Annotated in this window: 60 protein-coding genes, 2 tRNA genes and 4 other RNA genes (2 of these 66 only partly in view); 37 read left to right on the top strand and 29 right to left on the bottom strand. The window is 54.3% G+C overall.

Features of this window, described 5'->3' with window-relative positions; genetic code table 11:
• The 4 genes in view from flgE to flgB are tightly spaced (at most 26 nt apart) and all read right to left on the bottom strand, a layout consistent with a single transcriptional unit that may run on beyond the window.
• Positions 1 to 830, bottom strand: partial view of a flagellar hook protein FlgE gene (gene flgE / locus HV242_RS08380; protein ID WP_014169558.1) — the 5' portion only. Its footprint begins 379 nt before the window's first position; 830 of the gene's 1209 nt are visible here — the first part of the coding sequence; the start codon lies at positions 828 to 830; the stop codon falls past the left edge of the window.
• Positions 831 to 856: 26 nt separating this feature from the next.
• Positions 857 to 1567, bottom strand: coding sequence for a flagellar hook assembly protein FlgD (gene flgD, locus HV242_RS08375; RefSeq protein ID WP_014169557.1), 711 nt, complete (start codon positions 1565 to 1567; stop codon positions 857 to 859).
• A gap of 11 nt (positions 1568 to 1578) precedes the next feature.
• Positions 1579 to 1983, bottom strand: a complete 405-nt coding sequence (gene flgC / locus HV242_RS08370) for a flagellar basal body rod protein FlgC (RefSeq protein ID WP_013097138.1) — start codon at positions 1981 to 1983, stop codon at positions 1579 to 1581.
• A gap of 3 nt (positions 1984 to 1986) precedes the next feature.
• Positions 1987 to 2403, bottom strand: coding sequence for a flagellar basal body rod protein FlgB (flgB, locus tag HV242_RS08365; protein ID WP_044866130.1), 417 nt, complete (start codon positions 2401 to 2403; stop codon positions 1987 to 1989).
• A gap of 157 nt (positions 2404 to 2560) precedes the next feature.
• Between flgB and flgA the strand changes: the two genes are divergently transcribed.
• The 3 genes from flgA to flgN all read left to right on the top strand — a co-directional run bounded on the left by flgA (position 2561) and on the right by flgN (position 4037).
• A complete protein-coding gene (gene flgA, locus HV242_RS08360) occupies positions 2561 to 3220 on the top strand; it encodes a flagellar basal body P-ring formation chaperone FlgA (RefSeq protein WP_020884679.1) in 660 nt (219 codons plus the stop codon).
• Between the two features lie 93 nt (positions 3221 to 3313).
• A complete protein-coding gene (flgM, locus tag HV242_RS08355) occupies positions 3314 to 3607 on the top strand; it encodes a flagellar biosynthesis anti-sigma factor FlgM (RefSeq protein ID WP_014169554.1) in 294 nt (97 codons plus the stop codon).
• A gap of 4 nt (positions 3608 to 3611) precedes the next feature.
• Positions 3612 to 4037, top strand: a complete 426-nt coding sequence (flgN, locus tag HV242_RS08350) for a flagella biosynthesis chaperone FlgN (protein ID WP_025204463.1) — start codon at positions 3612 to 3614, stop codon at positions 4035 to 4037.
• A gap of 59 nt (positions 4038 to 4096) precedes the next feature.
• On the opposite strand, the gene murJ is transcribed toward flgN, so the two are convergent.
• The 4 genes from murJ to rimJ form a co-directional block, all read right to left on the bottom strand.
• Positions 4097 to 5632: a murein biosynthesis integral membrane protein MurJ gene (murJ, locus tag HV242_RS08345; protein ID WP_020884681.1), complete on the bottom strand. Its 1536-nt coding sequence runs from the start codon at positions 5630 to 5632 to the stop codon at positions 4097 to 4099.
• A gap of 191 nt (positions 5633 to 5823) precedes the next feature.
• Positions 5824 to 6747: a Gfo/Idh/MocA family protein gene (locus tag HV242_RS08340; protein ID WP_025204464.1), complete on the bottom strand. Its 924-nt coding sequence runs from the start codon at positions 6745 to 6747 to the stop codon at positions 5824 to 5826.
• Positions 6748 to 6749: 2 nt separating this feature from the next.
• Positions 6750 to 7400 (bottom strand): YceH family protein, encoded by a 651-nt coding sequence (locus HV242_RS08335; protein WP_050736630.1) that lies wholly within the window; start codon positions 7398 to 7400, stop codon positions 6750 to 6752.
• 9 nt (positions 7401 to 7409) lie between these two features.
• Positions 7410 to 7994 carry a ribosomal protein S5-alanine N-acetyltransferase gene (gene rimJ, locus HV242_RS08330; RefSeq protein ID WP_013097146.1) on the bottom strand — a complete coding sequence of 195 codons (585 nt, stop codon included), beginning with the start codon at positions 7992 to 7994 and terminating at the stop codon, positions 7410 to 7412.
• 236 nt (positions 7995 to 8230) lie between these two features.
• Between rimJ and mdtH the strand changes: the two genes are divergently transcribed.
• The 9 genes from mdtH (at position 8231) to HV242_RS08285 (ending at position 14927) form a co-directional block, all read left to right on the top strand.
• Positions 8231 to 9439, top strand: coding sequence for a multidrug efflux MFS transporter MdtH (gene mdtH / locus HV242_RS08325; protein ID WP_014169547.1), 1209 nt, complete (start codon positions 8231 to 8233; stop codon positions 9437 to 9439).
• Positions 9440 to 9563: 124 nt separating this feature from the next.
• Positions 9564 to 10124, top strand: coding sequence for a lipoprotein (locus HV242_RS08320; protein ID WP_181616918.1), 561 nt, complete (start codon positions 9564 to 9566; stop codon positions 10122 to 10124).
• 126 nt (positions 10125 to 10250) lie between these two features.
• Positions 10251 to 11297 carry a dihydroorotase gene (gene pyrC / locus HV242_RS08315; protein WP_050736629.1) on the top strand — a complete coding sequence of 349 codons (1047 nt, stop codon included), beginning with the start codon at positions 10251 to 10253 and terminating at the stop codon, positions 11295 to 11297.
• Positions 11298 to 11371: 74 nt separating this feature from the next.
• On the top strand, positions 11372 to 11617 hold the full coding sequence (gene dinI, locus HV242_RS08310; RefSeq protein ID WP_020884687.1) for a DNA damage-inducible protein I: 246 nt from the start codon (positions 11372 to 11374) through the stop codon (positions 11615 to 11617).
• 272 nt (positions 11618 to 11889) lie between these two features.
• Positions 11890 to 12144 carry a biofilm formation regulator BssS gene (gene bssS / locus HV242_RS08305; protein ID WP_008500827.1) on the top strand — a complete coding sequence of 85 codons (255 nt, stop codon included), beginning with the start codon at positions 11890 to 11892 and terminating at the stop codon, positions 12142 to 12144.
• A gap of 116 nt (positions 12145 to 12260) precedes the next feature.
• Entirely contained in the window at positions 12261 to 13379 is a 1119-nt protein-coding gene (solA, locus tag HV242_RS08300) for an N-methyl-L-tryptophan oxidase (RefSeq protein WP_050736628.1), read from the top strand.
• Positions 13380 to 13438: 59 nt separating this feature from the next.
• Positions 13439 to 13552, top strand: a complete 114-nt coding sequence (locus tag HV242_RS08295; RefSeq protein ID WP_032670549.1) for a DUF2770 family protein — start codon at positions 13439 to 13441, stop codon at positions 13550 to 13552.
• Between the two features lie 228 nt (positions 13553 to 13780).
• A complete protein-coding gene (locus HV242_RS08290; RefSeq protein WP_032670551.1) occupies positions 13781 to 14347 on the top strand; it encodes a cytochrome b in 567 nt (188 codons plus the stop codon).
• A gap of 1 nt (position 14348) precedes the next feature.
• Positions 14349 to 14927, top strand: coding sequence for a YceI family protein (locus HV242_RS08285; RefSeq protein ID WP_020884691.1), 579 nt, complete (start codon positions 14349 to 14351; stop codon positions 14925 to 14927).
• Positions 14928 to 14968: 41 nt separating this feature from the next.
• Here HV242_RS08285 and trhO read toward each other — a convergent pair whose 3' ends face one another.
• Positions 14969 to 16018 carry an oxygen-dependent tRNA uridine(34) hydroxylase TrhO gene (trhO, locus tag HV242_RS08280; RefSeq protein ID WP_020884692.1) on the bottom strand — a complete coding sequence of 350 codons (1050 nt, stop codon included), beginning with the start codon at positions 16016 to 16018 and terminating at the stop codon, positions 14969 to 14971.
• A 222-nt stretch (positions 16019 to 16240) separates the two neighbouring features.
• Here trhO and HV242_RS08275 point away from each other — a divergent pair, with 222 nt between their 5' ends.
• The 3 genes from HV242_RS08275 (at position 16241) to HV242_RS08265 (ending at position 18997) form a co-directional block, all read left to right on the top strand.
• Positions 16241 to 17167 (top strand): Kdo(2)-lipid IV(A) acyltransferase, encoded by a 927-nt coding sequence (locus HV242_RS08275; RefSeq protein WP_014169534.1) that lies wholly within the window; start codon positions 16241 to 16243, stop codon positions 17165 to 17167.
• 141 nt (positions 17168 to 17308) lie between these two features.
• Positions 17309 to 18538, top strand: a complete 1230-nt coding sequence (mdtG, locus tag HV242_RS08270; protein ID WP_020884693.1) for a multidrug efflux MFS transporter MdtG — start codon at positions 17309 to 17311, stop codon at positions 18536 to 18538.
• Positions 18539 to 18622: 84 nt separating this feature from the next.
• Complete coding sequence (locus HV242_RS08265; RefSeq protein ID WP_020884694.1) at positions 18623 to 18997, top strand: MysB family protein; 375 nt, start codon at positions 18623 to 18625, stop codon at positions 18995 to 18997.
• A 6-nt stretch (positions 18998 to 19003) separates the two neighbouring features.
• On the opposite strand, the gene HV242_RS08260 is transcribed toward HV242_RS08265, so the two are convergent.
• From HV242_RS08260 to mdoG, 3 genes are all read right to left on the bottom strand, one after another.
• Positions 19004 to 19231: a YceK/YidQ family lipoprotein gene (locus HV242_RS08260; protein ID WP_020884695.1), complete on the bottom strand. Its 228-nt coding sequence runs from the start codon at positions 19229 to 19231 to the stop codon at positions 19004 to 19006.
• Between the two features lie 80 nt (positions 19232 to 19311).
• A complete protein-coding gene (gene mdoH, locus HV242_RS08255) occupies positions 19312 to 21840 on the bottom strand; it encodes a glucans biosynthesis glucosyltransferase MdoH (RefSeq protein WP_032681268.1) in 2529 nt (842 codons plus the stop codon).
• Positions 21833 to 23386 carry a glucans biosynthesis protein MdoG gene (mdoG, locus tag HV242_RS08250; protein ID WP_025204472.1) on the bottom strand — a complete coding sequence of 518 codons (1554 nt, stop codon included), beginning with the start codon at positions 23384 to 23386 and terminating at the stop codon, positions 21833 to 21835. The genes mdoH and mdoG overlap by 8 nt, the downstream gene beginning before the upstream one ends.
• A 255-nt stretch (positions 23387 to 23641) precedes the next feature.
• Between mdoG and mdoC the strand changes: the two genes are divergently transcribed.
• On the top strand, positions 23642 to 24781 hold the full coding sequence (mdoC, locus tag HV242_RS08245) for a glucans biosynthesis protein MdoC (protein WP_014169528.1): 1140 nt from the start codon (positions 23642 to 23644) through the stop codon (positions 24779 to 24781).
• A gap of 34 nt (positions 24782 to 24815) precedes the next feature.
• On the opposite strand, the gene ymdB is transcribed toward mdoC, so the two are convergent.
• The 5 genes from ymdB to csgB all read right to left on the bottom strand — a co-directional run bounded on the left by ymdB (position 24816) and on the right by csgB (position 27290).
• On the bottom strand, positions 24816 to 25358 hold the full coding sequence (ymdB, locus tag HV242_RS08240; RefSeq protein WP_050736627.1) for an O-acetyl-ADP-ribose deacetylase: 543 nt from the start codon (positions 25356 to 25358) through the stop codon (positions 24816 to 24818).
• A gap of 106 nt (positions 25359 to 25464) precedes the next feature.
• Positions 25465 to 25785: a fimbrial protein gene (locus tag HV242_RS08235; RefSeq protein ID WP_014169526.1), complete on the bottom strand. Its 321-nt coding sequence runs from the start codon at positions 25783 to 25785 to the stop codon at positions 25465 to 25467.
• 159 nt (positions 25786 to 25944) lie between these two features.
• Positions 25945 to 26277 (bottom strand): curli assembly chaperone CsgC, encoded by a 333-nt coding sequence (gene csgC, locus HV242_RS08230; RefSeq protein WP_047744315.1) that lies wholly within the window; start codon positions 26275 to 26277, stop codon positions 25945 to 25947.
• A gap of 60 nt (positions 26278 to 26337) precedes the next feature.
• Complete coding sequence (gene csgA / locus HV242_RS08225; protein WP_014169524.1) at positions 26338 to 26793, bottom strand: curli major subunit CsgA; 456 nt, start codon at positions 26791 to 26793, stop codon at positions 26338 to 26340.
• Positions 26794 to 26834: 41 nt separating this feature from the next.
• The gene (gene csgB, locus HV242_RS08220; protein WP_020884698.1) at positions 26835 to 27290 is read right to left on the bottom strand and encodes a curli minor subunit CsgB; all 456 of its coding nucleotides are present in this window, start codon (positions 27288 to 27290) and stop codon (positions 26835 to 26837) included.
• A gap of 766 nt (positions 27291 to 28056) precedes the next feature.
• On the opposite strand from csgB, the gene csgD reads away from it, so the two are divergent.
• From csgD to csgG, 4 genes are read left to right on the top strand one after another with little or no spacing between them, the layout of a single operon-like run.
• On the top strand, positions 28057 to 28707 hold the full coding sequence (gene csgD / locus HV242_RS08215) for a biofilm master transcriptional regulator CsgD (protein ID WP_044867555.1): 651 nt from the start codon (positions 28057 to 28059) through the stop codon (positions 28705 to 28707).
• A gap of 4 nt (positions 28708 to 28711) precedes the next feature.
• Positions 28712 to 29101: a curli production assembly/transport protein CsgE gene (csgE, locus tag HV242_RS08210; protein ID WP_020884700.1), complete on the top strand. Its 390-nt coding sequence runs from the start codon at positions 28712 to 28714 to the stop codon at positions 29099 to 29101.
• 23 nt (positions 29102 to 29124) lie between these two features.
• Entirely contained in the window at positions 29125 to 29538 is a 414-nt protein-coding gene (gene csgF / locus HV242_RS08205; protein ID WP_020884701.1) for a curli production assembly/transport protein CsgF, read from the top strand.
• 26 nt (positions 29539 to 29564) lie between these two features.
• Positions 29565 to 30398, top strand: a complete 834-nt coding sequence (gene csgG / locus HV242_RS08200; protein ID WP_014169519.1) for a curli production assembly/transport protein CsgG — start codon at positions 29565 to 29567, stop codon at positions 30396 to 30398.
• 43 nt (positions 30399 to 30441) lie between these two features.
• Here csgG and HV242_RS08195 read toward each other — a convergent pair whose 3' ends face one another.
• The 4 genes from HV242_RS08195 to ghrA all read right to left on the bottom strand — a co-directional run bounded on the left by HV242_RS08195 (position 30442) and on the right by ghrA (position 33356).
• Positions 30442 to 30924: a DUF1097 domain-containing protein gene (locus tag HV242_RS08195; protein WP_072126370.1), complete on the bottom strand. Its 483-nt coding sequence runs from the start codon at positions 30922 to 30924 to the stop codon at positions 30442 to 30444.
• Between the two features lie 96 nt (positions 30925 to 31020).
• The gene (locus HV242_RS08190) at positions 31021 to 31575 is read right to left on the bottom strand and encodes a TorD/DmsD family molecular chaperone (protein ID WP_020884703.1); all 555 of its coding nucleotides are present in this window, start codon (positions 31573 to 31575) and stop codon (positions 31021 to 31023) included.
• A gap of 20 nt (positions 31576 to 31595) precedes the next feature.
• Entirely contained in the window at positions 31596 to 32333 is a 738-nt protein-coding gene (locus tag HV242_RS08185) for a phosphatase (RefSeq protein ID WP_014169516.1), read from the bottom strand.
• 84 nt (positions 32334 to 32417) lie between these two features.
• The gene (gene ghrA / locus HV242_RS08180) at positions 32418 to 33356 is read right to left on the bottom strand and encodes a glyoxylate/hydroxypyruvate reductase GhrA (RefSeq protein WP_020884704.1); all 939 of its coding nucleotides are present in this window, start codon (positions 33354 to 33356) and stop codon (positions 32418 to 32420) included.
• 232 nt (positions 33357 to 33588) lie between these two features.
• Between ghrA and HV242_RS08175 the strand changes: the two genes are divergently transcribed.
• Positions 33589 to 33676 (top strand) — tRNA-Ser (locus HV242_RS08175).
• A gap of 45 nt (positions 33677 to 33721) precedes the next feature.
• A non-coding RNA gene (locus tag HV242_RS08170) (RtT sRNA) lies at positions 33722 to 33857 on the top strand.
• 304 nt (positions 33858 to 34161) lie between these two features.
• Here the strand turns inward: HV242_RS08170 and HV242_RS08165 are convergent.
• The gene (locus HV242_RS08165) at positions 34162 to 35067 is read right to left on the bottom strand and encodes a LysR family transcriptional regulator (RefSeq protein ID WP_014169514.1); all 906 of its coding nucleotides are present in this window, start codon (positions 35065 to 35067) and stop codon (positions 34162 to 34164) included.
• A 109-nt stretch (positions 35068 to 35176) separates the two neighbouring features.
• On the opposite strand from HV242_RS08165, the gene HV242_RS08160 reads away from it, so the two are divergent.
• From HV242_RS08160 to HV242_RS08135, 6 genes are all read left to right on the top strand, one after another.
• Entirely contained in the window at positions 35177 to 36037 is an 861-nt protein-coding gene (locus HV242_RS08160; protein ID WP_050736625.1) for a pirin family protein, read from the top strand.
• Between the two features lie 20 nt (positions 36038 to 36057).
• Positions 36058 to 36735 carry an isochorismatase family protein gene (locus HV242_RS08155; protein WP_040017121.1) on the top strand — a complete coding sequence of 226 codons (678 nt, stop codon included), beginning with the start codon at positions 36058 to 36060 and terminating at the stop codon, positions 36733 to 36735.
• 147 nt (positions 36736 to 36882) lie between these two features.
• Positions 36883 to 36970: transfer RNA gene (locus HV242_RS08150), tRNA-Ser, on the top strand.
• Positions 36971 to 37014: 44 nt separating this feature from the next.
• Positions 37015 to 37152, top strand: a non-coding RNA gene (locus HV242_RS08145) — RtT sRNA.
• A 44-nt stretch (positions 37153 to 37196) separates the two neighbouring features.
• Positions 37197 to 37334, top strand: a non-coding RNA gene (locus tag HV242_RS08140) — RtT sRNA.
• 44 nt (positions 37335 to 37378) lie between these two features.
• Positions 37379 to 37516, top strand: a non-coding RNA gene (locus tag HV242_RS08135) — RtT sRNA.
• 116 nt (positions 37517 to 37632) lie between these two features.
• On the opposite strand, the gene phoH is transcribed toward HV242_RS08135, so the two are convergent.
• The 4 genes from phoH to efeU form a co-directional block, all read right to left on the bottom strand.
• Positions 37633 to 38421 carry a phosphate starvation-inducible protein PhoH gene (phoH, locus tag HV242_RS08130; RefSeq protein ID WP_024908976.1) on the bottom strand — a complete coding sequence of 263 codons (789 nt, stop codon included), beginning with the start codon at positions 38419 to 38421 and terminating at the stop codon, positions 37633 to 37635.
• A gap of 499 nt (positions 38422 to 38920) precedes the next feature.
• Positions 38921 to 40204 carry an iron uptake transporter deferrochelatase/peroxidase subunit gene (gene efeB / locus HV242_RS08125; RefSeq protein ID WP_020884708.1) on the bottom strand — a complete coding sequence of 428 codons (1284 nt, stop codon included), beginning with the start codon at positions 40202 to 40204 and terminating at the stop codon, positions 38921 to 38923.
• Between the two features lie 5 nt (positions 40205 to 40209).
• A complete protein-coding gene (gene efeO, locus HV242_RS08120; protein WP_063858501.1) occupies positions 40210 to 41337 on the bottom strand; it encodes an iron uptake system protein EfeO in 1128 nt (375 codons plus the stop codon).
• A gap of 42 nt (positions 41338 to 41379) precedes the next feature.
• Complete coding sequence (efeU, locus tag HV242_RS08115) at positions 41380 to 42213, bottom strand: iron uptake transporter permease EfeU (protein ID WP_020884710.1); 834 nt, start codon at positions 42211 to 42213, stop codon at positions 41380 to 41382.
• 251 nt (positions 42214 to 42464) lie between these two features.
• Here efeU and HV242_RS08110 point away from each other — a divergent pair, with 251 nt between their 5' ends.
• Positions 42465 to 43649: a NupC/NupG family nucleoside CNT transporter gene (locus HV242_RS08110; protein ID WP_014169507.1), complete on the top strand. Its 1185-nt coding sequence runs from the start codon at positions 42465 to 42467 to the stop codon at positions 43647 to 43649.
• Positions 43650 to 43681: 32 nt separating this feature from the next.
• Here the strand turns inward: HV242_RS08110 and HV242_RS08105 are convergent, their stop codons facing one another.
• Complete coding sequence (locus tag HV242_RS08105; protein ID WP_014169506.1) at positions 43682 to 44101, bottom strand: DUF3574 domain-containing protein; 420 nt, start codon at positions 44099 to 44101, stop codon at positions 43682 to 43684.
• Positions 44102 to 44213: 112 nt separating this feature from the next.
• Entirely contained in the window at positions 44214 to 45722 is a 1509-nt protein-coding gene (gene putP / locus HV242_RS08100; RefSeq protein WP_020884712.1) for a sodium/proline symporter PutP, read from the bottom strand.
• 423 nt (positions 45723 to 46145) lie between these two features.
• Here putP and putA point away from each other — a divergent pair, with 423 nt between their 5' ends.
• Positions 46146 to 50108, top strand: coding sequence for a trifunctional transcriptional regulator/proline dehydrogenase/L-glutamate gamma-semialdehyde dehydrogenase (gene putA, locus HV242_RS08095; protein ID WP_050736621.1), 3963 nt, complete (start codon positions 46146 to 46148; stop codon positions 50106 to 50108).
• Positions 50109 to 50209: 101 nt separating this feature from the next.
• Positions 50210 to 50605 (top strand): lysozyme inhibitor LprI family protein, encoded by a 396-nt coding sequence (locus tag HV242_RS08090; RefSeq protein WP_050736620.1) that lies wholly within the window; start codon positions 50210 to 50212, stop codon positions 50603 to 50605.
• Here HV242_RS08090 and rutR read toward each other — a convergent pair.
• Positions 50602 to 51240, bottom strand: a complete 639-nt coding sequence (gene rutR, locus HV242_RS08085) for an HTH-type transcriptional regulator RutR (protein ID WP_014169502.1) — start codon at positions 51238 to 51240, stop codon at positions 50602 to 50604. The genes HV242_RS08090 and rutR overlap by 4 nt on opposite strands.
• 243 nt (positions 51241 to 51483) lie before the next feature.
• Here rutR and rutA point away from each other — a divergent pair, with 243 nt between their 5' ends.
• The 6 genes in view from rutA to rutF are tightly spaced (at most 11 nt apart) and all read left to right on the top strand, a layout consistent with a single transcriptional unit that may run on beyond the window.
• Complete coding sequence (gene rutA, locus HV242_RS08080) at positions 51484 to 52575, top strand: pyrimidine utilization protein A (RefSeq protein WP_025204484.1); 1092 nt, start codon at positions 51484 to 51486, stop codon at positions 52573 to 52575.
• Complete coding sequence (rutB, locus tag HV242_RS08075; protein WP_020884717.1) at positions 52575 to 53264, top strand: pyrimidine utilization protein B; 690 nt, start codon at positions 52575 to 52577, stop codon at positions 53262 to 53264. The genes rutA and rutB overlap by 1 nt, the downstream gene beginning before the upstream one ends.
• Before the next feature lie 11 nt (positions 53265 to 53275).
• On the top strand, positions 53276 to 53662 hold the full coding sequence (gene rutC, locus HV242_RS08070; RefSeq protein WP_050736619.1) for a pyrimidine utilization protein C: 387 nt from the start codon (positions 53276 to 53278) through the stop codon (positions 53660 to 53662).
• Between the two features lie 7 nt (positions 53663 to 53669).
• Positions 53670 to 54470: a pyrimidine utilization protein D gene (rutD, locus tag HV242_RS08065; RefSeq protein WP_020884719.1), complete on the top strand. Its 801-nt coding sequence runs from the start codon at positions 53670 to 53672 to the stop codon at positions 54468 to 54470.
• A 9-nt stretch (positions 54471 to 54479) separates the two neighbouring features.
• Entirely contained in the window at positions 54480 to 55070 is a 591-nt protein-coding gene (locus tag HV242_RS08060; protein WP_025204485.1) for a malonic semialdehyde reductase, read from the top strand.
• Between the two features lie 9 nt (positions 55071 to 55079).
• On the top strand, positions 55080 to 55267 hold the start of the coding sequence (rutF, locus tag HV242_RS08055; protein WP_014169496.1) for an NADH-dependent FMN reductase RutF. It continues 307 nt past the right edge of the window; the window shows 188 of its 495 coding nt (coding positions 1-188); its start codon is at positions 55080 to 55082; its stop codon lies off the right edge, out of view.

Below are 55267 nucleotides of genomic sequence, written 5' to 3'. Positions count from 1 at the left end.
GCCACGATGTTATTGGCGCCGGTGTTCTGCTGCATGGAATTGGCGAAGCTCATCGCAAACGTGGCTGGCGTTGCACCTGGAACGGTGCCGGTAGTGATATTGATGCTGCCGCCGCCGGTCAGTACGCCGCTGGTATTGAAGGTCAGCGTGGTCGCCAGGGATGGCGTGCTTCCTGCAACGCTGCCGTCCTGGGCATAGACTTTCCAGGAGTTTGCCGGAGTCGCGTCTTTAACGTAAAACAGGTTCATGTTGTGCGCATTACCCTGGCTGTCAAAGACCGTCACCGTCCCTTTTTTGTTGTAGCTGTCAGGGTTGGTCGGATCAAAGGCCGTGGTTGGCGCGGTGTCAGTAGAGTTCAGGTTGATCTGCTGGGACGCGGTGGTGGTGGATTTCGCCGCCATCAAGGTCGTTGGGATATTGATCGCCTGCGGGTTAGCGCCGGTCTGAACCGTTGGCGGGGTACCCGCAACAGGATAACCGGTTAATTGCAGACCCTGCATGTTCACCAGGTTACGGTTTTCGTCCAGTTTGAACTGACCGTTACGGCTGTAGAACACAGAGCCGTTGGAATCGACCATACGGAAGAAACCGTTCTGGCTGATGGCGACGTCCAGACCACGACCGGTGTTGGTCGTCGTACCGTCGGTAAAGTCCTGAGTGATGCCCGCAACTTTCACGCCCAGACCCACTTTGGAACCGGCAAACATATCTGCAAATGAGGCAGAACCGGATTTAAAACCATAGGTCGCGGAGTTGGCGATGTTGTTGCCAATGACATCCAGGTTGGTGGCCGCAGCATTCAGGCCGCTGACCGCTTGAGAAAAGGCCATGACTTACTCCTGATAAGTGTTAAGGCTTAGATAATCTGCCGAACTTCGTCGAGCGTGGTGGTACCTGAGGTACCTAAATCCAGTTTGTTACCGCCAGCGCCTTTAATCACGCCCTGAACCAGCGCGAACTGCAGCGGCTGCGCCACCAGTTGGGTGGTTCCGTTGCTGGCGCTGATCGCCACTTTGTAAGAACCGTTTGGTGCTTTCGTGCCGTCGGTCAGGCTGCCGTCCCAGGTAAAGGTGTGTACGCCTGCCTTCAGCTCACCAATCTCAATGGTGCGTACCACTGCCCCGCTCGCATCGCTGATCGTCGCAGTCACTTTGTCAGCCGGCTGCTGCAGCTCAACGCCAAACGGCGTGGTGGTCGTGGTTGACGTCCCCTCGGTAGTGCTGGTGCCGGCAAGGATCGTGGTCCCCGGGATCATCACCCCATGACCAATCAGATTCGCAGCCTGCAGAGACTGGCTGTTATCAATCTGACCGGAAACGGAGCCAAGGGTGGTATTGAGCTTTTCAATGCCGCTGACGGTACTGATCTGCGCCAGTTGCGTGGTCAGCTCGTTGTTCTGCATCGGATTGGTGGGATCCTGGTTCTTCAGCTGCGCCACCAGCAGCGTCAGAAAGCTGCTCTGCAGATCGGACGCGTTACTGCCCGTCAGGGCGTTGGAACCCGTCGAACTTTTGGCGCCATTAACACCTGAGTTCGTGGGATCATTCACATTTACGGCGATGGACATGCATGTCTCCTTTACTGGCCGAGAGTGAGTGTTTTGAGCATCATGCTCTTCACGGTATTAAGCACTTCGACGTTTGCCTGGTAACTGCGTGACGCCGACATGGAGTTCACCATCTCACCCACCACATCCACGTTAGGCATTTTTACGTAACCGTTCGCATCCGCCAGCGGGTTGCCAGGCTCATACACCAGCTTGTCCGGTGCCTGGCTCTCAACCACATCAGAGACTTTCACACCGCCGGTGGCCGCGCCTGGCGCCGCATCGACCTGAAAGACGACCTGTTTCGCACGATAAGGCTGACCGTCTGGTCCGGTCACGCTGTCGGCGTTCGCCAGGTTACTGGCGGCTACGTTCAGACGTTTGGACTGCGCGGTAAGCGCCGAGCCGGCGATATCAAAAATATTCAGCAAGGCCATTTATCAGTTGCCCCCCTGCAGGACGTTCATCATGCCTTTGATTTGTCCGCCGAGAACGGTCAGGCCTGTCTGGTATTTCAGGCTGTTATCGGCAAACTGTGTACGCTCCCGGTCCATGTCCACGGTGTTACCGTCGAGTGAAGGCTGGTCGGGAATGCGATAAAGCAAATCGGTCGTTGGTGCGGTCATCGTCTGAGCGGGAATATGGCGTGAGGAGGTCAGCGCGAGCGCGACACCGCTCCCTTCTGCGCGTCCACGCTCCATCACTTTTTTAAGCTCACTGGAAAAATCAATATCGCGCGCCTGAAACCCTGGCGTATCGGCGTTAGCGATATTGGCGGCTAAAATTTCCTGCCGCTGGGCACGTAAATTGAGCGCTTCCTGCTGAAAACGTAACGCGGCGTCGAGTTTATCGAGCATGTCTCCTCCGCTGATGGCAAAATTTCAGTTCACAGCTTAAATCTCAACCCATCCGCCTTATCGACGGAATAAGCGCAAAATGCGTCGCTATTTATTGCGTTGATGAAAAACCACTGCAGGTAGAATTCACTCAATTCTGGAAACGGTGGAACTTGCGATGCAAACGTTAAAACGTGGCCTGATGGCAACTTTCTTGCTTTTTAGCCCCCTGGTGCAGGCGGATGGTTTACAGGATCAGCTAAACACCTTTTTTGCCCAGAAGCTGGCGGGCTTTAGCGATGAAGTTGTCGTCACGGTACGCACGCCACCGAATCTGTATCCCTCCTGTGAGCAGCCGTCATTTACCGTGACCGGCACCACCAGACTGTGGGGGAACGTGAACGTGCTGGCACGCTGCGCCAACGAAAAACGGTATTTACAGGTTGCAGTCCAGGCGACAGGCAATTATGTTGTCGCCGCTGTCCCCATTGCCCGGGGTACCGCACTGCAGGCCAACAGCGTGACGTTGAAACGCGGCCGTCTGGATCAGCTGCCGCCACGGACAATGCTTGAAATTAACCAGGCGCAGGACGCCGTCAGCCTGCGTGATGTCGCACCGGGCCAGCCGATACAGCTGTCGATGCTGCGCCAGGCGTGGCGCGTCAAGGCGGGTCAGCAGGTGATGGTGGTGGCCAATGGAGATGGCTTCAGTATCAACAGTGAAGGGAAAGCGTTAAACAATGCCGCGGTGGCGCAAAATGCCCGCGTCAGAATGTCTTCAGGGCAGGTGGTTAGCGGAACCGTCGATTCTGATGGGAATATTCTGATTAACCTATAATCTTTTTAAAGATTTCGCTGCAGCTGCCGATAAATATTCAACTAATGATGATGTCAGGCGCCCACGCCGCGAACCCTCGATGAGGACAACACTATGAGCATTGATCGTACATCAGCCCTGAAGCCGGTAAGCGCTGTACAACCTCGCGAAACGAATGACGCTACGCCGCAGAAAACGCGTCTGGAAAAACCGTCAACGTCTAACAGCACCAGCGTAACCCTGAGCGATGCCCAGGCAAAACTGATGCAGCCAGGCGGCAACGATATCAACATGGAACGCGTTGAAGCGCTGAAAACGGCTATTCGTAACGGCGAGCTGAAAATGGACACCAGCAAAATTGCTGACGCCCTGATTCAGGAAGCGCAGAGTTTCTTACAGAGTAACTAACCGTATGAGTCGACTGTCAGAAATACTGGATCAAATGACGGTTGTCCTGAACGACCTGAAAACGGTAATGGACGCTGAGCAACAGCACCTCTCTTCCGGTCACATCAACGGCAGCGCGTTGCAGCGTATTACTGAAGACAAAAGCTCGCTTCTGGCGACGCTGGATTACCTTGAGCAGCAACGTCGCGCTGAGCAGGATCCTAAGCGCAGTGCTAACGACGATATCGTTGAGCGCTGGCAGACTATTACAGAAAAAACCCAGCACCTTCGCGATCTCAACCAGCATAACGGCTGGCTGCTTGAAGGTCAGATAGAGCGTAATCAGCAAGCGCTTGAGGTGTTAAAACCGCATAAAGAAACCGGGCTGTACGGTGCGGATGGTCAGACAGCGACGGCACGTATAACGGGCGGGAAAAAGATTTCGATTTGAAGCATAAGCGACAAATCAAGCAGTGGGGAGCACCATAAGGTGAACTCCCCTTTTGGTGTTTATGCCGTACGGCGGGCAAACTCTTTCACTTTGAAGCCCAACACGGCGAGTGTGGCAAAGTAAGCCACAACCCCAACACCCACCACGGCCATCAGTCGCAGCAGACGATAAGGCATGGTGCCGAGCGACCACTCTGGCATCACGTGCATCATGCCGAGCAACGCCGCTGCCATCACCAGCACCGCGATAACCAGTCGCACAAGGAAACTCGCCCAGCCCGGCTGCGGCGTGAAGATATCCTGCTTACGCAGCTGCCAGTACAACAGCCCGGCATTCAGACAGGCCGCCAGACCAATAGACAGAGCCAGACCCGCGTGCTTCAGCGGGCCAATAAACGCCAGGTTCATCAACTGGGTCATCACCAGCGTCACCAGGGCAATCTTCACCGGCGTTTTAATGTTCTGACGGGAGTAGAACCCTGGTGCCAGCACTTTAACAACAATCAGACCCATCAATCCCACCGAGTACGCCACCAGCGCCTGCTGAGTCATGGACGCATCATGGGCTGAAAATTTACCGTACTGGAACAGCGAGACGGTCAGCGGTTTCGCGAGGATCCCCAGCGCCACCGCGCTTGGCAGTGCCAGCAGGAAACAGAGGCGTAAGCCCCAGTCCATCAGGCGGCAATACTCATCATGGTTGCCGCTGGCAAAGCTTTTCGAGAGCGACGGCAGCAGAATCGTCCCCAGCGCGACGCCCAGTACGCCAGAAGGAAACTCCATCAGACGGTCAGCGTAGTACATCCAGGAGACCGAACCGGACACCAGGAAAGAGGCAAAGATGGTATTGATGATAAGTGAGATCTGGCTGACAGAAACCCCGAGGATTGCAGGTCCCATCTGCTTCATGACGCGCATTGCGCCGGCATCACGGAAATTAATGCGCGGCAGAACCAGCATGCCAATTTTCTTCAGATGCGGCAGCTGATATGCCAGCTGCAGGACGCCGCCCACGGTCACCGCCCAGGCCAGCGCCAGTACCGGCGGGTTGAAATGCGGTGCGGCAAACAGGGCAAAGCCGATCATGCTGACATTCAAAAACGTCGGCGCAAACGCCGGAACGGAGAAGCGGTTCCAGGTATTGAGGATTGCCCCCACCAGCGAGGCCAGCGAGATCAGCAGGATATAAGGAAAGGTAATGCGCAGCAGCTGGGTGGTGAGCGCAAATTTATCGGCGGTGTCGGCAAACCCCGGCGCGGTCACCATAATCACCCAGGGCGCAGCCAGCATCCCCAGGACTGTCACTATAGCCAGCGCCAGCGTCAGCAGCCCGGAGACGTAGGCGACAAACACCCGCGTAGCATCTTCGCCCTGCTTGCTTTTATATTCCGCCAGAATTGGAACGAAAGCCTGCGAGAAAGCCCCCTCAGCAAAAATACGGCGCAATAAATTCGGCAGTTTGAACGCGACGAAAAAGGCGTCCGTTGCCATCCCAGCACCAAAAACCCTTGCCACAATGGCATCGCGCGCAAAACCCAGAACGCGAGAAAACATGGTCATCGAGCTGACGGCTGCCAGCGATTTTAATAAGTTCATTAATGTGAATTTCCACAACCATACGGCAAAACGCCTGCAGAGCAGGCGTAATGAATGCCCGACGGCGTTGCGCTTGCGCAGGCCTTCGGATTTGCAGGCCGGGTAAGCGAAAAGCCTCCCGGCGAAACCAACAATCGGCGCTTAGTCTACCCGGATTTAAGGGAATTACTATCGGCAGATGTTACAGAGGGTTATTCACTCATGGCCTCTCGCCAGAGCCGTTCCACGATGCGTTGCGCCATGATGGCCTGTTCACCGGCGGTTTCCGGAACCGTCTGATTTTGCACGCAGCTAATGAAGTGACGGGCGCATCCCGCGAAGCCGCGTTGCTCCAGAGTGCTCTGCCAGCCCGGCGCCGGAAGCGTGACCACACCGTTGCCCTTCTCTTCTCGCCACTCCCGCATGTCAGTGATGTCATACAGCGCACCGTCAGTGACGGCCTGGACAAACTCCCGCTGACTGCCCGCACGACGATGCATGCTGGTGGTCACCTGCAGATGTTCCAGCGCAAAGTGGTGCTCGGCGTAGACCATCTCGCCCAGATCGTTGGTCATCAGGGTCCCGCTTTTCAACTGAGCCTGCCCGTTCGTCAGCCAGAGCGCCGTGTCCACCACGTGCAGATAATCATCGAGAAGCGTAAAGCGCAGATCGTTTGGCCCGACGCTGTCGGTACGGTGTTTATCCATCCTCAGAGAGGCCAGCGCGCCCGGCTGTGCCTTCAGCTGCTGATAAAGCGGAGCGAAGCGGCGGTTAAAGCCCACCATCAGCGTCAGGTTCTTGCGTGCCGCCAGCTCTATCAGTCGCTCGGCATCCTGAACGTTCTCCGCCAGGGGCTTATCCACACAGACGTGAACACCGGCATTCAGCAGTTCGCTGACCACCTGATAGTGCGTTGCCGTTGAGGTATGCACAAATACCGCATCGCACTCGCGGGCAAGATCAGACAGCGAAGCAGCGTATGGTATCCGCCAGGTTGCGCAGATGCGTTCAGCCTTCTCGCGGGTAGGTGACCACGCGCCCTGAAGCGTCCAGTCCGTTGCCGCGCCTAATACCGGTAACCAGGCTTTTTGTGCAATACCGCCAAGCCCCACCACGCCTACACGTAATTTTTTCACTGTTAATCTCCCAAATGTGCCAGCAGTGCGTCCAGGCGCTGTTTCAGCCCAGCGACCTCCTCTTCCAGCGCGTCCACGCGCGCCGTCAGGCTGCCGCTGACAACAGTGGACTCTTGTTCCGTTGCCAGCGTCGCGGTATCCACCTCGCCACTGAAGAGATGCATATAGCGGCTCTCACGCTTGCCCGGTTCGCGTGCCAGACGCACCACGTAAGGGCCATCCTCGCGGGTTGCAAGCCCTTCCAGGGTTTGTTCCACTTCCTGCATATCCGCAAACTGATGCATACGGGAAGCCCGTGTGCGCAGCTCGCCGGGAGTCTGTGCCCCGCGCAGTAAAAGGGTCGTGATCACCGCCACTTCCGCGGCGCTCAACTTCAGGTCGCCGAATTCGGAATTACAAAAACGTTGTTCGTACTTGGTGACGCGGTTTCCGAAGCCGCTGACGGTGCGCAGATAATGGCGTTTCACCAGTTCATCCAGCACATCCTGAACGTCATGCTCGCTGAGGTTCATTACCGGCTCGCGGTTGGTCTTTTGGTTGCAGGCCATCATGACGGCGTTGACAGAGAGCGGATATTGCTCCGGCGTCGTGACCTGTTTTTCCAGCAGGCATCCGACGACGCGCGCTTCTGCACCGCTTAACTGATATTTCATCTCTTCTCCTTAGCGACCCGCTGTCCAGTCCCGGGTGGTTAATGCCGTGAGGACATGGTCGCGCCATTCTCCATCTATCAGCAGATAGTCTTTGGCGTAACCCTCTTTCTCAAACCCTAAACGCGCCAGCAAATTACCGCTGCGCTGATTATGCGGCATATAGTTCGCCATAATACGATGGATATGTTGCGTGCGTTGCATATAACGGATCGCCACCGTTAATGCTTCATACATCAGCCCCTGCCCCTGCCATTTCTGACCGATGGAGTAGCCGAGGTAGCAGGCGTGAAACGATCCGCGCACGACGTTTGAAAAGTTGGCGATGCCGATGATCTCTTTTTCTTCGGGATCCAGCAGCGCAAAATAAAACGCACTTCCCTGCTTATGAAATTCCGCAATCATACTGAGGCGCGCCTGCCAGCCGGATGGGTAACAATGGCTCTCATCCCGAACGGGTTCCCAGGGTTTTAAAAACTGGCGATTCTCGGCGTAATAATCCGCCAGACGCCAGGCATCACGCTCATGCACCAGACGAACGACCAGCCTGTCCGTTGTCAGACGCACTTTTGGCACATTACTGCGATAGCCAAACATCGATACCACTCCTTCCCGTCACTTCTGCTGACCCATTAGCTTTACTATACCTGTGCCTGCGCCGTCTGTGAAAACAGTGACATACCATTTTGACCTCTTTTCACATTTTTCGATGAGAACTCTCTATCAAAGCGCTCTTTTGATAAAAAAATATTGTCACGCCCAGGGGTGGGAAAACGCGCAGTAACCCCGCAGAATGTTAGCGTGCTCACCATCCTGTTTTCCCTGGAGGGAAAATGTCCCGCGTATCACAGGCGAGGAGCCTGGGTAAATATTTCCTGCTAGTCGATAACATGCTGGTCGTGCTCGGCTTTTTTGTCGTGTTTCCTCTTATCTCGATCCGCTTTGTCGATCAGATGGGCTGGGCGGCGCTGATGGTTGGCATCGCGTTGGGGTTACGCCAGTTTGTCCAGCAAGGCCTTGGGGTGTTTGGCGGCGCCATTGCTGACCGCTTCGGCGCGAAACCGATGATTGTGACCGGTATGCTGCTTCGTGCGGCAGGCTTTGCCACGATGGCGGTTGCCCATGAGCCCTGGCTTCTGTGGTTCTCCTGCTTTCTCTCCGGGATCGGCGGAACCCTGTTTGACCCGCCGCGTACCGCGCTGGTGGTGAAGTTAATTCGCCCGCAGCACCGCGGACGTTTCTTCTCGATTTTGATGATGCAGGACAGCGCGGGCGCGGTAATTGGCGCGCTTCTGGGGAGCTGGTTGCTGCAGTACGATTTCCGTCTGGTCTGCGCGGCTGGCGCGGTGCTCTTTATTCTGTGCGCCCTCTTTAATGGCCTGTATCTGCCCGCATGGAAATTGTCGACGGTGAAAGCGCCGGTACGCGAAGGGCTGGGCCGCGTCCTGCACGACAAACGTTTTGTCACCTACGTATTGACCCTGACGGGTTACTACATGCTTGCCGTGCAGGTGATGCTGATGCTGCCTATCATGGTCAATGATATTGCGGGAACCCCGGCCGCCGTGAAATGGATGTACGCCATCGAAGCCGCGCTTTCGCTGACGCTGCTCTATCCGATTGCCCGCTGGAGCGAACGGCGTTTTCGCCTGGAGCATCGTCTGATGGCCGGACTGTTTTTAATGACGCTGAGCATGATGCCCATCGGTCTGGTGAATTCTCTCCAGCAGCTGTTTACGCTGATTTGCACCTTCTATATCGGCTCTATCATCGCCGAGCCGGCTCGTGAGACGCTGAGCGCCTCGCTTGCAGATGCACGTGCCCGCGGCAGCTATATGGGGTTCAGCCGACTCGGTCTGGCCTTTGGTGGGGCTTTGGGTTACGCCGGCGGCGGCTGGCTGTTTGATGCAGGCAAAGCGCTGAATCAACCGGAACTGCCGTGGATGATGCTCGGCGCGGTGGGCTTTATGACGCTGCTGGCCCTCTGGTGGCAGTTCAGCCAGAAGCGCAGCGCAAGCGGCATGCTCGAACCGGGCGCGTAGCCCTTCCCTCTGGCGGGAGGTCGCTCCCGCCTCACTTCTCAGTTTTTTCTGCTGGTTTCTGCCATTTCACACTGACATACTGACGTAACAGGACAGAAGCGCCGATTTTTCGTTGAGGAACACTATGAAGAAAATTGTCATTGCCGCTGCATTCATTGTCAGCGGTCTGCTGGTGGGCTGTAACCAGATTACGCAATACACCGTCAGTGAACAGGAAATTAATCAGGCGCTGGAAAAACATAACAACTTTTCAAAAGACATCGGCGTGCCCGGGCTTGCCGATGCGCATATCGTCCTCAGCAACCTGACCAGCCAGATAGGACGTGAAGAGCCAAACAAAGTGACGCTGAACGGGGATGCAAACCTCGATATGACCTCCCTCTTCGGCAACCAGAAAGCCAATATCAAGCTAAAGCTGAAAGCGCTGCCGGTCTTTAACAAAGAGAAAGGGGCTATTTACCTGCAGGAGATGGAAGTCGTCGATGCGGAAGTCACGCCGGACAAGATGAAATCTGTGCTGCAAACCCTGATGCCTTATCTGAATCAGTCGCTGCGTAACTATTTTAATCAGCAGCCAGCCTATGTCTTAAGTGAAGACAAGAGCAAGGGTGAAGCGCTTGCGAAAAAGTATGCTAAAGGGATAGAGGTGAAACCGGGAGAAATCATTATTCCCTTCACTGATTAACCCGTAGGGCGCCGAGGCGCCCTTTTTTTTACGGAAAAGTGTGCAAACGAAAACGTTTCCGCTTATGATTTGTGTCCGGCAAAAACAGCCATCCGAATGACTGATTCCTGACAAGCCGGAGCTTCCATGACTGCACAACCCCAGGTTCTTAAAATCCGCCGCCCTGACGACTGGCATATCCATCTGCGCGATGGCGATATGCTCAAAACCGTCGTGCCTTATACCAGCGAAATTTATGGCCGCGCGATTGTCATGCCTAACCTGGTGCCACCAGTCACCACCGTCGATGCCGCAATGGCGTATCGCCAGCGCATTCTGGATGCCGTCCCGGCGGGCCATGATTTCACCCCGCTGATGACCTGCTACCTGACCGATTCCCTGGATCCAAACGAAGTGGAGCGCGGGTTTAACGAAGGCGTATTCACCGCTGCGAAACTTTATCCGGCCAATGCCACCACCAACTCCAGCCACGGCGTTACCAGCATTGATGCCATCATGCCGGTACTGGAGCGTATGCAGAAAGTGGGTATGCCGCTGCTGGTTCACGGTGAAGTCACGCATGCCGAGATCGACATCTTTGACCGTGAAGCCCGTTTTATCGACACCGTGATGGAGCCCCTGCGTCAGCGCCTTCCCGCACTCAAAGTGGTCTTCGAGCATATCACCACCAAAGATGCCGCTGAGTATGTCCGCGACGGTAACGAGCTTATCGCCGCCACCATCACGCCACAGCATTTGATGTTTAACCGTAACCACATGCTGGTTGGCGGTGTACGTCCACATCTGTACTGCCTGCCGATCCTCAAGCGTAACATTCACCAGCAGGCGCTGCGCGAACTGGTTGCCAGCGGCTTCTCCCGCGCGTTTCTGGGCACGGATTCCGCACCTCATGCGCGTCATCGCAAAGAAGCAAGCTGCGGCTGTGCGGGCTGCTTTAATGCCCCAACCGCTCTCGCCAGCTATGCAACCGTGTTTGAAGAGATGAATGCCCTGCCGCATTTCGAGGCGTTCTGCTCACTCAATGGCCCCCGTTTTTATGGGTTGCCGGTCAATGAGACCTTCATTGAGCTGGAACGTAAAGAGAGCCAGGTTGAGGAAGCCATTCCACTGACCGATGACACGCTGATCCCATTCCTGGCAGGTGAAACCGTTCGCTGGACGGTAAAACGCTAAAAAATCAGTGCCCCTTGTTGTCAAACCGATAATATACCTGTATAAATAAACAGTATATTACACAGGGGGCATTTATGCGTATTGAAGTCACCATAGCCAAAACTACCGTTCTGCCTGCCGGCGCGCTTGATGCGCTTGCAGGCGAATTATCCCGTCGTATTAACAACACCTTTCCCGAAAACGACGGTGCCGTAACGGTGCGTTACGCGGCCGCAAACAACCTCTCCGTCATTGGCGGCGCGAAAGAAGATAAAGCGCGTATCACCGAAATCCTGCAGGAAACGTGGGAAAGCGCCGACGACTGGTTCATCACAGATTAACACTGCTCCCTCATTGTGTTTTTTTGCCGGGTCGCCCCGGCTTTTTTTCGCCTGAAAATCCAGAAAGTTCAAATTAATTCGGCAACTTCTTTAAAAATCGTGAACAACATGGTGTTTTATTGTTCGAACAATCCTAAAAAGCAGAAAAATGTGTTGCTAGCTGTTTATTTTTCCCTTAGGAACCCTTATTACTTGTATACTGAAGTTGCTTCAGAAAAACATGCATTGAACCTCGAAGTCGTTGTCTTCTAACACGCATTATGGGGGTTATAATGGAAAAGAATAGCGAAGTCATCCAGACCCACCCACTCGTTGGCTGGGATATCAGTACCGTAGACAGCTACGATGCACTGATGCTGCGTTTGCACTACCAGACCCCAAATCAGCTGAACCGTGAAGAAGCGGAAGTTGGACAGACGCTGTGGCTTACGACAGACGTCGCCCGTCAGTTTATTTCTATTTTGGAAGCAGGCATCGCAAAAATAGAATCTGGCGACTACCAGGAAAATGAGTATAAACGGCATTAGCGTTTAGCCCACTTTTCACTCTACAGGCACCCTCGGGGTGCCTTATTTATTTCTCCCTTGTATAAGCCCCCGATGTTAATTACTCTGCTAACAAAGCGTTAGTTTAAGAGATGCCCATGAAATATGATCTGATTATTATTGGTAGCGGCTCCGTTGGTTCTGCCGCCGGATATTATGCCACCCAGGCTGGCCTCAAGGTTCTGATGATAGATGCCCATCTTCCCCCTCATTCAGAGGGAAGTCATCATGGCGATACTCGCCTCATTCGTCACGCCTATGGTGAAGGCGAGCGCTATGTCCCGCTGGTACTTCGCGCGCAAGCGCTCTGGGACGAACTGGCTAAACAGACTGAGGAACGCATTTTCGAACGCACGGGTATCATTAACCTTGGTCCGGCCCGCTCTGATTTTCTCGCCAGCGTCGAACGCAGCGCGAAGACATTCAACCTGGACGTTGAGAAGCTCGACGCGGCGGGGATCATGTCACGCTGGCCGGAAATCACCGTCCCGGACGATTATGTTGGTCTCTTTGAAGCCCATTCTGGGGTGTTGCATTGCGAAACAGCAATAAAAACCTGGATAGCGCTGGCCGCGAAAGCAGGCTGCGCCCAGCTTTTCAATTGCCCGGTCGAGGCCATTAAACATGACGCTGACGGCGTCACGGTGACAACCCTGGACGGAGAGTACACGGCCTCCCGATTGCTCATCAGTGCGGGTACCTGGGTAACCCGTCTGCTGCCAGACCTGCCCGTACAGCCGGTGCGCAAGGTCTTCTCCTGGTTCCAGTCTGATGGCCGTTACAGTACGCAGAATAAATTCCCGGCGTTCACCGGCGAGTTACCCAACGGCGATCAGTTCTACGGCTTCCCTTCGGATAAAGACGCGCTCAAAATCGGGAAACACAATGGGGGACAAATCATCTCCTCTCCTGAAGAACGCAAACCGTTTGGCGCCTGCCCACAGGATGGCTCTGAAGCCTTCTCGTTCCTGCGAAATATTCTGCCGGGCGTCGGTGGCTTACTCTATGGCGCGGCATGCACCTACGACAACACGCCGGACGAAGACTTTATTATCGATACGCTCCCCGGGCATGAGAATACATTGCTCATCACCGGTCTGAGCGGTCACGGCTTTAAGTTCGCGTCGGTGCTGGGTGAAATTGCCGCGCAGTTTGCCCAGGGTATTACACCGCAGTTTGATCTGACGCCCTTCTCTCTTTCACGTTTTAAGGGATAATCCACCACGGGCTTCGGACGTTCCGGAGCCCGTCTTTTTGTTACGGTTTGCGGGGCGCTATGCGCAAAGTTGTGGGTTTTCTCATCAATAATATTCGTGAGCATTTGATGCTCTATATCTTATTGTGGGCGCTGCTGGCCATCATTGATTTTATTTACATTGTATTTTACTGAAAGCCCGCCTGACATTTATTGACATTACTTTATATTTACTTAAGTTAGAACAATTCCTCAATTAGCCCTTTGTTAAGTCTTGCACGAAGACATTGAATTACCTTTGCGGATCATTTTCAAAACCGCTGAAATAAATAAAATAAAAATCAATATCGACTTATTTCAGTTGCAATATCATTCCTTCCCGTTCATTTTTACTGCTCTGTTTATTTGATAATGGTAATCCTGATGCAATTGCGTAACACCTCCCGGCGCTATGGAATAATATCCATAAGCTTGCACTGGATATTTGCTATTGCGGTCTATGCCATGTTCGGACTTGGCCTCTGGATGGTGACGCTCAGCTATTACGATGGCTGGTATCACCAGGCCCCGGAGCTGCATAAGAGCATCGGCGTGCTGCTGATGATGGGGCTGGTTATTCGCGTGATCTGGCGACACATTTCACCCCCGCCTGCCGCGCCAAAGACCCACAGTAAATTTACCCGTATCAGCGCTGTTGCCGCGCATATTACGCTTTATGCGCTGCTCTTCGCTCTTCTGATCAGCGGCTATCTCATCTCGACAGCAGAGGGTAAGCCAATAAGCGTTTTTGGCATTTTTGATGTCCCGGCAACGCTTGCCGATGCGGGATCACAGGCCGATATTGCCGGGGTGATTCACCTCTGGCTGGCATGGAGCGTGGTTATCCTGTCCGTGCTGCACGGGCTTGCCGCCCTTAAACATCATTTCATCGATAAAGACGATACGCTAAAGCGCATGCTTGGCCGCTCGTCAGTTGACTCTGGAGCTTAAAATGAAAAAACACCTGCTGGGTATCGCACTGGGTTCTCTGTTATTTACCACCGGCTCAGCCGTTGCTGCTGACTATAAAATTGATAAAGAGGGCCAACATGCTTTCGTCAATTTCCGTATTCAGCATCTCGGGTATAGCTGGCTGTATGGCACCTTTAATGATTTTGACGGCACATTCAGCTTTGACGAAAAAAATCCTGCCGCCGATAAAGTCAACGTGACCATTAATACCAACAGCGTTGACACCAATCATGCAGAACGCGATAAACATTTGCGCAGTGCGGAATTCCTGAACGTGTCTAAATTCCCGCAGGCCACCTTCACCTCCACGGAAGTGAAAAAAGATGGCGATAAGCTGGATATTACCGGCAACCTGACGCTCAACGGCGTGACAAAACCGGTTACGCTGAATGCAAAATTAATGGGCCAGGGTGACGATCCGTGGGGGGGGAAACGTGCCGGATTTGAAGCCGCAGGTAAAATTCACCTGAAAGACTTTAATATTACTACCGATTTGGGCCCGGCTTCTCAGGATGTCGAACTGATTATTTCCGTTGAAGGCGTTCAGCAGAAGTCTTAATAACGACGCCCGGCAGGCTTTCACACTGCCGGGCATCAGCCTTATTCAGGGTCGGGAATACCCAGTTTGGTGTTCAGACGGCCACGGGATTTATTAAAAATCTTGTTACCGTTTTCCCGTCCTGCACGACGACGGCGCTGTTCCTCTTCCGGCAGCATACTCTCTTCACTGCACAGTTCGCTGCAGCATCCGTTAAATTTCTCGGCACAGGCCGGACACTGAATAAACAGCAAATGACATCCGTCATTTTTGCAGTTGGTATGGGTATCACACGGCGTACCGCACTGGTGACAGTGGGCAATCACATCCTCTGAAATACGCTCGCCCATTCGTTCGTCAAAGACAAAGTTCTTACCGATAAAACGCACCGGTAAACCCTGCTCACGGGCACGGCGGGCGTACTCTATAATGCCGCCTTCAATGTGCCAGACCTTATTAAACCCGTTGTGCTTCATCCAGGCGCTGGCCTTCTCACAGCGGATCCCGCCGGTGCAGTACATCACGATCTTTTTATCTTTATGTTCCTGCATCATCTCAACCGCTTTTGGCAGTTGCTCGCGGAAGGTATCAGCCGGAATTTCCATCGCGTTTTCGAAATGCCCCACTTCGTACTCATAATGGTTACGCATATCGATGAACACCGCATCCGGATCGTCCAGCATCGCATTCACTTCCGCCGCTTTCAGGTATTCCCCGACATCAGCGGCGTTAAACGCCGGATCGTCAATACCGTCCGCGACAATGCGTTCACGCACTTTCATGCGCAGTACCCAGAATGATTTACCGTCATCATCCAGGGCAATGTTCAGGCGTACACCGTTGAGAGCCGGATCGAACCCGTAAAGCAGGTCGCGGAAGGCGTTTACTTTGCTTTCCGGTACGCTGATCTGGGCATTGATGCCTTCACGGGCAAGATAGACGCGACCGAAAACATTCAGCGTCGTGAAGGCCTGATAAAGCGCATCGCGGGTCGCTTGTGGATCGTTGATGGTGAAGTATTTGTAGAATGAGATTGTCGTGCGCGGTTCGGTTTCAGCCAACATACGCGCCTTTAACATCTCATTCGAAACGCGGTTGTGTAACACTGGCATGGTGTACAAGTCCTGCAATCGTTAGAGAGAATGAAAAATCGGTCGGCATCATATAGCAAACAATGACAATTTACATCCACACAATTTACGCTACATTTCACACACCCTAGTTAGTCAGACTTAACAATTGCTGCATTCGTACACGTTTCGAAGACAGACATTTTGGCTACGCCTCAAAAAATGAGACAATAGCTAAACAGGACGTTAGAACACAGGAAAGACATGACCCAGTTACCGAAATTTACTGTCGCCCTTTTGCATCCCCGCTATTGGTTGACCTGGCTTGGCATTGGTTTTTTATGGCTGATGGTCCAACTCCCTTACCCTGTGATTTTCCGTGTGGGCAAATGTGTGGGCCGTATTGGTCAAAAATTCATGAAACGCCGCGCCAGGATTGCCTACCGCAACCTTGAGCTGTGCTTCCCGCAGATGAGCGAGGCGGAACGTCATGAGATGGTTACCAGGAATTTCGAATCCGTTGGCATGGGGCTGATGGAAACCGGTATGGCATGGTTCTGGCCAGACAAACGGATGGCCCGCTGGAGTGAAGTCACCGGGACGGGTATGGAGCCTGTGCATACGCTTCAGGCCAATAAGACAGGCGTACTGCTCATTGGCGTGCATTTTCTGACGCTGGAGATCGGTGCGCGTATGTTTGGCATGCAGGCACCCGGTATTGGTGTTTATCGCCCTAACGATAACCCGGTGATCGATTTAATCCAGACCAACGGCCGTATGCGCTCCAACAAAAGTATGATCGACCGTAAAGACCTGAAGGGGATGATCCGCGCGCTGAAATCAGGTGAAGTGATCTGGTATGCCCCTGACCACGATTATGGCCCACAATCCAGCGTATTTGTCCCGTTCTTCGCCGTTGAAGAGGCGGCCACAACCACCGGTACCTGGATGCTGGCGAAAATGTCCAAAGCCGCGATCGTCCCGTTTGTCCCGCGTCGCAAGCCGGATGGCTCAGGCTACGAGTTAATGATGCTCGAGCCGGAACTCGCGCCGCCGCTGGACGATGCGGAAACGACCGCTCGCTGGATGAACAGAGTGGTTGAGAAATGCATCATGCTCGCGCCGGAGCAGTATATGTGGCTCCATCGTCGCTTCAAAACGCGGCCAGAGGGTATGCCGTCGCGCTATTAATTTTCCGTGCGGCCATCAGGGCCGCACGCTCATTTAGCTTTAAAAGCGCCTCCGCATTGCAGCGATCATAACCCAGGCGCATACTTAGCAGGCTTATTACTTCAGGCCTATGGTGCTCTGCACCTCATTATGCGGATTGTTATGTCACCCTCAGATGCCCCCATAAACTGGAAGCGTAACCTCACGGTTGCGTGGCTTGGCTGTTTTCTCACCGGTGCGGCGTTTAGCCTGGTGATGCCCTTCCTGCCGCTTTACGTTGAACAACTTGGCGTCACCGGTCACAGTGCGCTCAATATGTGGTCTGGCCTGGTCTTCAGTATCACCTTTCTCTTTTCCGCGATTGCTTCGCCCTTCTGGGGTGGCCTTGCCGATCGCAAAGGACGAAAGATCATGCTGCTGCGTTCAGCACTGGGGATGGCCATCATCATGGCGCTGATGGGCCTTGCGCAGAACGTCTGGCAATTTCTGATTTTGCGCGCGTTACTGGGTCTGCTGGGGGGCTTTATTCCTAACGCAAATGCGCTCATTGCCACCCAAATTCCGCGACACAAAAGCGGCTGGGCGCTCGGAACGCTCTCCACCGGTGGCGTGAGCGGCGCATTGCTGGGACCGCTGGCAGGCGGACTGCTGGCGGATAACTACGGCCTGCGTCCGGTCTTTTTCATTACTGCCAGCGTCCTTTTTCTCTGCTTTATCGTCACGCTGCTCTGTATTCGTGAACGTTTCACCCCGGTCACTCGAAAAGAGATGCTCCACGCACGGGATGTGCTGACCTCGCTTAAAAACCCCAGGCTGGTGCTAAGCCTGTTCGTAACGACCCTGATTATTCAGGTAGCAACCGGGTCGATTGCCCCTATTCTGACGCTCTACGTTCGCGATCTGGCCGGTGACGTCAGTAATATTGCGTTTATCAGCGGGCTTATCGCGTCGGTGCCCGGCGTGGCAGCGCTGCTCAGCGCCCCGAGGCTGGGAAAACTGGGGGACCGCGTGGGCCCGGAAAAAATCCTGATATGCGCCCTGGTGATTTCCGTTCTGCTCCTCATTCCGATGTCGATGGTACAAGCGCCGTGGCAACTTGGCTTGCTGCGTTTCTTACTGGGAGCGGCAGACGGCGCGTTACTGCCCGCGGTTCAGACCCTGCTGGTTTACAACTCAACGAACCAGATAGCCGGCCGCATTTTTAGCTATAACCAGTCATTTCGCGATATCGGCAACGTCACCGGACCGCTTGTCGGAGCCGGAATTTCCGCCAGTTTTGGTTTCCGCGCCGTGTTTATCGTCACCGCGGGCGTGGTGCTGTTTAATGCGATTTATTCGTGGTTCAGTTTATCGAGGGCTTTACGACCGGTCGTTAATAAGACGAACGCGTGACAGCTTATTTTTGCATTCATACTTGCAGAACCCGATATTCAGCTATTCTTTCCCTGAAACCTTCAGGAAAACAGGGAGACACCAATGACCATGTACGCCACACTGGAAGAAGCTATTGATGCCGCTCGTGAAGAGTTCCTCGCCGATAATCCCGGCGTTGAGGAAGAAAATGCTGACGTGCAACAACTTAATATCCAGAAATACGTTCTGCAGGACGGGGATATTATGTGGCAGGCCGAATTCTTTGCTGATGATGGCGAGGAAGGAGAATGTTTGCCGGTCCTGAGCGGAGAAGGTGCGCAGGCCGTCTTTGATGGCGACTATGACGAAATCGAACTACGGCAGGAATGGCTTGAAGAAAACACCCTGCACGAGTGGGATGAGGGCGAATTTCAGCTCGAGCCGCCGCTGGATACGGAAGAAGGACAGACCGCAGCCGATGAGTGGGATGAGCGTTAATTTCCCCTATTCATAAGGGCCGTGCTGAGCGTCGATCGGCAGCAATAGCGTATCGAATACCAGTGAAAACGGTAAATCGAGCACGGTGAGATAGCGCCACGCTGAGTCACGTACATCCCATTTTACCCCGGGGTAGTACTGATTACCGTGGCCTTGCCCTGGAATGGTGCGGCTGATGATGCTGCCACAGCCGCTGAGTAAACACGCCATCATCACGGCGAGGATTATTTTCATCAATGACCTCTAAAAAAATACCGGCTTTTCAGCCGGTATTTTATTTGCCGGGTAGCGTAACGCCGCCGGGCACAGAAGGCTTACTTCGCCTTCAGCGCGAGTGGATTAATTTTAATCTCTTTATAGTGGCTGACCCACGAAGAGTATTTTTCCGGCGCTGACCACACACGGTAGTGAAGGCGTGCCATCGTAACCGGATCGCTCAACAGCACCAGACGACGGTCGCGGTTGAGTTTTTCCGGCGTATCGTTCAGCGCCTGCTCAACGTGACGATCACGGGCAATCTCCAGTACCTGGCTTGCACGGTGACGCGCTGTCGCCATGGCCGTCGCCAGAGCGTTAAATGACGGGTTAAACACCGCGTGCATAAAACCATCTTCCAGCGAGCGTTTGCGGTTCTGCTCCAGATACGTGTCGGTATCCACCAGCACCTGTGGCGGCGAATACTCTTCCGGGATCAGGAACAGTTTCCAGCGTTTGGTACGCAGCCCCACCGTTGAACGGCTCGAAATCACTGACACAAACGGTGACAGGATCAGCGAGAAGACAATCGGCGCCAGCCAGAACAGGAAGCGCAGATCCAGCCAGGCCATACCTGCCGCCCATACCAGACCCAGCAGCAGCTGCGAGCCATGACGCATGAAGGCTTCCCCCCACGGCGTGGAGTCATCATCACGCTGCGGTGAATTCCAGACCACTTCCCAGCCGAGGAACGCGCTGACCACAAACACGGTATGGAACAGCATACGCACCGGCGCCAGCAGCACGGAGAACAGCACTTCCAGCAGAAGCGAGAGCGTCACGCGGCAGAAACCACCGTACTCTTTCGAGCCTTTGCACCAGATCAGAATGATACTGAGCAGTTTAGGCAGGAACAGCAGCACCATAGTGGAGGCAAACAGCGCTATCGCCAGCTCCGGACGCCACTGCGGCCACACCGGGAACAGCTGGCGCGGTTGCAGGAAGTATTGCGGTTCCGTCAGAGCATGCACCACCTGTAGCGCAGTAGAGAGCGCAAGGAACATAAACCACAGCGGTGCGGAGAGATAAGACATTACGCCAGTCAGGAACACAGCACGGTGAACCGGGTGCATCCCTTTTACGAGGAACAGGCGGAAGTTCATCAGGTTACCGTGACACCAGCGGCGGTCACGCTTGAGCTCATCCAGCAGGTTCGGCGGCAGCTCTTCGTAAGATCCCGGCAGGTCGTAGGCGATCCAGACGCCCCAGCCAGCACGACGCATCAACGCCGCTTCCACGAAGTCGTGCGACAGAATAGACCCTGCAAACGAACCTTCACCCGGCAGCGGAGCCAGCGCACAGTGCTCAATGAACGGCTTCACGCGGATAATGGCGTTGTGACCCCAGTAGTGAGACTCACCCAGTTGCCAGAAGTGCAGACCAGCGGTAAAGAGCGGCCCGTAGACGCGGGTTGCAAACTGCTGGCAGCGCGCATAAAGCGTGTCCATACCGGACGCTTTTGGCGAAGACTGGATGATCCCCGCGTTCGGGTTGGCTTCCATCAGACGCACCAGACCACTCAGGCAGTCGCCGCTCATTACGGAGTCAGCATCCAGCACGACCATGTAGCTGTACTGATTCCCCCAGCGACGGCAGAAGTCATCGATGTTTCCGCTTTTACGCTTCACGCGACGACGACGACGGCGGTAGAAGATCTGGCCTTCACCCTGCACTTCCGCGATCAGTTCCATCCAGGCTTTTTGCTCGGCAACGCAAATGTCCGGGTTGTAGCTGTCACTCAGGATATAGACGTCAAAATGCGCCGCGTTACCGGTTGCCTTTACGGACTCCCAGGTCGCACGCAGACCCGCAAATACGCGGTCAACGTCTTCGTTACAGATAGGCATGATCAGCGCCGTACGGTGCTCAGGATTAAGGGGTTCATCCCCGACCGTTGAGGCTGAAATGCTGTATTTGTCCCGCCCCATCAGCAGCTGCAGGAAGCCCATCAGCGCGGTCCAGAAACCGGCTGACACCCAGCAGAAGAGAACGGCAAACAGCAGAAGAATGCCGCTCTGCAGGATATACGGCAGCAGCTGCATGAAGGAGACCCAGATATCCTGGCCCATCATGTCTGCAGGGTTGATAAGCGCCCAGCCCTGGTAAGGCAGAATGGTTTTCATGTACCAGGTAGCGACCACGGTCTGCGCCAGCGTCAGTAACAGCAGAATGTAACGACGAATGGTCCCCACGGTACGCCATTTCTGTTCGGAGGCCTGCTCTTCTTTCGTCAGGCGCGACAGATAGCGCGGCGTAACATCACGCCCACGCAGGCGATCCCAGAAGCGGCCAACCGGGTTGGTGCGCCACGGGTCAGGGAACATTGAGGAACGCGTGGCTTTCGGCATTGCCTGAAGCTGATCGCGTCCTTCGTCGTCTTTAATCAACTGCCCTTCTGCCAGCGAGTCTGGCCATGCCTGCTCCAGACGCGCCTTTACTGACCCCAGCGGCGTATCATCGTCACGGGAAAACGGACGATGTTCGCCATCCAGCGCGGTATGCACCGCGCGGATGTCGCTTTTAGGCAGCGCCGCTTTTTCAATGTCCGTCAGCGGCATGGCATCAATATATTCAGATGTATTATTCATTGGCAGGTAGCTGATAGCTCCAGGTTTCACTCAGCGGCTGATCGTTACTGACCAGCGCAGCACGCATTTCAGTGGTCTGTTTCGGATCTTTCACTTTCACGCGCAGCGTCAGACGCCAGCCTTTCGTTACCGGGTTATAGCGTACGGTGTTCTCAACGATTTCACCGTTATCACCGATGCTCGCCTGAGCGGCAACGGCGGTATCCGGGGACAGTTTTTTCATATCCTGGCCCGCGAAGTCCACAACAAAGGCCACGGTGCCATCAGGCTGACGGATCAGGTTAGACTGCTTCACATCACCCGTAGAACGGCGAGTCTGCATGACGTACGCGTTATCCGGCGCATGCAGTTTGTCTTCGTCGCGGCTAAAGGTAATGGTGTATTTGAAGTTCATCTCTTTACCGGCTTCCGGCAGCTGATCCGGCGTCCAGTAAGCAACGATGTTATCGTTGGTTTCGTCATTGGTTGGAATTTCAACCAGCTCAACCTTACCTTTACCCCAGTCACCTTTCGGCGTGACCCAGGCGCTTGGGCGCAGGTCATAGCGGTCATCCAGATCTTCAAATCGGGAGAACTGACGGCCACGCTGCAGGAGGCCGAAACCTTGCGGGTTTTCCATCGCAAAACTGCTAACAGCCAGATGTTTCGGGTTATTCAGCGGACGCCAGATCCACTCACCATTACCTGCATGAATAGAAAGACCGTTGGAATCGTGCAGTTCCGGGCGGAAGTTCGTCGCCGGTGACGGCTGATTCGGCCCAAACAGGAACATACTGGTCAGCGGTGCAACGCCCAGTTTGCCGACTTTATCGCGCAGGTAAACTTTGGACTGCACGTCAACGACCGTGTCACGGCCAGGCATAATCACAAAGCGATAAGCACCGGTCGCACGCGGGGAATCCAGCAGTGCATAAATAGTCAGGCGTTTGTCGGTTGGTTTTGGACGTTCAATCCAGAACTCGCGGAAACGCGGGAACTCTTCACCTGATGGCAGCGCGGTATCAATGGCGAGGCCACGCGCAGAAAGCCCGTACACCTGCCCTGCCCCGATCACGCGGAAGTAGCTGGCACCGAGCATGCTGACGATTTCGTCGTTTTTATCTTTGCTGTTGATCGGGTAAAGCACCTTGAAGCCAGCGAAGCCCAGGTCTTTAACCGTATCTTTATCGTGCTGAACATTGCCAAAATTGAAGTAATCCGGGCTGTACTTGATTTTACGTACCGCGGTCGCCGTCACTTCATTAATGGCAACAGGCGTGTCGAAGTACATTCCCTGATGATAAAACTCAAGCTTGAACGGGGTTTTAATGTTGTTCCAGTACGCTTTGTCATGGTTGAACTGGATCTGCTGATAGTCCGCATACTTCATGTCGCGGAAAACGGAGGGCAAGTTACTTTTTGGCGCTTCGTAGCTCTTGCCTGCCATCGATTTTGCCTGTTTTGCGACATCGTCGATGTTAAAGGCCAGTGCCGATGAGGTATACAGAGATAACACCACTGCAGCACCCAACCAACGCATTTTCATCATCTGTGGTTTATGTTTCATAATAAGTAAGCACTTCCCCCTTTGTGTGCTTATATCGATCCGATCCATTTTAATGGAAACTCAGGCAATCCGACAACATTATCACTGCTTTGTTCAGCTCGCTGGCTCATGGATTAAGCAAATGAAAGAACCCGCTTTTCACTTTGCGTGCTTATCCTGGAGACAGGGTGTCGGTCTTGGTGTAGGGTTGGCTTCGAATGTAACCATTATGAGTCTTAGGGATAAGGCGAAAAGTCTGAGAATGCACAAAGTTATATGAGCTCAACACCTGTAGAACGTGAATATTTCCTCGACTCGATCCGGGCATGGCTGATGCTGTTGGGGATCCCCTTTCACATTTCACTGATTTACTCCAGCCACACCTGGCATGTGAATAGCCAGATGCCTTCCTGGTGGCTCACGCTGTTTAATGACTTTATCCATGCCTTTCGTATGCAGGTGTTTTTTGTCATATCCGGCTATTTCTCCTACATGCTGTTCTTACGCTACCCGGTAAAACGCTGGTGGAAAGTGCGCGTGGAGCGTGTGGGCATTCCGATGTTGACCGCCATTCCCCTGCTGACGTTGCCGCAGTTTATTATGTTGCAGTACGTCAAAGGCAAAGCGGAGAACTGGCCAAATCTGACGCTGTATGAAAAGTACAATACCCTGGTCTGGGAACTGGTGTCTCACCTGTGGTTCCTGCTGGTCCTGGTGGTGCTCACCACGGTCAGTCTGGTCATTTTCAGCCGCCTGCGCCATCGCCTGAGTACCCAGGCCGATACCTTCTTCGCCAATATTACGCTGGGTAAACTGTCTCTGCTCTTTTTGCTGCTGGGTATCGCCTATGCGGCCGTGAGACGCACGCTATTTATCGTGTATCCGCCGATACTGAGTGACGGGCTGTTCAATTTCGTCGTGATGCAGTCGCTGTTTTACATCCCCTTCTTTTTAGCCGGTGCGCTGGCATTTATTCATCCCAAACTTAAATCGCTGTTTACCACCCCGTCGCCATGGTGCGCCCTGGGTGCCGCTATCGCGTTTGCGGCCTATCTGTTAAATCAGCGCTATGGCAGCGGCGATGGCTGGATGTATGAAACAGAAAGCGTGATCACCATGCTGCTGGGTCTGTGGATGGTGAATGTGGTCTTCGCGCTGGGACACCGCTTGCTGAACTTTAAGTCCAGCCGCGTGACCTACTTCGTCAATGCTTCACTGTTTATTTACCTGGTGCACCACCCGCTGACGCTGTTCTTCGGCGCTTATATCACGCCACATATTGCGTCCAACACGCTGGGTTTCTTTACCGGACTGGTCTTTGTGATTGGGATTGCCATCGTGCTCTATGAAATCCATCTGCGGATCCCGCTCCTGCGTTTCCTCTTTTCAGGGAAACCGCAGGCTAAAGCCTCATAAACAAACGCGGCGCACTGAGTGCGCCGCGTTTGTTTTAGCCCTCTAAATCCTGTCCACGTTGCGTGAGAAGCCGCTGATAAAGGTGCGTGGTTTCTTCGTCGAAACAGACAAAAATCACCTTCTCAGGCATCGGCTTGAGGGAGAGGTATCGGTAAACGGTCTCTACCGCTATCGTGGCAGCGGCAGGTTTTGGATATCCGTATACCCCAGTGCTGATAGCCGGAAAAGCCATCGTCTTATAGCCGTTATCCGCTGCCAGGCGCAGGCAGTTGCGGTACGCCTCCTCCAGAATACTCGCCTCATGCCGATCGCCGCCATGCCATACAGGCCCCACAGCGTGAATCACCGCTTTGGCAGGAAGATCTCCCGCGAGGGTAATCACCGCATGACCCGGAGGACATTCACCCTGCTGCTGACGCACAGCTTTACAGGCCTCAAGGAGCTGCGGTCCTGCAGCCCGGTGGATTGCGCCGTCAACACCGCCCCCGCCCATCAGTGATGGATTGGCCGCATTAACGATCACGTCGACGTGCATCGTCGTAATATCGCCATGAATGACTTCAATTTGCGGTTTCATACGTACCCTCTGCTACCCGCCTTTTTCTTAAGTGTATCGCAGAGGAGGTATGGATAAAAAACTATCGGGGAAAAACCTCTTCCGCCGGGGAGCGGAAGAGCGAGAATTAACGATACTGAATTTGAACAACCGCGAGCGTTTTTTCGGGATTAAGGTACTTCATGCTGAGAGTTGCGAGACTGGAATCGTTGACCTGACCGTTAAGTACATCTTCATAGCTGACCCTGCGCGTTTGCATCCGATTATTATCCGGGCATGTCATTGCAAACGCGTCATGATGCGGTGTGACCACGCAGGGGTCTGCGACAATAGCGCCGCGAAAATGAATCACACCACCGTCGACAATCGTGGCTGAAAAAGCGGGAGTAATAAATGCAGAGAGGATCAAACCTAAACCATAAACCCGTCGGGCTAAATATTTGGTCACTATATGTACTCCTCAATGAAAGTCGTCCTTGAGGGGTAAACGCGCTCCGTTAGGGCAAACAAAGCATCACGTTATGGAACAGCACTGCACCGTTCCTGATAACAGCATAGCTCAACCGCGCACGCCCGCCATATCCACAACGTCTTGATTTCATAATCATTAGAGCGCACTTCCCGCCGGGGACCATTGCTGTGATAAATGAAGCGATTTCCCGTCAGAGACGGTGACAGTAATGTTCACCTTGTCTCCGGAATCTATATTTAAACTCAGCCGCATTAAATCAATCGTCTGATAAGCGGGAATAAAAAGTGTGTTTTGTTGCCGTGAAGAACTTTGTCCCCCCTGCCCCTGTCGCAAAGAGACAATCTGCACCTGACATTCACACGGTTCCGTCAGAATAACCTGCGGAATAATGGTGGTCATATTTCCCTGTTGCGACGTTTTAAACGTGATCTGACTGGAAAGCGCCGCGAGGAGAATTAAGGTATTCATGATGAACTCCCGAAAAAAAACAGGGCAAATGCCCTGTTTTTTTGTAGCACAGACTGGAAATTAATACTGATGTGCAGTCGCGTGGTTGCCAAAACCAACCTGCTGAACAGTCACAGTGGATCCGGATGCGGTTTGATCAACAGCAGCACCGTTGCCACCACCGTACTGGCTAACGTTCATCACCGAGTGGTTACCATTCCACTGGTCAAGCGTTGCGCTGTTACCGAAACCATTCTGAGTCAGACTAATTGAGCTGTCATCAGAGCCCTGGCCAACGTCAGCGCCGTTACCGCCGCCACTCTGATTAATGGTCAGTGTGGAATTTCTCGCACTGGTTTGCAAAGCGAGAGCCGAGTTACCGCCACCGTACTGGTAAATGCTCAGCGTTGAATTTGGACCACTGTCATGACCACCGTGGCCATGCCCGTTACCCCAACCGCCTTGATTAATACTACCGGCCATAGCACTACCAGAAACTACGATTGCTGCAATTGCTGCCACTTTGATAAATTTCATGGTAAACCCCCATCGGATTGATTAAAGTCGCCGCTAAATAACTAACGCTGAATAACGCGAATCGCCATTTGCGACTGTCTCTGCACTACAACTGCGGTTTTCTGCGTACCGTACTGCGTAATATTTGCTCTATTACCCGACCCTTTTTGGATAATTTTCGCACTATTACCATATCCATCTTGCGTAATACCTGCATCATTCGCGCTACCGCTCTGATCGATCCAGGCAATATTATAAGTCCCTGATTGATCAACTCTCGCTCTGTTGCCTGCTCCATCCTGAGAAACAATGGACAATAATTTTGACCCGTCCTGGCGAACCTGAGCATCATTTAACATGCCCTGCTGACCAATAATGGCTGCCTGATTTAATGATGAACGACTTAATTCATTAACCGTGAAGTTATATTCAGCGTTAGCCAAATCTGAATCAGCCGCGATTACAAATCCAGGCGCACCCAGTAATGTAAACATCATAAATAACGATGTATTTTTCATGTTGTCACCCTGGACCTGGCTATTTGATAACGCCATAACCTTGTTACTGTGACTTCGTGTTAGAACGACTCGTAATTTGTTAACGCGTCGTTACGGTGATGAGTATGTCTGCCGAAACATTTTAAATATCTCACCCGCGTGGCTTATTTTTATTTATCACGTCACCTCAAAGTAGTAATTCCATGCAAAAAAACGTTATAGATCGGGGTTCTTATTTTTCTATTAAGCCTTTCTTAATAATCGATTGTGCAGCGGGGCGAGAGGGGTAAAGCCCCCATGCAACGGACGCTAAACGAAACGCCAGGAGGACATTTTACACAACACGTGACACGAGACCTGTTTTCTTAAGACGCAGCATCGTTCATTCCAGGACTTAGAAAATCTCTGTGACTCATACCTCTTTACGGGAAGAAATAAATAATTAATATTCATAAAAATCAAACAATTATAAATATTTGTATGATTTTTAAAATCTGTGCAGGGTTATTTACATGTACAACTTTCTTATCATTCCACAACATTTAAAAGAGTCCATTTTCACAAATTAATATTGATTTTTACATCCTGTTACACGTTTAACACTTGCTTTAAAGTTAGTAATAGCTAGATTGAAATCAGATGTACGAAATTTGTTTTATATTTACCTCCTGCTGGAGGTTATGGTTTTTTTCTTCACACAGCAGTGCAACATCTGTCAGTACTTCTGGGGTCCTCTTTTTTATCTGGAGGACCGCTGTCAGGTGTCATAAAAAAGTGGGGTTTCATCATGTATAATGAAGTCCAAAGTTTACATGGTCATACGTTACTGTTGATCACAAAACCTTCGTTGCAAGCGACCGCTTTATTACAACATTTAAAGCACTCGCTGTCTCTGCACGGGAAATTACATAATATTCAACGTTCTTTTGATGATATTGCACCTGGCAGTATCATTCTGATTGATATGATGGAAGCGGATAAAAAGCTTATCCATTACTGGCAAGATAATTTAAGCAGGAAAAACAATAATATCCGCGTATTATTATTGAATACCCCTGATGAGTATCCCTTCAGAGATATTGAAAGCTGGCCGCATATCAATGGTGTGTTCTATATCACGGAAGAAGAAGATCGGCTGGTCGAAGGTCTGCAAGGTATATTGCGCGGCGAGTGTTATTTTTCGCAAAAACTTGCCAGCTACCTCATCACGCACTCCGGAAATTACCGCTATAACAGTTCAGAGTCAGCGCTGCTAACGCACCGTGAGAAAGAGATCCTGAACAAATTGCGCATTGGTGCTTCAAATATTGAAATCGCCCGTTCGTTATTTATCAGCGAAAATACGGTAAAGACGCACCTTTATAATCTTTTCAAGAAGATAGCTGTTAAGAACCGAACTCAGGCTGTTTCATGGGCAAACGATAACCTCAGGCGTTAATCAAATGAAACGCACGTTGAGTTGGATCGCCGCAGCGAGTTTCATGCTCGCTGCCGGGAACGTACGGGCCGTCGAGGTCGAAGTTCCCGGATTGTTAACAGACCACACTGTCTCCTCGGTCGGGCACAATTTTTATCGTGCATTCAGTGACAAATGGGACAGTACATTTACTGGAAATATAACAATCAACGAGCGGCCCAGTGCACGATGGGGAAGTTGGATAACAATAACGGCTAATCAGGACGTTATTTATCAAACATTTTTATTCCCCACGAAAATAGACTTCGATAAAAACGTAGCCTTAGCACTGGCTCAATCAGAAGATGCTATTAATCGCCTGCAAATTGATAAAGCGCTATTAAGCACCAGCGATTTAGCAAAAGACGAATTCTAGCGAACCTATATCCGGAGGCTGTCATGCGTATTGCATATGCAGTTGTTTCGATAATGCTAATAACCCCTATAAGCTGGGCCGGAAATATGACGTTCCAGTTCCGTAACCCTAACTTTGGCGGTAATCCCAATAATGGGGCGTTTCTGTTGAACGAAGCCCAGGCGCAAAACTCCTATAAGGATCCCAGCTTTAAGGATTTTAGCGTCGATACCCCATCGGCACTGGACAACTTCACGCAGGCTATCCAGTCGCAGATTTTGGGAGGGTTGCTGACCAACATTAATACCGGCAAACCCGGCCGAATGGTGACCAACGACTTCATTGTCGACATCGCCAACAAGGACGGACAACTCCAGTTGAACGTTACCGATCGAAAAACCGGGAAAACCTCCACCATTCAGGTTTCCGGTCTACAAAGTGATTCAACGAACTTTTAAACAACAACGAAATAAGGACAACGATCATGCAGCGCTTCCTGATATTTGTTGCAGTGTGCTTATTGAGCGGTTGTTTAACTGCTCCACCTAAAGAAGCTGCAAAACCAACATTAATGCCTCGGGCTCAAAGCTATCGTGATTTAACACATTTACCTGCGCCGACCGGTAAAATATTTGTCTCGGTTTACAACATTCAGGATGAAACGGGACAATTTAAACCTTATCCGGCAAGTAACTTCTCTACGGCAGTGCCACAGAGCGCCACCGCCATGCTGGTGACCGCCCTGAAAGATTCGCACTGGTTTATTCCTCTGGAACGTCAGGGTCTGCAGAACCTGTTAAATGAACGGAAAATTATTCGCGCTGCGCAGGAAAATGGCACCGTTGCGAATAATAACCGCATGCCGCTGGAATCACTGGCTGCGGCGAACGTCATGATCGAGGGATCGATTATCGGTTATGAAAGCAACGTTAAATCGGGTGGTGTGGGCGCGCGTTACTTTGGTATCGGTGCTGATACGCAATATCAGCTCGACCAAATCGCCGTAAACCTGCGTGTCGTCAACGTCAGCACGGGCGAAGTGCTCTCTTCGGTAACGACCAGCAAAACCATTCTTTCTTATGAAGTGCAGGCCGGGGTTTTCCGCTTCATCGATTACCAGCGTTTGCTGGAGGGTGAAATCGGGTATACCTCTAACGAACCGGTCATGATGTGTCTGATGTCAGCCATAGAAACCGGGGTAATCTTCCTGATTAATGATGGTATCGATCGTGGATTGTGGGACCTGCAGAACAAAGCAGAGGCGCAAAACCCGATACTGGTTAAATACCGCGATATGTCAGTGCCTCCGGAATCCTGACAGGAAGCGCATAAAAAAGGCGAGATCATCATCTCGCCTTTTTTTATTCGCTTACCGCAGTGATGTTTTGCGTTTTATCCCGTCTGGCGGCCAGCCAGAGGCCGCTGTTCTTCATGGCATAGCCAAACACCAACCCCAGCATTAGCGAGGGAAGCACCAGCGCCCAGTCCCCCTGCCCTGCAAACGTCGCGCATGCGCCCATAAAGGTACCGGGTACAAACGACAGCAGCATATGCTTTGCCTGGATACACATCAAAAACGCGACTACGCCGGTCATGATATAGCCCAGCATCTCCAGATGCGGGGCCAGCGCGCTGCCCTTCATAATCACGAGTGCCCAGATAACACCGCTCATCAGGGTACAGCCAGAGATGAAAAGCCCTTTTACGCCGCCCTGCGGGCAGGCAAAGTAGGCCGTACAGCCCAGAAACCCGGCCCAGCTGAGCAACCCGAGAGAGACCGCCACCCATCCCCATAGTCCGGAGAGAATGCCTGTCGTTAATGCGATACAAAGTAAAATGTTCATGGTGCGCATCTTAGCAGAAGCGCACCATGGAAATGAGATCAGATGCACATTCCGTGCAAGATGAAATGTATGGTTGCAGAATTTATGTGAACTAAATCACTCTTCATCCTCTTCTTCCAGCTCATCCCACATTGCCGCAATGGCGTCGCGGGTCAGCGGAGCCAGCGTTCTCCAGAACGGCGAGGTCGCATGTGCTTCAACTTTGCCGAGGAAAGTACCGCACCACGGCAGCAGATACGCTTCGAAGAGCGTTTCGATAGCCTCGTTCTCATCATCAGCGGCGTGATCTTCAATCCAGGATGCAGCCAGCAGCAACGTTCCGATATGGTCCGCAGGGGTATCCGTCAGCGGCATTCCGCGTTCAGAGAGAAACGCGCGCACTTCCGCTTCCGTCGCCCCTTCCTGCCAGGCTGAACGGTACGGCGAAACGCGGCATTCGTCGCCAATAAACAGTGCGTTGTAATCCGTTGAAATCTGCTGCATATCGCAACTTTTTTGCAGACGCTCCAGCAACTCATCCTGTTCCAGCGGCCAGTTTTGCGCCAGTTTCCCTTCACGAATCAGGGTAAAGAGTGGAACCAGCAGCGGGTCTTGCGGCTGACGATAGAACAGCGTACCCAGCACGCGGCAAAGGATGGAAAACTCATTCATTTTTTTATTCCATTACACAATTAAAGATCGGCAAATTCATCAATCGGATCCATTCCACGTGACTCGAGGAAATCAAGCATGCGGCGTGGGGTAACGTTAAGGATCCTGTCTTCCGGGAAATCCACGTCATTCAGTATTTTCAGGCATTCACTAAAATCACCCAGCGTAAACGCGGTATGGGAATCGGAACCCAGCGCCACCATGCCGCCGGCATCCCGTACTGCAGCTGCAACGGCGCGACAGTTTGCTTCACTGCCCTTACGCGAGTGAACAAAAGAAGAGTTATTGATCTCCAGCGCCACGCGGTGTTTCGCTGCCGCCTGGGCAACAGCCTCGATATCAATCGGGTATTTAGGATTACCCGGATGAGAAATAATGTGCACGTTGCCGCTGGCTATAGCAGCAATCATCGCTCGGGTGTTCGTCTCTTTATCCTGCGGCGCGAAAACCGGCTCGTGGAAACCGGCAAGGATCAGATCCAGAGAGGTCAGCATCGGTCCGGTGCAGTCGATTTCACCGTCTGTATTTTTAATGTTTGCCTCGATACCGCGCAGTATCCCAATACCGTCCACCAGACGTGGCCAGATCCGCATATTCACAAAATGCCAGTAGTGCGGCGCATCTGCCATGTCCGGGCCGTGATCGGTAATCGCAAAAAGCGTAATGCCCTTGCGTTTCGCTTGCGCGATATAATCATGGAGGTTGCTATACGCGTGGGTACTGGCGACGGTGTGCATATGCAGGTCAACGGGATACATCTTTCTCTCCTCTGCGGTTTTTCCAAAGGATAGCAGTTATCTGCAGCGAATATTAGCAAAAACCCGGCTAACGCCGGGTTTCACTCAGTAGCCGCGCTGTCTGTCGACCTGTCCGGTTACCGGATGGCCCTGCTCCATCTCACTGATGGTGTGGGTAATATAGGCCACAGCTTCCGCCGGACGCGTGACCGCTGCAATGTGCGGCGTCATCGCCACACGCGGATGTGCCCACAGCGGGCTTTCGGCCGGTAACGGCTCGCGGCTGTACACATCCAGCATCGCCCCTTTCAGTTTTCCGCTGTTCAGCGCCTGCAGCAGATCGGACTCAACAAGGTGTACCCCGCGCGCCAGGTTCATTACGTAACTCTGGTCAGCCAGTTGATTTAGCAGTGCACCATTGATAATCCCCACCGTTTCGGCCGTATTTGGCAGCAGGTTGATGAGCACGCGCGTACCGTTCAGGAACGCAGGAAGCTCATCAGCGCCGGCAAAACTTTCTACGCCCGGATAATCCTTGCGGCTACGGCTCCAGCAGCGCAGTGGGAAGCCCCACGGAGCAAGTGCTTCAGCGACTTTTGAGCCGAGCACGCCAGCCCCGAGGATACCAATGGTAAAATCTTCGCGCTGATAATCCGGCAGCGGTTCCCAGTGGGATTGCTGTTTTAGTGCCTGATAGTCGTCGAAGCGGCGGAACCAGTGCAGCACCTGGCTGACGGCATACTCCTGCATTTGCTGTCCCATGCCGGTATCTTCCAGACGGAAAAGAGGGATCTCTTCCGGCAGCATTTCAGGGTGTGCTTTCAGTTTGCTCAGAATCGAATCCACGCCGGCGCCCAGTGCAAAAACGGCCTTCAGTTTACGGCCCTGGAGCATTTCTACCGGCGGATGCCAGACCAGCGCGTAGTCAGCATGTTCGTTATCACCACGTTTCCACTCACGCACGCGCGCCCCAGGCAACGCCGCCGAAAGTGCCTTAATCCAGTAAGCAGTATCAAAAGTGGGGTGATAGAAGATTATATCCATAGTCATTCCTGCCTTTTATTGCGCTGTTTTGTGTTCATTTTCAACTGGATTGCCAGCATAACAAATTTTTACCTCCACCGCGTTGTTGATAAAAAAGGCGCTTTCAGCACATTTAAAAGCCATGTTGACTGAAGTTTGTCTAAATGCACTGATTTACTGAAAAAGTGAGTTGACGCCAGTTCGGCTTTTCCTTACATTAGCGCCCGTCCCGGCAACAACGGGATGACAATATGGTGAGGTGTCCGAGTGGCTGAAGGAGCACGCCTGGAAAGTGTGTATACGGCAACGTATCGGGGGTTCGAATCCCCCCCTCACCGCCATATTTAAGATAAGAGCTCGTACGAAAGTACGGGCTTTTTTCTTTTATATCCCCCGGACAGGGGGGATGAGAACCCTCGACCGGGGTTCGACAACTGGCGACAGCCAGTTGGACAGACTGAGCGCGCAGCGAACAGGCTGCCCGCAGGGCGAGCGACGCGAGTCAATCCCCCCTCACCGCCATATTCAAGATGAGAGCTCGTACGAAAGTACGGGCTTTTTTCTTTTATATTCCCCGGACAGGGGGGGATGAGAATCCCCGACCGGGGGTCGACAACGGGCGACAGCCAGTTGGACAGACTGCGCGCGCAGCGAACAGGCTGCCCGCAGGGCGAGCGAAGCGAGTCAATCCCCCCCCTCACCGCCATATTCAAGATGAGAGCGCGTACGAAAGTACGGGCTTTTTTCTTTTATATTCTCCGCCAGTGCAGCATGAGACCTTGTGTGGTGTAAGATCCTCACCCTCGCTCCAGGGGAGAGGGAAAGATTAATCTTCCACCATCCGCGCATACTCTTCGGTAAGAAAATCCACCAGTGCCCTCACTGACGGGAGTAACCCGCGTCTTGAAGGATACACAGCATGAATCACCTCACGTCGTGGCTCCCAGGCATCAAGTACGCGAATGAGGTCCCCTGACGCAAGCTGATCTTTCACCATCAATATCGGCAACTGCACCACGCCGATACCCGCTATAGCCGCTTCACGCAGCGCCAGCATATCGGTAGTGATCAGGCGAGGATGGTAATGGATTTCCGCCTTCGCCCCTTCGGGACCGCTCAGTTCCCATTTATGGATGTGTTTACCCTCGTTCGTGCTTAATCCAGGCCAGGCACTGAGTTCAGAGGGCACCAACGGTTTACCCATCCGCTGAATCAACGCCGGTCCAGCGACCAGGCAATGTCCCCGGTCCGCCAGTACCCTTAACACCAGATCGCTGTCATCGAACGGACGCGGGCGCACACGGATCGCGACATCAATCCCCTCCCCCACCAGGTCTACCCGCCGGTTGGTTGCCTCAAGCTGCAGCGCGATCCCTGGATAGCGCGCCATAAATCTCGCCAGCATCGGGCCAACATGGACATGCAACAATGTTATCGGGCAGGTGATCCTGACAATACCGCGCGGCTCAGCCTGTAACGCGGCCACCGCCTCCTCTGCAGCTTCTGCTTCCACCATCATCGCTTTACAGTGCTGATAGAAGGTCTGGCCAACTTCTGTCACCGTAAACTGCCGCGTTGTGCGATGTATTAACCGCACGCCAAGCCGCTCTTCCAGCTGAGCTATCCGGCGGCTTAGCCGGGACTTCGGCAAATCGAGCGCACGCCCCGCTGCAGCAAAACCACCATAGTCGACCACCTTCACAAACCAGACGAAGTCATTGAGATCCTGCATAAATCCTCATCGTTCTATTTTCAGAACAGTGAATGCCATTTTCACTATCTACCGGGATATTAACGCTGAATATAAGCTAATTACATCAACAACGCTTCAGGAGTTCATCATGAAAAACGTAACAGGCGTGTACACCGCTCCCCGTCAACACTGGGTTGGTGATGGTTTCCCGGTACGTTCAATGTTTTCTTACCAGACACACGGCGAGCCGCTCAGCCCGTTTTTACTGCTGGATTATGCCGGGCCATACACCTTCCCGGCGGATGGGGCAAAGCGCGGCGTCGGCGAGCATCCGCACCGGGGTTTCGAAACGATCACCCTCGTCTATTCCGGCGAAGTTGAACATCGCGATTCCACCGGCAGAGGCGGCGTAATAGGCCCCGGGGACGTGCAATGGATGACGGCGGGCGCTGGCATTTTGCACGAGGAGTTCCACTCCAGCGCGTTCGCGCAGAAAGGCGGTGAACTGAAAATGATGCAGCTGTGGGTCAACCTGCCTGCCAAAGACAAAATGGCGACGCCGGGCTACCAGAGCATCACTAAGGCGGATATCCCTATGGTCACGCTGCCGGATAACAGCGGCTCGCTGCGGGTTATCGCAGGTCGCTACGAGGATGTTGCTGGCCCCGCGCACACCTTTTCACCGCTAAATGTCTGGGACATCGCGCTCAATCAGGGTAGCCATCTCACGCTCAGTCAGCCGGAGGGATGGAGCACGGCGCTGGTTGTGATGGAAGGCACCATTACGGTGAACGGAACAGCCCAGGCAGGCGAGGCACAGCTGGTTGTATTAAGCCAGCAAGGCGACACACTCCATCTGGAAGCGAGCCTCAATGCCAAAGTCCTGCTGATGGCCGGCGAGCCGCTGAATGAACCCATCGTGGGCTATGGGCCGTTTGTGATGAACAGTAAAACCGAAATCGCGGAAGCCATTCGTGATTTCAACTCCGGCCGCTTCGGCCAGATCTGATGGTAATAAAGGAGAAGAAGATGTCTGCACCTGCAAATTTTAACGGCTCACGCCCGGTTATTGATGTAAACGATGCGGTGATGTTGCTTATCGATCACCAGAGCGGACTTTTCCAGACCGTGGGGGATATGCCAATGCCAGAGTTGCGCGCACGTGCTGCGGCGCTGGCAAAAATCGCTACCCTGGCGAAGATCCCGGTGATCACCACCGCTTCTGTTCCACAGGGACCGAATGGCCCCCTTATCCCGGAGATCCACGCTAATGCGCCACATGCGCAATACGTTCCACGTAAAGGTGAGATCAACGCCTGGGATAACCCGGAGTTTGTGGCTGCGGTGAAAGCCACCGGGCGCAAAACGTTGATCATCGCCGGCACCATCACCAGCGTCTGCATGGCGTTTCCCTCTATTAGCGCAGTCGCGGAGGGTTATAAAGTGTTTGCGGTTATTGATGCCTCCGGCACCTACAGCAAAATGGCTCAGGAGATCACTCTGGCGCGCGTGGTCCAGGCCGGGGTGGTACCAATGGATACCGCGGCGGTTGCCTCTGAGATCCAGCGGACATGGAACCGGGAAGATGCAGCCGAGTGGGCTGAAGTGTATACCCATATCTTCCCTGCCTATCAGCTGCTGATCGAAAGCTATACCAGAGCACAAGAGGTGGTCAAAAACAGCGAAGTGCTCGATTCACAGCGTTAATCACCGGCTCCACGGTCAAAAAGACGTGGAGCTGATTATTGCTTAACCGAACAAGCACTAAAGCAGAAAATCTGCTTGACCGTTTTAGCGCAACTCCCTATAGTAGCGCCCCGTTGCCCCCCAAGCGGTCAGGCAGCAAAACAATATGGTGAGGTGTCCGAGTGGCTGAAGGAGCACGCCTGGAAAGTGTGTATACGGCAACGTATCGGGGGTTCGAATCCCCCCCTCACCGCCATATTCAAGATAAGAGCTCGTACGAAAGTACGGGCTTTTTTCTTTTATATTCCCCGGACAGGGGGGATGAGAATCCCCGACCGGGGTTCGACAACTGGCGACAGCCAGTTGGACAGACTGAGCGCGCAGCGAACAGGCTGCCCGCAGGGCGAGCGAAGCGAGTCAATCCCCCCCTCACCGCCATATTCAAGATAAGAGCTCGTACGAAAGTACGGGCTTTTTTCTTTTATATCCCCCGGACAGGGGGGATGAGAATCCCCGACCGGGGTTCGACAACGGGCGACAGCCAGTTGGACAGACTGAGCGCGCAGCGAACAGGCTGCCCGCAGGGCGAGCGACGCGAGTCAATCCCCCCCTCACCGCCATATTCAAGATGAGAGCGCGTACGAAAGTACGGGCTTTTTTCTTTTATATCCCCCGGACAGGGGGGATGAGAATCCCCGACCGGGGTTCGACAACGGGCGACAGCCAGTTGGACAGACTGAGCGCGCAGCGAACAGGCTGCCCGCAGGGCGAGCGAAGCGAGTCAATCCTCCCCTCACCGCCATATTCAAGATGAGAGCGCGTACGAAAGTACGGGCTTTTTTCTTTTATATTCCCCGGACAGGACGCCCGCACAAAAAACAAAGCCCGGTTTCCCGGGCTTTGAACACAACGGCTAACTCAATAGTACGCTTGCAGCGTGCGCTGGCAGAGCGCTGAACGCACGCAGTCTTCTTTCGTGAAGCGTACCACCCCAATCATCTCATCTTCCTCAAAACGTGACATGGCGTCGCTCAGTCCGGACTTCACGCCCGATGGCAGATCGCACTGGGTAATATCACCATTGACGATGACCGTCACGTTTTCCCCGAGGCGCGTTAAAAACATCTTCATTTGCGCTGCGGTCACGTTCTGAGCCTCGTCAAGAATGACGACCGCATTTTCAAATGTACGTCCGCGCATATAAGCGAACGGCGCGATTTCCACCTTGCCAATCTCTGGTCGCAGACAGTACTGCATAAAGGATGCTCCCAGACGTTTCACCAGCACGTCATAGACGGGCCTGAAGTAAGGGGCAAACTTCTCTGAAATATCTCCGGGCAAGAAGCCAAGATCTTCATCAGCCTGCAGTACCGGACGGGTGACAATAATTCTCTCCACGTCTTTATGGATCAGCGCCTCTGCCGCTTTGGCTGCACTGATCCACGTTTTCCCGCATCCGGCTTCGCCGGTTGCAAAGATGAGCTGTTTACTCTCGATAGCATTCAGGTAGTGCGCCTGAGCCTCATTGCGCGCCACAATTGGAGAATTATCACGGCTGTCTCGGGCCATGCCAATTGCTTCTACGCCACTCATCTGCACAAGCGAGGTGACCGATTCTTCTTCACGCTGTTTATGACTACGTGAATCCCGTCTCAGCACACGTTTTGCTTCGCGACGAGCTTTGATCACTGCTTTTTGTCTTCCCATGGATAGCACCTTGAGTTGTTGGTATTCATCACACGTGCCAGTTTCAGCACGATTATGCGCACGAACATCAGAGGGTTGGCTTCCTTGTAAGCCATTGCTTGCTTTACCGGATGACGCAACAGAACGGCTACGCGCACCATTCTGCACGTCGGTCGAAAGAGATTCTTGAGTCGAGGGGGATAATTTTGTGGTGAGGAAATCGCTGCCGGAGTCTGAGCCTCCGCGCCGGGTGCTGCGGGTTTTGTGTTTACCATGTCCAGTACAGGACGCAACCATTCGCGATCTCCATAGTGATTCAGCATCACTGCCGGGAACTACCGCTGTCTTATCTTAAGTACATCAGGAGTTATCATAAATGCAACATTTATTTTACCTGAACGTAACTTTAAGACTGTCCCTACAGTGGAAATCAGTCTCATACAGGAATATTACAGAAATATAACAGCAGGACAGGCATATGAAAAAATAATGTCCCCGCGAATTATCGCAGGGACAATTATCAGGCTTCAATCAACCCTTGAGCGAGATAGGCGTTGCGATCGCGTGCGCCAGGCAGGGCAAAGAAATAACCGCCGCCGATGGGTTTAATGTACTCTTCCAGCGCTTCCCCGTTTAAGCGTTTCTGTACGGTCAGGAAGCCCTTCTCCAGGTCGTGCTGATAGCAGACAAACAGCAGCCCCATATCGAGCTGGCCGGCGTTGGTTACGCCAAGTGAATAGCTATATCCCCGACGCATCATCAGGCTGGATTGTGTCTCTTTGGTACGCGGATTGGCCAGGCGGATATGGCTGTCCAGCGCGATGACATCGCCATTCGGATCGCTGGCGTAGTCAGGCACATCATGCTCGTTCTTCATCCCGAGCGGAGCGCCACTCTGTTTATCGCGGCCAAAAATCGTCTGCTGCTCTTTGAGCGGCGTACGGTCCCAGAACTCCACGTGGAACTGAATAATCCGCACCGCCTGATAACTTCCCCCCACAGCCCATGCCGGCTCGCCCTGATCGGCCGTCACCCAGACCACCTCTTTCATGAGCGGGTCATTACGGCTGTCCGGGTTGGCCGTGCCGTCTTTAAAGCCCAGCAGGTTAACCGGCGTCTCTTTCCCTTTGCTGCGGGCGGCATGGTCAGAGATAAACCCTTCCCGCTTCCAGCGAACGCTCAGCAGGTCCGGCGTGTGCTTGATGATGTCGCGCAGCGCGTGGATCACCGTATCCTGGGTATTGGCGCAAATCTGCAGGAGCAGATCGCCGTGGCAGAGAGCAGCATCCAGAGAATCATTCGGGAAACGCGTCATTTTCTGCAGCGCTTTTGGCTTCTGTTTTGCCAGCCCGTAGCGCGCATCAAACAGCGACTCACCGAGCGAAACGGTTATCGTCAGGTTATCCGGAGCGATAAATGCCCCGAGGATACCGGAATCCATCGGCGGCAGACGCGGGTTAGGCGTGTCCGGCGCCGGACCACCGGCGGTGAGAAACGCGATGCGCGTCGTCAGCAGGCGGAACAAACGCTCAAGATCGGCTTTATCGCTTGCCAGCGAATCAAAAGCCACCAGCATCATGGAGGCCTGCTGTGGTGTCAAAATGCCCGACTGATGCTCACCATAAAAAGGCTGCGTCTCCATGCGTGCATTGGGTGACAGCGTGCCGGGAGCACTTTGCGGTTTCGCCGCATGCGCCACCGGGCACCCTCCGGCCAGAGCAAGGGCGCCCCCCAGCGCCCCTACCCCTTTTAACAATCGACGACGTGAAGGTTCTACCACGTCGTGTTCATTCTGCTTGTTCATCGTGCTTAATCCAGACCCAGTACGCCACGCAGCAGGGAGAGATCTTCCGCCAGTGTGGTAATCGGGCCTTTCAGCGCGTTACGGTCGGCATCGGTCAGCTTATCGTAGGTTTCAAACCCGTCTTTGGTACGGTACTTCGCCAGAATGGTGTCGACTTTTTTGAAGTTGGCATCCACTTTCGCCAGCAGTTCGCTGTTATCTTTCTGCAGCTGAGGACGTAGCAGATCGACAATTTTCTGCGCGCCATCGACGTTCGCCTGGAAGTCCCACAGGTCGGTGTGGCTGTAACGGTCTTCTTCACCGCTGATTTTACTTGCCGCCACTTCTTCAATCAGACCCGCGGCACCGCCCACCACTTTTGATGGCGGGAAGGCCAGCTCACTGATGCGTTTTTGCAGCTCAAGCACGTCACTGTTCAGCTGATCGGCATATTTATCCATCCCTTTGAGAGTGTTATCGCCAAACAGGGCTTTCTCCAGACGGTGGAAGCCGGTAAATTTCGGGTCGGCGGCTTTCTGCTCAAAATCATCTTCACGGGCATCAATGCTGCCATCCAGGTCAGAGAACAACTCGGCAATCGGCTCAATCCGCTCGTAATGCTGGCGGGTTGGCGCATACAGGGATTTCGCTTTCGCGATATCGCCCGCTTTTACTGCATCGGTGAAGGCTTTGGTACCGGTAGCCAGGTCCGCCGTCTCTTTGATGACATACGCTTTATAAGCAGTAATCGCATCACCCAGGCTCAACAGGGCCGTGCCTTTTCCGGCGTCGGCCGTGGCGTCGCCCTTCACGATAAGCTTGCCTTTAGGGTTCGTCAGCAGCCCGCAGGTCATCTCATATTCACCCGGCTGCAGGTTGGCAGTCATCTTCTGACTAAAGCCCGGCGCGATATTTTCACGCTCTTCCACCACCATGACGCCTTTCAGGATTTCCCACTCCAGCGCCTTCTGGCTGTGGTTCTGAATAATAAACTGGGTTTTGCCGCTGTTGACCGTAATGGTCATCGGCTCGCACTGCTTATCATTGACCGAAACCTTGACCTGCGGAACATCCGCGCCCCAGGCGGAAAATGCTGAAGCGAACAGCGCGGCAATGCCTGCGCATAACGCACTACGACGGAACTGAATTGCCATGACTCTTCCCTTTAAAAGTATGTTGTAACTAATGCAGACAGATTACGGCGCAACGCGCGACGTCTGAGTGCCGGTGCGCGGCGGCATGGCAAACAGCACCAGCGCCGGAACCAAATAGATAAAGTACATCGCCACTTCGCTGACGCTCGGCGTTTCCTGGTAACCAAAAATACCTTCGAGCAAGGTACCGGTCAGGGAATGCGTTGAGAGCACGTTACTGAGGTCGAACGCCACTTCCTGGAAGTGATTCCACAGGCCCGCTTCGTGGAAAGCGCGGATCGCCCCCGCCGCCAGCCCAGCGGCCACCAGCAGAATAAACAGGCTGGTCCATTTAAAGAATGCACCCAGGTTAAGGCGAATGCCGCCCCAGTAGAGCAGGAATCCCAGCACCACCGCAGTGGCCAGACCCAGCATCGCACCCAGCGGTGGCCAGATCCCCACATCCTGCTGAAATGCCGCCAGCAGGAAGAAAACCGACTCCAGCCCTTCCCGCGCCACGGCGAAAAAGACCATCATGATCAGCGCCCAGCCGTGGTTATTGCCCTTTTGCAGGGCGTTATCCACCGCCTGCTCCAGCTGCACCTTCACGTTGCGGGACACTTTACGCATCCAGAACACCATCCAGGTAAGGATTACCACGGCAATAACGGCCACGATCCCTTCAAACAACTCTTGCTCTTTCTGGGGAAACTCACCGGTGGTTTCATTGATAAGAATGCCAAGGCCCAGACAGAGTGCTGCGGCGAGGAATACCCCAATCCACATGACACCAATCCAGCGTCCACGCTGGGTTCGCTTCAGATAACTGGCGATGAGGCTGACGATGAGGGCCGCTTCGAGACCTTCACGTAACATAATGAGAAATGGAACAAACATGCCGACACCTTAAATGTTTATCGCGGTCAACTGATGCAAAGAAAGGTAAATTCTTGTGATAGTGATTATCATTACGACAGCAAGAAAAACAAGCGAAATGTGTGTTGTTTTGATGACGAGTTGTAAACACCCAGCCTGGTAATAATTGCTGGCGTTATCGTTAAGTTTATAAGTTATAGCGAAAATGCCCATTTACGGTTAATCAGGGCTGTGGCTAAATATCTGCCTCAAAAACCAACTGAAAATTAACCATGTTTAACATTATCCATTTCCTGCTGGCGCTGGTGATTATTCTTGCGCTTGCCTGGCTGGTGAGTTTCGACCGCCGAAAAATTCGCATTCGTTTTGTTTTACAGCTGATTGTCATTGAAATAGCCCTGGCGTTCTTTTTCCTGCATGCCGAAAGCGGGCTGTTCATTATTAAATATGTCTCGGGATTCTTTGAGTCACTGCTGAAATTCGCGGCTGAAGGCACCAATTTCGTCTTTGGCGGGATGGGTGAAAAAGGACTGGCGTTCATTTTCCTCGGCGTACTTTGCCCGATTATTTTTATCTCCGCACTGATTGGTATTCTTCAGCACTGGCGAATTCTGCCGATTTTTATTCGGGTGATCGGGACACTGCTGTCAAAACTGAATGGCATGGGTAAGCTGGAATCGTTCAACGCGGTGAGCTCGCTGATCCTCGGACAGTCTGAAAACTTTATTGCCTACAAGGGTGTACTGGGCGACCTCTCCTCTCGTCGTCTCTTCACCATGGCGGCCACGGCCATGTCGACGGTATCCCTGTCGATTGTCGGTGCCTATATGACCATGCTCGACGCCAAATTTGTCGTTGCCGCGCTCATCCTGAACATGTTCAGCACCTTTATTATTCTCTCCATTATCAACCCGGCGCGCCCGGAAGCAGAGCCGGACATCAAGCTTGAAAAGCTGCACGAGTCCCAGAGCTTCTTCGAAATGCTTGGCGAGTATATTCTGGCCGGTTTTAAAGTGGCGATGATTATTCTGGCGATGCTGATTGGCTTTATTGCCCTTATTAGCGCCGTTAACGCCCTCTTCTCCAGCGTATTTGGTATGAGCTTCCAGCAGATCCTGGGCTATGTATTTTACCCGCTGGCATGGCTGGTCGGTATTCCGCTGAGCGACGCGTTGAATGCCGGCAGTATTATGGCAACCAAGCTGGTCGCAAATGAATTTGTGGCAATGATTGAGCTGCAAAAAATTGCGCATCAGATGTCACCACGCGGACTGGGCATTTTGTCCGTTTTCCTGGTGTCGTTCGCTAACTTTGCCTCTATCGGCATTGTGGCCGGGGCGATCAAAGGCCTGAACGAGCAACAGGGGAACGTGGTATCGCGTTTTGGCTTACGTCTGGTGTATGGCGCGACGCTGGTCAGTTTGCTGTCCGCCAGCTTTGCAGGACTGGTGCTGTAAGCGATAACGGCGGGTTCTCCCGCCGTTTTTCATTAAAACTGCACGCACACCGGCTGATCGACTCGCATCACCGACTCCTGCGCGAAGCGTGATTTATAAATACCGCGCAACGCTTCAATATTCTTCTCGCTCTGCGCATCTTTACCGTGGATCAGCATAAGCGCCTTGCTCGGTTCACGCGCCACTTTCCCGTCGTTACCCAGCCACTGCCCACGCGCATCAAAGACCGTCAGGCCATCGCGAAAACGCGGCGTCACGTCCTGGTCAACGAACTGCTGCCACTCGCCGGTGGTGATTTGCGCCCCTGCGGGACGGTTTAGCCCGAAATAGAGCGTGGTTTGCTGCATCTGGTTATCCGCTTTGCAGGTCTCCATCGCCGCGTGTTGCGACGGCACACTGCAGCCCGCCAGCATCAATAATGCCGCTGCCATTACCCCTGTTTTGATTGTCATGCTTCGCTATCCTCATTGTTATAAGCACAGCGATATCATCGTAAATTGCGGATTTTGGCAAGAAAAAAGCCGGGTAGCGCGCGCGCTTACCCGGCCTGACTATCAGCGAAGATTACTCAGCCTGCAGCTTAGACGGCGGTGCAGTGTGATAGTGTGCGTCTGCTTCAGCAAAACGTTTCTGCATTGAGGCAGAAGGCGCTTTACCCAGCAGGCTGAACACCACAATGCCGATACTGCCGAAGATGAAGCCCGGGATAATTTCGTACAGACCGAGCCAGGCGAACTGCTTCCAGACGATAACGGTAAGCGCACCGATAATCATCCCCGCCAGCGCGCCGTTGCGGGTCATGCGCGACCACAGCACCGAGAAGAGCACCACCGGACCAAACGCCGCACCAAAGCCCGCCCACGCGTAGCTCACCAGGCCCAGCACGCGGTTCTCAGGGTTTGCCGCCAGCGCAATGGCAATTAAGGCCACCACCAGCACCATGAAACGCCCCACCCATACCAGCTCTTTCTGGCTCGCATCTTTACGCAGGAACGCTTTGTAGAGGTCTTCGGTGATTGCACTTGAGCAGACCAGCAGCTGGCAGCTCAGGGTGGACATCACGGCCGCCAGGATCGCGGAGAGCAGAATACCGGCAATCCACGGGTTGAACAGAATGCCCGCCAGTTCGATGAACACACGCTCGGCGTTCTGGTTTACTGCACCTGCCTGCGCCGGGTTATTGTTGAAGTAAGCGATGCCGAAGAAACCAACCGCACAGGCACCCGCCAGACAGAGGATCATCCACGTCATACTGATACGACGGGCATGAACAATCGTGTGGTGAGAGTCAGCGGCCATGAAGCGCGCCAGAATGTGCGGCTGACCGAAGTAGCCCAGACCCCAGCCCATCAGAGAAACGATGGCGACAAAGTTCAGCCCTTTCAGCATGTCGACGTTTTCAATGCTCTTCTGCTTAATCACTTCAAGCGAATCAGCAAAGCCGCCGACGGTGAAGATGACAATGACTGGCGTCAGGATCAGAGCGAAGATCATCAGGCTCGCCTGCACGGTGTCAGTCCAGCTTACGGCCAGGAAACCGCCCACGAAGGTATAAAGAATGGTTGCCGCAGCACCGGCCCACAGCGCCGTTTCATAGCTCATGCCGAAGGTGCTTTCGAACAGGCGCGCACCGGCCACAATACCAGAGGCACAATAGATGGTGAAGAACACGAGGATAACCAGCGCAGAGATAATGCGCAGCACGCGGCTGTTATCTTCAAAGCGTCCGGTGAAGTAATCCGGCAGGGTCAACGCATTGTTGTTGGCTTCGGTATGCACGCGCAGACGGCCTGCAACCAGCTTCCAGTTGATCCATGCCCCGACGGTCAGGCCAATGGCGATCCAGCTTTCAGAAATACCGGAGATGAAAATCGCCCCCGGCAGCCCCATCAGCAGCCAGCCGCTCATGTCGGACGCGCCCGCAGAGAGTGCGGTAACCATCGGCCCTAAGCTACGCCCGCCCAGAATGTAGTCGTCAAAGTTCTTTGTTGAACGCCATGCCAAAAACCCTATCAGGATCATGCCAAATATATAAACGAGAAATGTCACCAGCATCGGTGTGCTAATTGCCATTCAAATTCTCCAAAATGTCGAGCGACAACCGTCCGGGTTGCCTTGTTATGTCATCACCGGAACGTAGTGATGTGTGTATGTGTTTCTGTTGGCCGCGCGTATCCTGCCGTAAGCAGTGCTCGCACACAAACGATTTAACACTGCATTTACATCAAATTCATCCCTGGTTTTATACGTCTTTCGTATAGGTTGCACTCGCTCACGCTTTTACGGGTTGCACCTTTTAAAAGTGTTAAGTCCCGCATAAAAACAGGCCTCTCATCCAGAAGCCAGCACTTTTTTCCAGCTAACCATCTCTTAACAATCCATTCATTTTCTGGGTTGCAAACCAGGTCACATTTAACATGGTTGCACAAAGTTGCAACATGGTGGATATTTCACGCTATCGATAGCACACGACGACAGAACAACAGGAGCTTTGGCATGGGTATGACCACCATGGGGGTTAAGCTGGATGACGCAACCCGCGAACGGATTAAGACCGCAGCAACCCGCATTGACCGCACGCCGCACTGGCTAATCAAGCAGGCGATTTTTAACTACCTTGAAAGGCTCGAAAGCGATGAGGGGCTGCCAGAGCTGCCCGCGCTGCTGGCGGGTGCAGCCAATGAAAGTGATGAGGTTTCCGCCGCTGCTGACGAAAACCATCAGCCGTTCCTTGAATTCGCCGAGCAGATCCTGCCTCAGTCCGTCAGCCGCGCCGCCATTACCGGTGCTTACCGTCGTGCCGAAACCGACGCCGTACCGATGCTGCTGGAGCAGGCCCGTCTGCCAGAAGCCATTGCCTCTCAGGCGCACAGCCTGGCGTATCAGCTTGCCGACAAACTGCGTAACCAGAAAAATGCCACCGGCCGCGCCGGAATGGTACAGGGTCTGCTGCAGGAGTTTTCCCTCTCCTCTCAGGAGGGCGTAGCGTTGATGTGTCTGGCGGAAGCGCTGTTGCGTATTCCTGACAAAGCCACCCGTGACGCACTGATCCGCGACAAAATCAGCAACGGTAACTGGCAGTCACACATCGGCCGCAGCCCGTCGCTGTTCGTCAACGCGGCGACATGGGGCCTGCTGTTTACCGGCCGACTGGTCTCGACCCATAACGAAGCCAACCTCTCCCGCTCCCTGAACCGCATCATCGGCAAGAGCGGTGAACCGCTGATCCGCAAAGGCGTGGATATGGCGATGCGCCTGATGGGCGAGCAGTTTGTTACCGGCGAAACCATCGCGGAAGCGCTGGCCAACGCCCGTAAGCTCGAAGATAAAGGTTTCCGCTACTCTTACGACATGCTGGGTGAAGCGGCGCTGACCGCCGCCGACGCGCAGGCTTATATGGTCTCTTACCAGCAGGCGATTCACGCCATTGGTAAAGCGTCAAACGGTCGCGGTATTTATGAAGGCCCGGGGATCTCCATCAAGCTCTCGGCCCTGCATCCGCGCTACAGCCGTGCGCAGTACGACCGGGTGATGGAAGAGCTCTATCCGCGCCTGAAGTCTCTGACCCTGCTGGCGCGCCAGTACGACATCGGTATCAACATCGATGCCGAAGAGGCCGACCGCCTGGAGATCTCCCTCGATCTGCTGGAAAAACTGTGCTTCGAGCCGGAGCTGGCAGGCTGGAACGGAATTGGTTTCGTTATCCAGGCGTATCAGAAACGTTGTCCGTTCGTGATTGATTACCTGATTGACCTGGCAAGCCGCAGCCGCCGTCGCCTGATGATCCGCCTGGTAAAAGGCGCCTACTGGGACAGCGAAATTAAACGCGCCCAGATGGAAGGTCTGGAAGGCTATCCGGTCTATACCCGCAAGGTTTACACCGATGTCTCATACCTTGCCTGCGCGAAAAAACTGCTCGGCGTGCCGAACCTGATTTACCCGCAGTTTGCCACCCATAACGCCCACACTCTGGCGGCCATCTACAGCCTGGCCGGTCAGAACTACTATCCGGGTCAGTATGAGTTCCAGTGCCTGCACGGCATGGGTGAACCGCTGTACGAGCAGGTCACCGGTAAAGTGGCGGATGGCAAACTGAACCGTCCGTGCCGTATTTATGCCCCGGTGGGCACCCATGAAACCCTGCTGGCGTACCTGGTGCGTCGTCTGCTGGAGAACGGGGCGAACACCTCCTTCGTTAACCGTATCGCCGATACCACCCTGCCGCTTGACGAGCTGGTTGCCGATCCGGTGCAGGCGGTTGAGAAGATGGCGGCCCAGGAAGGTCAGATTGGCCTGCCGCATCCGAAGATCCCGCTGCCGCGTGAACTGTACGGCAAAGGTCGCGTGAACTCCGCGGGCCTGGACCTGGCGAACGAACACCGTCTGGCCTCCCTCTCCTCCGCCCTGCTCAACAGCGCGCTGCAGAAATGGCAGGCCAAACCGATTCTGGAGCAGCCCGTCGCTGATGGCGAAATGCAGCCCGTGATTAACCCGGCGGAGCCAAAAGATATCGTCGGCTACGTGCGGGAAGCAACCGAAGCAGAAGTGGATCAGGCGCTGGACAGCGCGGTGAATAACGCGCCAATCTGGTTCGCGACGCCGCCGCAAGAGCGTGGCGCCATTCTGGAACGTGCTGCGGTGCTGATGGAAGACCAGATGCAGTCGCTCATCGGGATCCTGGTGCGCGAAGCAGGTAAAACCTTCAGCAACGCCATTGCCGAAGTTCGTGAAGCGGTCGACTTCCTGCACTACTACGCAGGCCAGGTTCGTGATGATTTCGATAACGAAACCCACCGTCCTCTCGGTCCGGTGGTGTGTATCAGTCCGTGGAACTTCCCGCTGGCGATCTTCACCGGCCAGATTGCCGCCGCACTTGCCGCCGGCAACAGCGTGCTGGCAAAACCGGCGGAGCAGACCCCGCTGATTGCCGCTCAGGGTATTAACATTCTGCTGGAAGCGGGCGTGCCTGCGGGTGTCATACAGCTGTTGCCGGGCCGCGGTGAAACGGTCGGGGCGAAACTGACCGCCGATAACCGTGTGCGCGGCGTGATGTTTACCGGCTCGACTGAAGTGGCCTCCCTGCTGCAGCGCAATATTGCCACCCGTCTTGATGCGCAGGGGCGTCCAACGCCGCTCATCGCTGAAACCGGCGGCATGAACGCCATGATCGTCGACTCCTCCGCGCTCACCGAGCAGGTGGTGGTCGATGTTCTCGCCTCCGCCTTCGACAGCGCGGGCCAGCGCTGTTCCGCCCTGCGCGTGCTGTGTCTGCAGGATGACGTGGCAGACCACACGCTGAAGATGCTGCGCGGCGCGATGGCCGAATGCCGCATGGGTAACCCGGGCCGTCTCACGACCGATATCGGGCCGGTTATCGACGCGGAAGCCAAAGCAAATATCGAAAACCACATTCAGACCATGCGCGCCAAAGGCCGTCCGGTCTTCCAGGCCGTGCGTGAAAACAGCGAGGATGCCCGCGAGTGGCAGACCGGCACCTTTGTGCCGCCAACGCTGATTGAACTGGCCAGCTTCGACGAACTGAAAAAAGAGGTCTTTGGCCCGGTATTGCACGTGGTGCGCTACAACCGTAACAACCTCAACGAGCTGATTGAACAGATTAACGCCTCCGGCTATGGCCTGACCCTCGGCGTGCATACCCGCATCGATGAGACCATCGCTCAGGTGACCGGCAGCGCTAAAGTAGGCAACCTGTACGTGAACCGTAACATGGTCGGCGCGGTGGTGGGCGTACAGCCGTTCGGCGGTGAAGGTCTGTCAGGTACCGGTCCAAAAGCCGGTGGTCCACTCTACCTGTACCGTCTGCTGGCAAACCGTCCGGACAATGCGCTCGGCGTGACGCTGGCACGTCAGGATGCCGAACGTCCGGTGGACGCGCAGCTGAAGGCCGTGCTGACACAGCCGCTGGAGGCGCTCATCACGTGGGCAGAAACACGCCCGGAACTGCGCGCTGTCGCACAGCAGTATGGCGAACTGGCGCAGGCGGGAACGCAGCGCCTGCTGCCGGGGCCAACCGGTGAGCGCAACACCTGGACGCTGATGCCGCGCGAGCGTGTGCTGTGCGTGGCGGACAACGAGCAGGATGCGCTGGTTCAGCTGGCCGCCGCTGCTGCAACCGGTTGTGAAGTGCTGTGGCCGGAAGATGCACTGCATCGTGACCTCGCGAAACAGCTGCCGAAAACGGTCTCTGCCCGCATTCATTTTGCGAAGCCCGATGCTCTGCTGACTCAGTCGTTTGATGCCGTTATCTATCACGGTGATTCCGACCAGCTGCGCGAACTGTGCGAGCAGGTAGCGGCCCGCAGCGGTGCGATTGTTTCGGTACAGGGCTTTGCCCGCGGCGAAACCAATCTGCTGCTGGAACGTCTGTACGTTGAGCGCTCGCTTAGCGTGAACACCGCGGCGGCGGGCGGTAACGCGAGCCTGATGACAATCGGTTAATCGTGTAAAATATCCCCGGTGGCACTACGCTTACCGGGGTGACAAAATAACCCAGGGCCGGATAAGCACAGCGCATCCGGCTTTTTTACATGGAGGGGATGATGAAAAGATATCTGATCGCGGGGGCTGCATTGCTGCTGAGCGCGAACGCGCTGGCAGAAGAGTGCGCAAATGCGACCACCCAGCTTGAAATGAACACCTGTACGGCGCAGCAGTACCAGACAGCCGATAAAAAACTGAATCAGACGTATCAGGCTGCCATCAAACGCGCAGAAGCCCCACAGCGTGAGCTTCTGAAAAAGGCACAGCAGGCGTGGATTGCCCTGCGCGATGCCGACTGCAACTTTATCGGGTCGGGTACTGAGGGAGGCAGCGTCCAGCCGATGATCATCAGCCAGTGCCTGAACGAAAAAACCGTTGAGCGTGAAGCGTTTCTTGCCTCACTGATGCAGTGTGAAGAGGGCGATTTAAGCTGCCCTCTTCCGCCGGGAAACTAACGCACGCGGATCCCTTCAATGATCATCTGCTGAACGTTTTCCAGCGTGCTGTGGAAAAACGCCTCATCCTGGAGCGTTTTACCGGTCACCGCTTCAACCTGGGCCGCAAAGTCAGCGTAATGCTGAGTGGAGGCCCAAATCATAAAGATCAGATGATGTGGGTCAACTGGAGCCAGCTTCCCGCCCGCCACCCATCCGGCAATAATGGCCGATTTCTCGTCAACCAGCTGTTTTAAATCCCCGGTCAGCTCCGCCTGCAACAGCGGTGCGCCCTGCAGCATCTCCAGGCAGAACAGCCGTGATGCCTGCGGATAATCACGCGACACCTCCAGCTTCAGGCGAATGTACTCCCTGATCGCCACCAGCGGGGCAAGCTCTTCGCGAAACGCCTTAAGCGGCGCCAGCCAGATATCGAGGATCTGCTGCATCACCGCAATATAAAGCGCCTCTTTCGACGGATAGTAGTAGAGCAGATTCGTTTTCGACACCCCAGCCTGTTCCGCCACCTGCTCAAGGCGCGTGCCATGAATACCAAACTGCGAAAAGGTCTCCAGCGCCGCACTCAGGATGGCCTGCTTCTTCGCACTGACCGCCTGCGAACGTTTACCGGGTGTTTTCACTGCACCTTGTGTCATTCCCGCTCTCCATATTTTGCGTTGTCATCAGCATAGCAAAACCCCTCACCGACCACGACACTCTGCACTCCGATCGCGCATGAATGCCTGTTTTCTGTGCAATGTTTTTGACCATTTAGTCCACATTTGCGTATCTCAATTAACCAACCATTGATTAACACATTAATAACAAAGCCATTTTCAAAACTGGCATTGCCTTTGCAAAACCCTCTTTACCTGCAACGTCGTAAAGAGAGGTTCGTGATGAAAATTGGCGTATTTGTACCTATCGGCAACAACGGCTGGCTAATCTCGACCACCGCCCCGCAATACATGCCTACTTTTGAGCTGAATAAGGCCATCGTGCAAAAGGCGGAGCACTACCATTTCGATTTTGCGCTTTCGATGATCAAACTGCGGGGTTTCGGCGGCAAAACCGAATTCTGGGATCACAACCTGGAGTCCTTCACCCTGATGGCCGGGCTGGCAGCCGTCACCTCGCGCATTCAGATCTACGCGACGGCCGCCACCCTCACCCTGCCGCCGGCGATCGTTGCCAGAATGGCCTCCACCATCGACTCCATTTCCGGTGGTCGCTTTGGCGTTAACCTGGTTACGGGCTGGCAAAAACCTGAATATGAGCAGATGGGGATCTGGCCGGGCGACGAGTATTTCTCCCGCCGCTACGACTACCTGACCGAGTATGTGCAGGTGCTGCGCGATCTCTGGGGCACCGGCAAAAGCGACTTCAAAGGTGATTACTTCACCATGAACGACTGCCGCGTCAGCCCGCAGCCTTCCGCCCCGATGAAAGTGATCTGCGCCGGGCAGAGCGACGCAGGAATGGAATTCTCCGCTAAATACGCCGACTTCAACTTCTGCTTTGGCAAAGGCGTGAATACCCCAGCCGCCTTCGCCCCGACCGCGGCACGCATGAAAGAGGCCGCGGACAAAACCGGTCGCGATGTGGGTTCCTATGTCCTGTTTATGGTCATTGCCGACGAAACCGACGACGCCGCCCGCGCGAAATGGGAACGGTATAAGGCGGGCGCGGACGATGAAGCGCTGAGCTGGCTCACCGAACAGAGCCAGAAAGATACCCGTTCCGGCTCGGACACCAACGTCCGTCAGATGGCCGACCCGACCTCAGCGGTCAACATCAACATGGGCACGCTGGTCGGTTCCTATGCCAGCGTCGCCAGAATGCTCGATGAAGTGGCCGCCGTGCCCGGTGCGGAAGGCGTGCTGCTGACCTTCGATGAGTTCCTGACCGGTGTGGAAACATTCGGCGAGCGCATTCAGCCGCTGATGCAGTGCCGCGCCCACATTCCTGCCATCACAAAGGAGGTCGCGTAATGACCACGCTTGCAGCACGTCCGGAAGCTATCACCTTTGCGCCGCACCAAAGTGCCCTGATTGTGGTGGATATGCAAAACGCCTATGCCAGCCAGGGCGGCTATCTGGATCTGGCGGGATTTGACGTCTCCGCCACCCGACCGGTGATTGAGAACATTAAAACCGCAGTCAACGCAGCCCGCGCGGCTGGCATGCTGATCGTCTGGTTCCAGAACGGCTGGGACGATCAATATGTGGAGGCCGGTGGCCCGGGCTCTCCCAATTTCCATAAATCGAACGCCCTGAAAACCATGCGCAAACGGCCCGAACTGCAGGGCACACTGCTGGCGAAAGGCAGCTGGGATTACCAGCTGGTGGATGAGCTGGTGCCAGAGGCAGGCGATATCGTGCTGCCCAAACCGCGCTACAGCGGCTTTTTCAACACCCCGCTCGACAGCCTGCTGCGCAGCCGGGGGATCCGTCATCTGGTCTTTACCGGCATCGCTACCAACGTCTGCGTGGAATCCACCCTGCGCGACGGCTTCTTCCTGGAATATTTTGGCGTGGTGCTGGAAGACGCCACCCATCAGGCCGGGCCGGCGTTTGCGCAGCAAGCGGCCCTGTTCAACATCGAAACCTTTTTTGGCTGGGTCAGCAACGTCGCGGATTTTTGCGACGCCCTGAATCCACCGCTAGCCCGTATTGCCTGAGGAACAAGACCATGCCGAAATCCGTGATTATTCCGCCAGGAACCAGTACTCCGATTGCCCCGTTCGTGCCCGGCACGCTGGCCGATGGTGTGGTGTATGTATCCGGCACGCTGCCGTTTGATCAGCACAATAACGTGGTCTACCCCAACGACCCAAAGGCGCAAACCCGCCACGTGCTGGAGACGATCAAAAAAGTGATCGAAACAGCGGGTGGCACAATGGAGGATGTGACGTTCAACAGTATCTTTATCACCGACTGGAAAAACTACGCCGCGATTAACGACATTTACGCCGAGTTCTTTCCCGGTGATAAACCGGCCCGGTTCTGCATTCAGTGTGGGCTGGTGAGGCCAGATGCGCTGGTTGAAATCGCGACCGTTGCACACATCGCAAAGTGAGGCGGCCATGAAGCTCTCTGTCTCACCTCCCCCTTACGACGGCGCGCCCACGGTTGTCCTGATTGCCGGGCTTGGCGGGGGCGGCAGCTACTGGCTACCGCAGCTTGCCGTCCTGGAGCAAGAGTACCAGGTGGTGTGCTACGACCAGCGCGGGACGGGCAATAATCCCGACGTGCTGCCGGAAGCCTACAGCCTGGCGATGATGGCCGACGAGCTGGCCCGGGCGCTGAATGCCGCCGGGATCGTTCGTTACTGCGTCGTGGGTCATGCGCTGGGGGCGCTGATCGGCCTGCAGCTGGCGCTCGACCACCCCGATGCCCTCAGCGCGCTGGTGTGCGTGAACGGCTGGCTCACTCTGAATGCTCATACCCGACGCTGTTTCCAGATCCGTGAACGCCTGCTTCATGCAGGCGGCGCACAGGCGTGGGTAGAGGCGCAGCCGCTGTTTCTTTACCCGGCCGACTGGATGGCCGCCCGCGCGCCGCGCCTGGAGGCCGAAGAGGCCCTGGCACTGGCCCACTTCCAGGGCAAAAACAACCTGCTGCACAGGCTGAATGCCCTGAAGAAAGCGGACTTCAGTCGCCATGCCTCACGTATTCACTGCCCGGTACACCTTATCTGCTCCGCCGACGATCTGCTCATCCCTGCGGTCTGTTCCACTGAGCTGCAGGCGGCCATCCCCGGCAGCCACAAGGTGGTAATGCGCCAGGGCGGGCACGCCTGCAACGTCACCGAGCCAGAAACTTTTAATACGCTGCTGCTGAACGGGCTTGCCAGCCTGCTGCACAGCCCTGAACCCGCTTTATAAGGAGCCCTGATGAGCGAAGCGATTACCCCTGGCGCGCTGGCATCACTGTTTACCGGCGCACGCACCCATAACGGCTGGCAGGCGATCCCCGTCAGCGACGAGACGCTGCGCGAGATCTACGACCTGATGAAATGGGGTCCCACGTCCGCCAACTGCTCGCCAGCGCGGATTGTGTTTGTACGAAGCGCAGAGGGAAAAGAAAAACTGCGCCCGGCGCTTTCCAGCGGCAACCTGGAGAAAACCCTCACCGCCCCGGTTACGGCGATTGTCGCCTGGGATAGTGAATTTTATGAACGCCTTCCCGCCCTGTTCCCCCACGGGGATGCGCGGAGCTGGTTTACCTCAAGCCCGGCGCTTGCCGAAGAGACAGCCTTTCGCAACAGCGCGATGCAGGCGGCTTACCTGATTTTCGCCTGTCGGGCGCTGGGGCTCGATACGGGCCCGATGTCAGGCTTTGATCGCCAAAAAGTCGACGACGCGTTTTTCACCGGCACGTCGCTGAAAAGTAATCTGCTTATCAATATTGGCTATGGCGATACCAGCAAACTCTACGGCCGTTTGCCGCGTCTGGCCTTTGAAGACGCATGCGCACTGGCATAAGGAGCCACCATGATGACACCCGATAAACAAACCTTCCGTGATGCCATGGCCTGCGTCGGTGCGGCGGTCAATATCATCACCACCGACGGTCCTGCCGGGATGGCGGGTTTCACCGCCAGCGCGGTGTGCAGCGTAACGGATTCACCGCCCACGCTGCTGGTATGCCTGAACCGTGGCGCATCCGTCTGGCCGACCTT

Source organism: Enterobacter sp. RHBSTW-00593 (assembly GCF_013784105.1).
Taxonomy (GTDB): domain Bacteria; phylum Pseudomonadota; class Gammaproteobacteria; order Enterobacterales; family Enterobacteriaceae; genus Enterobacter; species Enterobacter ludwigii.
Note: the sequence above shows the minus strand (reverse complement) of the source record. Positions and strands in the feature narration are given on the sequence as shown.

What these genes read in the sequence shown, in the direction of transcription:
- flgB (WP_044866130.1), bottom strand. Translation starts at nt 2,403, where the DNA reads ATGCTCGATAAACTCGACGCCGCGTTACGTTTTCAGCAGGAAGCGCTC.
- HV242_RS08195 (WP_072126370.1), bottom strand. Translation starts at nt 30,924, where the DNA reads ATGAACATTTTACTTTGTATCGCATTAACGACAGGCATTCTCTCCGGA.
- rimJ (WP_013097146.1), bottom strand. Translation starts at nt 7,994, where the DNA reads ATGTTTGGCTATCGCAGTAATGTGCCAAAAGTGCGTCTGACAACGGAC.
- putA (WP_050736621.1), top strand. Translation starts at nt 46,146, where the DNA reads ATGGGTATGACCACCATGGGGGTTAAGCTGGATGACGCAACCCGCGAA.
- mdtG (WP_020884693.1), top strand. Translation starts at nt 17,309, where the DNA reads ATGTCACCCTCAGATGCCCCCATAAACTGGAAGCGTAACCTCACGGTT.
- rutB (WP_020884717.1), top strand. Translation starts at nt 52,575, where the DNA reads ATGACCACGCTTGCAGCACGTCCGGAAGCTATCACCTTTGCGCCGCAC.
- murJ (WP_020884681.1), bottom strand. Translation starts at nt 5,632, where the DNA reads ATGAACTTATTAAAATCGCTGGCAGCCGTCAGCTCGATGACCATGTTT.
- mdoC (WP_014169528.1), top strand. Translation starts at nt 23,642, where the DNA reads ATGAGCTCAACACCTGTAGAACGTGAATATTTCCTCGACTCGATCCGG.
- HV242_RS08110 (WP_014169507.1), top strand. Translation starts at nt 42,465, where the DNA reads ATGTTTAACATTATCCATTTCCTGCTGGCGCTGGTGATTATTCTTGCG.
- HV242_RS08165 (WP_014169514.1), bottom strand. Translation starts at nt 35,067, where the DNA reads ATGCAGGATCTCAATGACTTCGTCTGGTTTGTGAAGGTGGTCGACTAT.
- HV242_RS08265 (WP_020884694.1), top strand. Translation starts at nt 18,623, where the DNA reads ATGACCATGTACGCCACACTGGAAGAAGCTATTGATGCCGCTCGTGAA.
- ghrA (WP_020884704.1), bottom strand. Translation starts at nt 33,356, where the DNA reads ATGGATATAATCTTCTATCACCCCACTTTTGATACTGCTTACTGGATT.
- rutC (WP_050736619.1), top strand. Translation starts at nt 53,276, where the DNA reads ATGCCGAAATCCGTGATTATTCCGCCAGGAACCAGTACTCCGATTGCC.
- rutR (WP_014169502.1), bottom strand. Translation starts at nt 51,240, where the DNA reads ATGACACAAGGTGCAGTGAAAACACCCGGTAAACGTTCGCAGGCGGTC.
- flgM (WP_014169554.1), top strand. Translation starts at nt 3,314, where the DNA reads ATGAGCATTGATCGTACATCAGCCCTGAAGCCGGTAAGCGCTGTACAA.
- mdoH (WP_032681268.1), bottom strand. Translation starts at nt 21,840, where the DNA reads ATGAATAATACATCTGAATATATTGATGCCATGCCGCTGACGGACATT.
- HV242_RS08090 (WP_050736620.1), top strand. Translation starts at nt 50,210, where the DNA reads ATGAAAAGATATCTGATCGCGGGGGCTGCATTGCTGCTGAGCGCGAAC.
- ymdB (WP_050736627.1), bottom strand. Translation starts at nt 25,358, where the DNA reads ATGAAACCGCAAATTGAAGTCATTCATGGCGATATTACGACGATGCAC.
- HV242_RS08185 (WP_014169516.1), bottom strand. Translation starts at nt 32,333, where the DNA reads ATGTATCCCGTTGACCTGCATATGCACACCGTCGCCAGTACCCACGCG.
- pyrC (WP_050736629.1), top strand. Translation starts at nt 10,251, where the DNA reads ATGACTGCACAACCCCAGGTTCTTAAAATCCGCCGCCCTGACGACTGG.
- csgF (WP_020884701.1), top strand. Translation starts at nt 29,125, where the DNA reads ATGCGTATTGCATATGCAGTTGTTTCGATAATGCTAATAACCCCTATA.
- HV242_RS08335 (WP_050736630.1), bottom strand. Translation starts at nt 7,400, where the DNA reads ATGAAATATCAGTTAAGCGGTGCAGAAGCGCGCGTCGTCGGATGCCTG.
- HV242_RS08105 (WP_014169506.1), bottom strand. Translation starts at nt 44,101, where the DNA reads ATGACAATCAAAACAGGGGTAATGGCAGCGGCATTATTGATGCTGGCG.
- csgA (WP_014169524.1), bottom strand. Translation starts at nt 26,793, where the DNA reads ATGAAATTTATCAAAGTGGCAGCAATTGCAGCAATCGTAGTTTCTGGT.
- bssS (WP_008500827.1), top strand. Translation starts at nt 11,890, where the DNA reads ATGGAAAAGAATAGCGAAGTCATCCAGACCCACCCACTCGTTGGCTGG.
- HV242_RS08155 (WP_040017121.1), top strand. Translation starts at nt 36,058, where the DNA reads ATGTCTGCACCTGCAAATTTTAACGGCTCACGCCCGGTTATTGATGTA.
- HV242_RS08190 (WP_020884703.1), bottom strand. Translation starts at nt 31,575, where the DNA reads ATGAATGAGTTTTCCATCCTTTGCCGCGTGCTGGGTACGCTGTTCTAT.
- HV242_RS08285 (WP_020884691.1), top strand. Translation starts at nt 14,349, where the DNA reads ATGAAAAAACACCTGCTGGGTATCGCACTGGGTTCTCTGTTATTTACC.
- flgN (WP_025204463.1), top strand. Translation starts at nt 3,612, where the DNA reads ATGAGTCGACTGTCAGAAATACTGGATCAAATGACGGTTGTCCTGAAC.
- trhO (WP_020884692.1), bottom strand. Translation starts at nt 16,018, where the DNA reads ATGCCAGTGTTACACAACCGCGTTTCGAATGAGATGTTAAAGGCGCGT.
- flgC (WP_013097138.1), bottom strand. Translation starts at nt 1,983, where the DNA reads ATGGCCTTGCTGAATATTTTTGATATCGCCGGCTCGGCGCTTACCGCG.
- rutA (WP_025204484.1), top strand. Translation starts at nt 51,484, where the DNA reads ATGAAAATTGGCGTATTTGTACCTATCGGCAACAACGGCTGGCTAATC.
- mdtH (WP_014169547.1), top strand. Translation starts at nt 8,231, where the DNA reads ATGTCCCGCGTATCACAGGCGAGGAGCCTGGGTAAATATTTCCTGCTA.
- flgD (WP_014169557.1), bottom strand. Translation starts at nt 1,567, where the DNA reads ATGTCCATCGCCGTAAATGTGAATGATCCCACGAACTCAGGTGTTAAT.
- phoH (WP_024908976.1), bottom strand. Translation starts at nt 38,421, where the DNA reads ATGGGAAGACAAAAAGCAGTGATCAAAGCTCGTCGCGAAGCAAAACGT.
- efeB (WP_020884708.1), bottom strand. Translation starts at nt 40,204, where the DNA reads ATGAACAAGCAGAATGAACACGACGTGGTAGAACCTTCACGTCGTCGA.
- efeU (WP_020884710.1), bottom strand. Translation starts at nt 42,213, where the DNA reads ATGTTTGTTCCATTTCTCATTATGTTACGTGAAGGTCTCGAAGCGGCC.
- HV242_RS08060 (WP_025204485.1), top strand. Translation starts at nt 54,480, where the DNA reads ATGAGCGAAGCGATTACCCCTGGCGCGCTGGCATCACTGTTTACCGGC.
- csgE (WP_020884700.1), top strand. Translation starts at nt 28,712, where the DNA reads ATGAAACGCACGTTGAGTTGGATCGCCGCAGCGAGTTTCATGCTCGCT.
- HV242_RS08290 (WP_032670551.1), top strand. Translation starts at nt 13,781, where the DNA reads ATGCAATTGCGTAACACCTCCCGGCGCTATGGAATAATATCCATAAGC.
- dinI (WP_020884687.1), top strand. Translation starts at nt 11,372, where the DNA reads ATGCGTATTGAAGTCACCATAGCCAAAACTACCGTTCTGCCTGCCGGC.
- rutD (WP_020884719.1), top strand. Translation starts at nt 53,670, where the DNA reads ATGAAGCTCTCTGTCTCACCTCCCCCTTACGACGGCGCGCCCACGGTT.
- HV242_RS08160 (WP_050736625.1), top strand. Translation starts at nt 35,177, where the DNA reads ATGAAAAACGTAACAGGCGTGTACACCGCTCCCCGTCAACACTGGGTT.
- mdoG (WP_025204472.1), bottom strand. Translation starts at nt 23,386, where the DNA reads ATGAAACATAAACCACAGATGATGAAAATGCGTTGGTTGGGTGCTGCA.
- HV242_RS08275 (WP_014169534.1), top strand. Translation starts at nt 16,241, where the DNA reads ATGACCCAGTTACCGAAATTTACTGTCGCCCTTTTGCATCCCCGCTAT.
- csgG (WP_014169519.1), top strand. Translation starts at nt 29,565, where the DNA reads ATGCAGCGCTTCCTGATATTTGTTGCAGTGTGCTTATTGAGCGGTTGT.
- efeO (WP_063858501.1), bottom strand. Translation starts at nt 41,337, where the DNA reads ATGGCAATTCAGTTCCGTCGTAGTGCGTTATGCGCAGGCATTGCCGCG.
- flgA (WP_020884679.1), top strand. Translation starts at nt 2,561, where the DNA reads ATGCAAACGTTAAAACGTGGCCTGATGGCAACTTTCTTGCTTTTTAGC.
- HV242_RS08295 (WP_032670549.1), top strand. Translation starts at nt 13,439, where the DNA reads ATGCGCAAAGTTGTGGGTTTTCTCATCAATAATATTCGTGAGCATTTG.
- HV242_RS08260 (WP_020884695.1), bottom strand. Translation starts at nt 19,231, where the DNA reads ATGAAAATAATCCTCGCCGTGATGATGGCGTGTTTACTCAGCGGCTGT.
- csgD (WP_044867555.1), top strand. Translation starts at nt 28,057, where the DNA reads ATGTATAATGAAGTCCAAAGTTTACATGGTCATACGTTACTGTTGATC.
- csgB (WP_020884698.1), bottom strand. Translation starts at nt 27,290, where the DNA reads ATGAAAAATACATCGTTATTTATGATGTTTACATTACTGGGTGCGCCT.
- putP (WP_020884712.1), bottom strand. Translation starts at nt 45,722, where the DNA reads ATGGCAATTAGCACACCGATGCTGGTGACATTTCTCGTTTATATATTT.
- HV242_RS08320 (WP_181616918.1), top strand. Translation starts at nt 9,564, where the DNA reads ATGAAGAAAATTGTCATTGCCGCTGCATTCATTGTCAGCGGTCTGCTG.
- csgC (WP_047744315.1), bottom strand. Translation starts at nt 26,277, where the DNA reads ATGAATACCTTAATTCTCCTCGCGGCGCTTTCCAGTCAGATCACGTTT.
- solA (WP_050736628.1), top strand. Translation starts at nt 12,261, where the DNA reads ATGAAATATGATCTGATTATTATTGGTAGCGGCTCCGTTGGTTCTGCC.